Origin of the sequence: Serratia bockelmannii (assembly GCF_051803255.1) — a bacterium.
Lineage (GTDB): Bacteria > Pseudomonadota > Gammaproteobacteria > Enterobacterales > Enterobacteriaceae > Serratia > Serratia bockelmannii.
This window is the reverse complement of sequence record NZ_CP196512.1, coordinates 2,270,347-2,326,011: the sequence shown is the minus strand read 5'-3', so window position 1 is coordinate 2,326,011 and position 55,665 is coordinate 2,270,347. Positions and strand designations below refer to the sequence as shown.

Below are 55,665 nucleotides of genomic sequence, written 5' to 3'. Positions count from 1 at the left end.
GGGAACCACTTGTTGGCCAACATCACCACGGCGATATTCTTCGCCGGGATAAACACCGCGTAGGTGGAGAAACCGCCGGTAGAGCCGGTTTTGTTATACCAGCCGGCGCGCAATTCCGGCTGCGGCGGCGTGATGGCGGTGGCCGGCGTGCCGTTCATGATCATCCCGGCGTTGTTGCCTTCAACCAAACGCGACAGCTTCACCGGATACGGGTAGTTCTCCCACATCAGATCCTGCGTGAACGCACCCGCCTTGTAATAACCGACGTGCGTGGCGGCCAGCGCCTCGCGCCACGGCTGCGCCACCTTCACCTGCTGCAGGTTGGCGTCCAGATAGCGAATCAGATCGCGGGCGTTGGACTTGATGCCGTAAGACTCGGCGTCCAGCGGGCCGGGATTGACCCGCACCGGTTTATCGTCCTTGCTGTAGCCCTGCGCATAGTTGGCCATCTGCGCAGCCGGCACCTGAACGTAGGTGTGGCTCATGCCCAACGCCGGCAGCATCCCCTGTTCCATCGCCTGGATAAACGGCTGGTCGAGGCTCTTGGCGGCGATCATGCCCAGCATGCCGATGCCGAGGTTGGAATAGACGCGGTAGCTGCCCGCCGGGTGTTTCGGCTGCCAGGCCCGGTAGTACGCCATCAGTTGGGCGTTGTCGGTTACGTCGTCCGGCACGAACAGCGGCAAACCGGAGGTATGCGTCGCCAGATTCAGCAGGCTGACGCCGTCGAAGGCGCTGCCGCGCAGCTCGGGCAGGTAGCGGCTGGCCGGGTCTTTAAACGACAGTTTGCCCTGCTGCTGCGCATAGACCGCCAGCGTCGCGGTGAAGGTTTTGCTCAGCGAGCCCACTTCGAACAGCGTCTGCTCGGTGATCGGTTTGCCGGTCTGCTTCGAGGCAACGCCATACGGGTAAATCTGCTGTTTGCCGTCGACCGACACGGCGATCGCCATGCCCGGCACGCCATATTTTTTCATCAGCGGCTGAATAACGGCGTCGATATCCTGCTGCTGCGCGGCGTGCGCGGTCGGCAGGATCAGTGCGGCGATCAGCGCGGCCGCCAGGCGGTTCATTTTCGTCATGATAGAAGCTCTTAGGTTGCAGGGCATCGGCCGCGGCCAAAAGTTTTTGTTGGCGTTATACACGGCGCTTTCCCTGATTGATGATGTCATTCCTTTACGGCTGCCGCGACGTTCTCAGCAGCCGCGCCAAATATCGGATTTTGCCGCCGGGTTGACAAGCGATAATAATTTCAGCCAGCATAAAGAAAAACTTATGGCTATCGACAATGCGCAATCGACTTCCCCTCAACGCCCTGCGGGCGTTCGAATCCTCCGCCCGCCACCTGAACTTCACCCGCGCCGGCCTGGAGCTGCGGGTGACCCAGGCCGCCATCAGCCAGCAGGTACGCATGCTGGAAGAACAGCTGGGCATCCAGCTGTTCCGCCGCCTGCCGCGCGGGCTCGATTTGACCGAAGAGGGTCAGGCGCTGCTGCCGGTGTTGAGCGACGCCTTCGACAGCATTGAGGCGGTGCTGCAGCAGTTCGAAGGCGGGCATTTCCACGAGGTGCTGACGGTGGCGGTGGTCGGCACCTTCGCCGTCGGCTGGCTGATGCCGAGGCTGGCGGCGTTCCGCACGGCGCACCCGTTTATCGATCTGCGGGTGCTAACCCACAACAATCTGGTCAATCTGTCGGCCGACGGTATGGATTTCGCCATCCGCTTCGGCGAAGGCCTCTGGCCCGCCACCTGCAATATTAAGCTGTTCGACGCGCCGCTGACGGTGCTCTGCCCGCCGACGGTTGCCGCGCGCCTGAGCACGCCGCAGGATCTGCAGCACGAGCAGCTGATGCGCACCTACCGCAAGGATGAATGGGAGCGCTGGTTCACGGCGGCGCAGGTGACGCCGTGGCGGATCAACGGCCCGGTGTTCGACTCGTCAAGGCTGATGGTGGAAGGCGCGATCCAGTGCGATGGCGTGGCGCTGGCGCCGGTCAGCATGTTCCGCCGCGAACTGGCCGCCGGCGCGCTGCAAAGGCCGTTTGCCACCGAGGCCGCGCTCGGCGCCTATTGGCTGACCCATTTGAAGTCGCGGGATCTGACGCCGGCGATGAAAACCTTTATCGGTTGGATCCGCCGGGAGGCGGAAGAGGAGCAGCGGCGGGACTAGGCGGAGCCGCGCCGGATCAGCGTCGGCGGCAGAATGACGTTCTGCGCCGGCAGGTCGGCGTCACCGATACGCTGCAGCAGGCGCGCAGCGGCGCTGCGCCCCACTTCCCGCGCCGAGCTGGAGACGAAGGTCAGCGGCGGTTCGGTCAGCTCGGCCTCCGGCACGTCGCCGAAACCGATCAGCGCTACCTGCCGGCCGTAGTAGGCGTCGACCCCGTCCGAGCCGATGCTGCGGCCGCTGCGCGTCAGGCCAAAATAGGCGCCGAGCGCGACCGACGCCTTGTGGCAAACGATGGCGGTAATGTTCGGGTAGTGGCGCAGCAGCTGTTCCGCCGCTTCCGCCGCCTCACGCTGCCGGCAATCACACTCGACGATCCATTCGCTGCGAAACGGCAGACCGTACTGTACCAGCGTGGCGCAAAATCCGCCCAGCCGCTCGGCGCGCGTCAATGAGTCGCTCTGGCCGCCGAGGTAAGCAATTTGGCTGTGGCCGCGTTTGATCAAAAATTCGGTGGCCAGCTTGGCGGCCTGCATATTGTCCGGCCGCACCACGTCCACGCCCTCGAGACCGCTGGAGCGCGCCACGCACACCAGCGGCACGCTCTGCTCGGCCGCCTTTTCCTTCAGGCCCGCCGCCGCGCGGATGCCGCCCGCCAGCACGATGCCGTCAACGCCCTGCGCCAGCAGCGCGTCAAACGCCCGCTGCAAGCCTTGGCCATCGCGCCCGCTCTGGGTTAAAAACAGCAGCTTGTCGTGCGCCTCCAGCGCCTCGCTCAGCCCGGCGGTCATTTCGGCATAGAAGGGTTCGCAGATGTCGCGCAGAATAAGGCCAATCACTCCGGACTCCGCGCCGCGCAGCGTCGCCGCCTGGCGATTGCGCACATAACCCAGCTGCTCTATCGCCTGATTGACCTTCTCGACGGTGGTCGGCGAAATGCGCCCCTTGCCGCTCAACACCAGGGAAACCGTGGTGACCGACACGCCCGCCTGCTGCGCCACATCGGTGATGGTGATTTTTTTGATGCTCATAGTCTCTGCGAACCCGTTCCTGGGCAACCCGCGCCGTAATGATCAAGGGTATACCGAATCCGTTAGCTCAGTAAAACGTTTTACTGCCTGCCGCATTGTCGCCAAAAACCGGGCGGCAGATTTGTGATTGGCGGCGCATTTTTGCTAGGTAAAACGTTTTATCTTCTTTTTACCTAATCAGAAGTCCCCTTTTTGCTCGTCTTTTCGCCAGGAGAAGTCGGTTATGTCAGCAGCCAACAAACCCAAAATCACCCTCTGGGAGTTCTTCCAGAGCCTGGGCAAAACCTTCATGTTGCCCGTCGCCTTGCTCTCTTTCTGCGGCATCATGCTGGGGATCGGCAGCTCGCTGAGCAGCCGCGACGTGATCACCCTGATGCCGTTTATCGGCCACCCGATCTTCCAGCTGATCTTTACCTGGATGAGCAAGGTAGGCTCCTTCGCCTTCAGCTTCCTGCCGGTGATGTTCGCCATCGCCATTCCGCTGGGCATGGCGCGTGAGAACAAGGGCGTCGCCGCCTTCTCCGGCTTCGTCGGCTTCGCCGTGCTGAATCTGGGCACCAACTTCTACCTGACCGCCGCCGGCGTGCTGCCCACCAGCGATCCGCTGGTGCTGAAAGCCAACAATATCCAGAACATCCTCGGCATTCAGTCGATCGATACCGGTATCCTCGGCGCGGTGATCGTCGGCATCATCGTCTATCGCCTGCATGAACGCTTCCACACCATCCGCCTGCCGGACGCACTGGCGTTCTTCGGCGGCACGCGCTTCGTGCCGATCGTCACCACCGTGGTGCTGGGCCTGTGCGGCCTGGTGATCCCGCTGATCTGGCCGTGGTTCGCCGCCGGCATCACCGGGCTGGGCTGGGTGATCAACAGCGCCGGCGCCTTTGGCCCGATGCTGTTCGGCACCGGCGAACGCTTGCTGCTGCCGTTCGGCCTGCAGCACATTCTGGTGGCGCTAATCCGCTTTACCGAGGCGGGCGGTACCATGGAGGTGTGCGGCCACAACGTCAGCGGTGCCCTGACCATCTTCCAGGCGCAGCTCTCCTGCCCAACCACCACCGGCTTCGCCGAGAGCGCCACCCGCTTCCTGTCGCAGGGTAAAATGCCGGCGTTTCTCGGCGGCCTGCCGGGCGCGGCGCTGGCGATGTACCACTGCGCCAAGCCGGAGAACCGTCATAAAATCAAAGGGCTGTTGATTTCCGGCGTGGTGGCCTGCGTGGTTGGTGGCACCACCGAGCCGATCGAGTTCCTGTTCCTGTTCGTCGCGCCGTTCCTGTATCTGATCCACGCGCTGCTCACCGGGTTGGGCTTTACCGTGATGGCGCTGCTGGGCGTGACCATCGGCAACACCGACGGCAACATCATCGACTTCGTGGTGTTCGGCATTCTGCACGGCACCGCCACCAAGTGGTATCTGGTGCCGGTGGTGGCCGCCGTCTGGTTCGTCGGCTATTACGCCATTTTCCGCTTCGCCATCCAGCGTTTTAACATCAAAACGCCGGGCCGTGAGAGCGACAGCGCCGTCAGCCAAAGCGCGACGAGTGGCGCGGTGGGCAAATCCGGCTACAACGTGCCGGCGATTCTGGCGGCGCTCGGCGGCCCGGGCAACATTATCACGCTGGACAACTGCATCACCCGCCTGCGCCTGTCGGTCAACGATATGAGTCAGGTGGACGACGCGGCGCTGAAGGCCCACCGCGCCATCGGCGTGGTGCATCTCAACGACCATAATCTGCAGGTGGTGATCGGTCCGCAGGTGCAATCGGTGAAGGATGAATTAGACTCACTGATAGCCACGGCGCAACCTGCCGCGGCGCTGCAGGGAGCCACCCATGTTTGATTTCTCCACCCCGATCGACCGCCACGGCACCTGGTGCACCCAGTGGGACTATATCGCCGATCGTTTCGGCAGCGACGACCTGCTGCCGTTCACCATCTCCGATATGGATTTCGCCACCGCGCCGTGCATTCTCGAGGCGTTGCAGCAGCGCCTGCAGCACGGCGTGCTGGGCTACAGCCGCTGGCAGCATGAGGATTTTCTCGGCGCGCTGCGCCACTGGTATCAGCAACGCTTCAACACCGCTATCGACACCGCAACGGCGGTGTACGGCCCTTCCGTTATCTACATGGCGGCGCAGCTGATCCGCCAATGGTCCATACCGGGCGACTATGTGGTGACCCATACCCCGGCCTATGACGCCTTCTACAAGGTGATCCTCGCCAACCAGCGCCAGCTGCTGGCCTGCCCGCTGCACAAGGCCGGCGACGACTGGCGCTGCGACATGGCGCATCTCGAAGCGCTGCTGGCGCGGCCGCAGACCAAGATCCTGTTGCTGTGCAGCCCGCATAACCCCACCGGCAAAGTGTGGCGCCGCGACGAGCTGCAGCAGATGGCCGAACTGTGCGAGCGCCATGACGTGCGCGTGATCAGCGATGAAATCCACATGGACATGGTCTGGGGTGAACACCGCCATACGCCGTGGAGCCAGGTGGCGACCGGCGCCTGGGCCTTGCTGACCTCCGGCTCCAAGAGTTTCAACATTCCGGCGCTAACCGGCGCCTACGGCTTTATCAGCGACGACGCCAGCCGCGAAGCCTATTTCCAGCAGCTCAAAGCCCGCGATGGCCTCTCCTCGCCGGCGGTGCTGGCGGTGGCGGCGCACGTGGCCGCCTACCGCCACGGCGAACCCTGGCTGGACGCCCTGCGCGACTACCTGCAGGATAATCTGACCTACGTCGCCGAGCGGCTGGAGCAGGCGTTTCCCGCGCTGGGCTGGCGCCCGCCGCAGGCCACCTACCTGGCCTGGATCGATCTGCGGCCGCTGGCCGTGGACGATCGGGCGCTGCAGCAGGTGCTGATCGAGCGTGAAAAGGTGGCGATCATGCCGGGCTTTACCTACGGCGAGGAAGGCCGCGGGTTCCTGCGTCTCAACGTCGGCTGCCCGCGCAGCAAGCTGGAGGCCGGCATGGACAAGCTGATCGCCGGATTGAGGTTGGTGCTGGACGAGCAATAACGCGAGGGGGCGAGCCTCTGCCCGCCCCGGCGTTACGCCTGAACAGACGGGATCTCCTCCAGATAACGATAAACCGTCAATCCCCACTCGTTGGCCAGCCGCACGTCGTTATCGGCCCCCGCAGACGCCCCTTCGATGCGATACACCGCCTGACACTGTGCAATCAGCCGATGCGCCACCGGGTAAAGAAACGCCTCGCTCACCGCATCGCCAACCTGAGTGGAACCTGCCGCCGCCGCCAAAGGCAGCGCCAGCCACTCGCCGATCACCGGCACGTGCCCCCGCTGGTAAACCGCCAGCGCGGCCTGTTCCAGGCGCGCCAGATTGGCGGCGATACGCTGCGGATCGCCATCGGTGCCGCTGCGATAAGGGCCGGCAATCAAGATTTGTTGTGCTTTCATCGTTCTTCCTCCAACGTCCGGTTCAAGGCGACAAACTGCAGCAGCATGATGGTCTTGGCGTCAACGATCGTGCCCTGGCGAATCGCCTGCAGGGCTTGCGCCAGCGGCAGCTCGAGCACCTCCAGATCTTCCCCCTCCGCCGCCAACCCGCCGCCCTCGTTGATGCGGTCGCCCGCCTGATATTCGCCGACGAAAAAGTGCAGCTTCTCGGTGACCGAGCCTGGGCTCATATAGGCTTCGAATACTTTCTCCACGCTCTGCACGAAATAGCCGGTTTCCTCTTCCGCTTCGGCGCGGATGCGTGCCTCCGGCGACGCGTTGTCCAGCAACCCGGCGGCAGCCTCAATCAACATGCCGTCATGGCCGTTGACGAAGGCCGGAAAGCGGAACTGGCGCGTCAGGATCACCGTTTGCGCCTGCCGGTTGAACAGCAAAATGACCGCGCCATCACCGCGATCGTAGGTCTCGCGACTTTGCCGCTGCCAGACGCCGTCGCGCCGCAGAAAATCAAAGGTGGTTTTTTTCAGCAGGTACCAGTCATCGGACAACACCCGGGTTTCGACAATGCGAACCCTGTCTTTAGTGGCTATCATCGGTTTACTCCGCCAGAGGAAGGAAATTGATACTATCGTGCAGTTTCGTGTATGATCAAGATATTTCGTGCAAACCAAATTTGAGAGGAAAATGGCCATGTTGACCAGCCAGCGCAAGAAAATCATCCTGGAAAAACTGGCTCAGGACGGCCAGGTGTTAGCCAAGCAGCTCAGCGAAATGTTCGGGTTGTCGGAAGATACGGTCCGGCGCGATCTGCGCGAATTGGACGCCGAAGGGTTGCTACAGCGGGTGCATGGCGGCGCCCTGCCGGTTTCTTCCGCCATTGCCAGCTTTGCCGAACGCAATCAGTTGGAATCCGGCGCCAAACGCGCGATCGCCAAAGCGGCAGCGGCGCTGATCGCCCCCGGCCAGGTAGTGATTATCGACGGAGGCACCACCTCTGCAGAGCTGGTCAGGCAACTGCCGGCCAACCTCAACGCCACCATCGTCACCCACAGCCCCAGCGTCGCCGTGGGCCTGGTCGATCACCCCACGGTCGAGGTGATTCTGATCGGTGGCCGGCTGTACAAGCATTCGATCGTCAGCGTCGGCGCCGCCGCGGTGGAAGCGATGTCGCATATTCGCGCCGATCTCTATTTTATGGGCGTGACCGGCGTACACCCCACTGCGGGGCTGAGCACCGGCGATCTGGAGGAGGCTTACATCAAACGCGCGCTGGCGGCCCGCGCGGCGGAAACCGTGGTGCTGGCTTCCGCCGCCAAGCTTAACGCCGCCTCGCAGTATGCGATCGGCGATATTACGCTGGCGCACACCATCATCGTTGAGCGGGCTACCGATGACGCGCTGATCGCGCCGTTGCAGCAGGCGGGCGTCAGCGTGTTGAAAGCCTGATTCACGACGATAATGCGATATATCTCGCATTATTTGTGATTCACGTCACTTTTTTATGCAACGCGATGGCAAGTTTCATCCATTTGTTTTTATACTGTTCTGCACTTTACCTACGATAATTAGCGAGTGCCCAGCATGATCGATCCCCGCCTACCGCTTACCGACATTCACCGCCATCTCGACGGCAACATCCGCGCGCAGACCATTCTCGACCTCGGTCGCCAGTTCAATCTCTCCCTGCCGGCCAACGATTTGGAGAGCCTGCGCCCGCACGTGCAGATCACCCATGCCGAACCGGATCTGGTCAGCTTCCTGCAGAAACTGGACTGGGGCGTGGCGGTGCTGGGCGATCTGGACGCCTGCCGCCGGGTGGCTTACGAAAACGTCGAGGACGCCGCCAACGCCGGCCTGCACTACGCCGAGCTGCGTTTTTCCCCTTACTACATGGCGATGAAGCATCAGTTGCCGGTCGCCGGCGTGGTGGAAGCGGTGATCGACGGGATCCGCTCGGGCTGCCGCGATCGCGACATCGACATTCGCCTGATCGGCATCATGAGCCGCACCTTCGGCGAGGCTGCCTGTCTGCAAGAGCTGGAAGGATTGCTGGCGCACCGCGACGGCATTACCGCGCTGGACTTGGCGGGCGATGAGCTGGGCTTCCCCGGTAGCCTGTTCCTCGGCCACTTCAACCGCGCGCGCGACGCCGGCCTGCGCATCACCGTGCACGCGGGCGAAGCCGCCGGCCCGGAAAGCATCTGGCAGGCGATCCGCGAGCTGGGCGCCGAACGTATCGGCCACGGGGTGAAAGCGGTCGAAGATCCAGCGCTGATGGACTTCCTGGCGGAACACGGCATCGGCATCGAGTCCTGCCTGACCTCCAACATCCAGACCAGCACCGTGCCGTCGCTGGCGCAGCATCCGCTGGCCACTTTCCTGCGCCACGGCGTGCTGGCGTCGATCAACACCGACGATCCGGCGGTTCAGGGCATCGAGATCGAGCATGAATACCGCGTCGCCGCGCCGCAGGCCGGGCTGACGCCGGAAGAAATCCGCACCGCTCAGGAAAATGGCCTGAAGCTGGCTTTCCTCAGCGAACAGGAAAAACAGGCACTGCGCGCCAAAGTGCAGGGCTAAATCTCCCAAGGCGCCAAACGGCGCCTTCTTCTCATCCCCCGTTTTCTTCCGCCTGCTCGTCTTTATCGCTGTTTTCACCCCATCACTCTGTGGCAAGAGAGGAATTCCGTATGTCTGACAAACTACGCCGCATCGTGCTGACCGGCGGCCCGGGTTCGGGCAAAAGCACGCTCATCGACGTTCTTCATCGCCGTGGTTACCCGCACTCCTTGGAGGCGGGCCGGGCGATTATTCAGCATCAGGTGAATATTGGGGGTAATGCGCTACCGTGGGGCGATCGTCAGGCTTTCGCCGAGCGGATGCTCGATTGGGAACTGCATTCATGGCGCGAAGCGACGGGTGCAACATGTTGGTTCTTCGATCGCGGCCTGCCGGATATCGCCGGTTACCTGACGCTGTGCGGATTATCGATCCCCGCCCCCTTAACGGCGGCGATCGACGCCTTTCGCTATGCCGATACGGTGTTCATCACCCCACCGTGGCGAGCGATTTATGCGCAGGACAGCGAGAGGAAACAGTCTTTCGCCGAAGCCGAGCAGACCTATCGGGCGATGGTGGCCATCTATCGCCGTTATGGCTATCGGCTGCAAGCGCTGCCGCGCGTTTCACCCGATGAGCGCGCCGACTTTCTGCTCGACGCGCTGAGCCACCGTTAGCGGCCTGCGGCCTATTTGGCCACCAGCGCCTCCGCCTCGGCCCGCTGTTTAGCGGTTTTACGCGCATAGCGCTGCGCCAGCACCGCGCACACCATCAGTTGAACCTGGTGGAAAATCATCAGCGGCAGCACCATGGCGCCCACCGCCGCGGCCGGGAACAGCACGTTGGCCATCGGGATGCCGTTCGCCAGGCTCTTTTTCGAGCCGCAGAAGACGATGGTGATCTCATCGGCGGTGTTGAAGCCCAGCCAGCGCGCCGCATAGGTGTTGATCACCAGCACCACCGTCAGCAGCACCAGCGACATCACCAGGATGGTCAGCAGCGACCAACCGTCGATACGGTGCCAAATCCCTTCCACCACCGCCGCGCTGAATGCGGTATACACCACCAGCAGGATCGATGAACGGTCGGTCAGGTTGATCAACTTGCGATGGCGATCGACCCACTTGCCGATCAATGGCCGCGCCAGGTGACCGACCACAAATGGCACCATCAATTGCAGAATGATCGAACCGATGGCGTGCAATACGTCGGTATTGCCGCCCTGGGTATGCATCAATGCTCCCACCAGCAGCGGCGACAGGAACACGCCGAGAATGCTCGACGCCGAGGCGCTGCAGATCGCCGCCGCCACGTTGCCGCCCGCCGCCGACGTAAAGGCGATGGCCGATTGCACCGTGGCCGGCAGCGCGCACAGGTAGAGGAAGCCGAGATAGACCGTCGGCGTCATGATGCCCGGCACCAGCAGGTTCATCGCCAGCCCGAGCAGCGGGAACAGCGCAAAGGTGCTGAGGAACACCAGCAGATGCAGCTTCCAGTGACTCATGCCGGCGATGATCGCCTCGCGCGACAGCTTGGCGCCGTGCATAAAGAACAGCAGCGCGATGGCGGCGGTGGTCAGGTGTTCAAAGAAGGTTTTCCAGATGCCTTCGCAGGGGAACAGCGAGGCGACGATCACCACAAAAATCAGAACCAGCAAAAATTTATCAATGCGCAAACGCTGCAACCAGGACATGAAACGGATTTCCTTGCACGTAAAGTCGTAAAAAGGCCCGACGTTGCGCCGGGCACAGAGGAATGAACGGGATCAGACCACCGGCAGCGCCTGCTGCAGCCGGGCCGATTCCAACCCCAGTTCGATCAATGCCATTACCGCGATGGCGTCGGCGGCCGGCACCGGATTTTCGCCTATGCCGGCAATCGCGTCGCGCACCGCCGCGTAATAAGCCGGGTAGTTGCCGGGAATATTGAGCAGCGGTTTCTCAGCCAGCAGATCGTCACGTGACAGCGTCACTACACCGTCGCGCATGTCATAGCCCCAATCGGCCTGTGGCAGGCGCTCACCGGCCTTCAGTCGGTCTTCCTGCGGATCCAGGCCATATTTGACATAGCTGCCACGGGTGCCGTGCACCACGTAGCGCGGGCTCTCTGCCGCAGCCAGCATGCTGGCGTGCAGCACCACACGGCGATCGCCATAGCTCAGCAGCGCGTGGAAATAGTCCACCGCCTGCGCCCCCGGCCGCAGCTCACCCAGATCGACAAACAGCCGTTCGGGTTTGCCGAAGAGTTGCAGCGCCTGATCGAGCAGATGCGGCCCCAAATCGAACCAGATGCCGCTGCCGACGCCGCCTTGTTCACGCCAGCGCTGGCGCACCTGCGGCCGATAGCGATCGAAATGTGACTCGAAATACACCACCTCGCCCAGCGAACCGTCGTTCAGCAGCGCTTTAAGGGTGAGGAAATCGCTGTCCCAGCGGCGGTTGTGGAACACCGACAGCAATAAACCACTCTGCTGCGCCTGCTGTTGCAGTGCCTGTGCTTGTGACAATGTCACGGTAAACGGTTTATCCACCACCACGTGCTTGCCGGCGGCCAACGCCTGCTGCGCCAGCGGGAAATGGGTATCGTTGGGGGTAGGAATGACGATCAGATCGAGGGCCGGATCGGCGAACAGCGCCTGCGCACCACCCACCACCGTCATCGACGGCCAGTCGGCGTGCACTTTGCCGGCATCGCTGCTGGAGACGGCGGCCAGCTCCAGCCCCGGTGTACCGGCAATCAGCGGCGCATGAAAGGTTTTGCCGGCGTAGCCGTAACCGACCAGCCCGACACGAATTTTCTCAGCCATGGGATTTCCTCTTGCTGGCTCACGACAGACCCTTTCGATTTGACACCATGCGGCCGGATGGAACAAGAAGTAAATGAGATGTTAATTCGAAGCGAGGCCGGCGTAGCCAAACGTGCGGCCCGGCGTCGCGATGCCGAGCTATCCGGTTGATAGAGATGACGAAGCCTATATTACCCGCTAAGCTATGCCGCCTGTGATCCCCGTTTCAATCAGGAAGCCTTTATGTCTCAAGCTGAATACACTCGTATCGGCGGTTGGTTGCTGGCCCCGCTGGCCTATCTGATCGTCACCCTGCTCAGCGCCAGCCTGATGCTGCTCCTGTACGCCATGGCGATCTTCATGCCCGAGTCGCGCGACTATCTGTTGACCAACGCCCAGGCATTTACCCTGCAATGGTACTTTTCGGTGCTGACCACGCTTTTGATGTGGGGCTTCACCCTGTGGCTGGTGTTTCTGTTTTGCCAGCGCTCGCAGCGCTTCCCCAAACTGTTCTTGTTATGGCTGCTGATCACGGTAATTCTGGCGGTGAAAGCCTTCGCCTTCGCGCCGGTGCCGGATGAAGTGGCGGTGCGCAGCCTCGGCTGGCCGCTGCTGATGGCGGCGCTGCTGGTGCCTTACATCAAGCGTTCGCAGCGGGTCAAAGGGACCTTTACCGAACGTTAAAGGGAGTTGCAGCACGTTTTATTGGGTGATTTGTGTAAATTTTCACCAAAAAAGGCAATACCCCTGCGATTCATATGTTGTCGTCCGGCCGCCGATTCCCGATAATAGGCGGCTTTTATTTTTTTAGGCATCGCAATGACCGAATACCTGCTCCTGTTTGTCGGCACCGTACTGGTGAACAACTTCGTTCTGGTGAAGTTTCTTGGCCTGTGCCCGTTCCTCGGCGTTTCCAAGAAGCTGGAAAGCGCCATCGGCATGGGAATGGCCACCACCTTCGTTATGACGCTGGCCTCCGTCAGCGCCTGGGTGATCAACACCTTTATTCTGGTTCCGCTGGATCTGGTGTATCTGCGCACGCTCTCCTTCATTCTGGTGATCGCCGTCGTCGTTCAGTTCACCGAGATGGTGGTGCGCAAGACCAGCCCGGCACTCTACCGCCTGCTGGGCATCTTCCTGCCGCTGATCACCACCAACTGTGCGGTGCTGGGCGTAGCGTTGCTTAACGTCAACCTCGGCTATAACTTCCTGCAGTCCGCCGTTTACGGCTTCAGCGCCGCCGCCGGTTTCTCGCTGGTTATGGTGCTGTTCGCCGCCATTCGCGAACGTCTGGCGGTCGCCGACGTGCCGGCGCCGTTCCGCGGCTCCTCGATCGCGCTGATCACCGCCGGGCTGATGTCGCTGGCCTTTATGGGCTTTACCGGGCTGGTGAAATTCTAATGACTGCGTTGTGGATAGCTATCGCGGCTTTAAGCGCGCTCGGGCTGCTGTTCGGACTGGTGCTGGGTTACGCCGCGCGCCGTTTTGAGGTGGAAGAGGATCCGGTCGCCGAGCAGGTCGACGCAATCCTGCCGCAGAGCCAGTGCGGCCAGTGCGGCTACCCCGGCTGTCGCCCCTATGCCGAGGCAGTGGCCAACGGCGAGATGATCAACAAATGCGCGCCAGGCGGCGAACAGGTGATGCTGAAACTGGCGGAGCTGCTCAACGTAGAGCCGCAGCCGCTGGGTAGCGAAGCCGCCGCCGAGCCGGTGCGTAAGGTGGCCTATATCGACGAGGCCAACTGCATCGGTTGCACCAAGTGCATTCAGGCCTGCCCGGTGGACGCCATCGTCGGCGCCACCCGCGCCATGCATACCGTCATTACCGACCTCTGTACCGGCTGCGATCTGTGCGTCGCCCCTTGCCCTACCGACTGTATTGAAATGAGACCGGTCGCAACCACCACCGCCAACTGGAAGTGGGACATGAAGACGATCCCGGTGCAAGTGATCCACGTGGAGCAACATGCTTAATCTGTTCGCCGCCTTTAAAAAAGACCGGATCTGGGATTTCGACGGCGGGATCCATCCACCGGAAATGAAAACGCAGTCCAGCGGTACGCCGCTGCGTGTCGCTCCCCTGCCCAAGACCTTTATCATTCCGCTGCAGCAGCACCTGGGGCCGGAAGGCGAACTGTGCGTCAACGCCGGCGATCGGGTGTTGAAAGGCCAACCGCTGACCGTCGGCCGCGGCCGCACCGTGCCGGTGCATGCCCCGACCTCGGGCACCGTCAGCGCCATTACGCCGCACATCACCGCCCATCCGTCCGGGCTGACGGAGCTGTGCGTGATAATCGAGGCAGACGGGGAAGACCGCTGGTGCGAGCGCGATCCGGTGGCGGACTATCGTCAATCCCCTGTTGCGGAACTGATTCAACGTATTCATCAGGCCGGCATCGCCGGTCTGGGCGGCGCCGGTTTCCCGACCGCCAGCAAGCTGCAAGGCGGCATGAGCGGCGTGGAAACGCTGATCCTCAACGCCGCCGAGTGCGAGCCTTACATCACCGCCGACGACCGCCTGATGCAGGAACATGCCGATCAGATCATTGAAGGCACGCAGATCCTGCAACACATTCTGCAACCCAAGCTCACGCTGATCGGCATCGAAGACAACAAACCGGAGGCAATCGCGGCGCTGAAACAGGCGTTACGCGGCCAGTCCAGCATTGCGCTGCGCGTCATCCCGACCAAATACCCGTCCGGTGGCGCCAAGCAGCTGACCAAAATTTTGACCGGCAAGGAAGTGCCGCACGGCAAACACTCCTCCGCTATCGGCGTATTGATGCAAAACGTCGGCACCGCCTTCGCCATCAAGCGAGCGATCGTCAACGGCGAACCGCTGATTGAGCGCGTAGTGACCCTGACCGGCGAGGCGATCGAGCGCCCCGGCAACCTGTGGGCGCGCATCGGCACGCCGGTGCAGCACCTGCTTGACTTCACCGGTTTCCGCCCGCAGGCGCAGCAGATGGTGGTCATGGGTGGCCCGCTGATGGGCTTCACCCTGCCCGCGCTGAACGTGCCAATCGTCAAGATCAGCAACTGCATTCTGGCGCCGACGGTCGATGAAATGACGCCGCAGGAACCCGAGCAATCCTGCATCCGCTGCGGCCTGTGCGTGGACGCTTGCCCCGCCGGGCTGCTGCCGCAACAGCTGTACTGGTTCAGCCGCGGGCAGGAGCACGACAAGGCACGTAACCACAACCTGTTCGATTGCATCGAATGCGGCGCCTGCGCGTTCGTCTGCCCCAGCAACATTCCGCTGGTGCAGTACTACCGTCAGGAAAAGGCCGAAATCAAGGCTATCGATCTGGAGGCGGCGCGCACCGCCGAGGCCAAGGCCCGTTTCGAAGCCAAGCAGGCCCGTCTGGAGCGCGAGAAACTGGCGCGCGAAGAGCGACATAAAAAGGCCGCCGTGAAACTGACCGACGACGATCAGGGCGCGGTGCAGGCCGCGCTGGCGCGCGTACGCAGCAAGAATGCCGAAGCGGCGGTTACGCCGGTCGACGGCCAGCAGCCGGACAACAGCGAGATGATCGCTGCCCGCGAAGCACGTAAAGCGCAGGCGCGCGAACGACGTGCCCAGCTGGCTGCCGAGGTGGAAACGAAAGCACCGCCGGCGGCCACCGGCGACGACGCGCGTAAAGCCGCCGTGGCCGCGGCGCTGGCCCGCGTGAAAGCGCGTAAAGAAGCGCCGGCCGCAACAGAGGACGATCCGCGGAAAGCGCCCGTTGCTGCCGCCTTGGCGCACGTGAAGGCCAAAAAAGCGGAGCAACAATCTGACGCCCCTGCAGCGGCGGAACCGGCTCCGGCAACCGCCGAGGAAGATCCGCGCAAGGCCGCGGTGGCAGCGGCTATCGCCCGCGCCAAAGCCAAAAAAGCCGCGCAGAAGGCCGATGCCCCTGCAGCGGCGGAACCGGCTCCGGCTGCCGCCGAGGAAGACCCGCGCAAAGCCGCGGTTGCCGCGGCACTGGCACGTCTAAAAGCCAAGAAAGCCGCGCAACAGGCGGATGCTCCTGCAGCGGCGGAACCGGCTCCGGCTGCCGTCGAGGAAGACCCGCGCAAGGCCGCGGTTGCCGCGGCACTGGCACGTGTAAAAGCCAAGAAAGCCGCGCAACAGGCGGATGCTCCTGCAGCGGCGGAACCGGCTCCGGCTGCCGTCGAGGAAGACCCGCGCAAAGCCGCGGTTGCCGCGGCACTGGCACGTGTAAAAGCCAAGAAAGCCGCGCAGCAGGCGGATGCTCCTGCAGCGGCGGAACCGGCTCCGGCTGCCGCCGAGGAAGACCCGCGCAAGGCGGCGGTGGCAGCGGCTATCGCCCGCGCCAAAGCCAAAAAAGCCGCCAGGGAATCGCTGACGGCGGAAACGGAAGACAAATGATGACAGCGGCGCCTGGCCGCCCCCGGGTGCCGTTTAATCGATAGAAATCAGGTAGGTGTAATCCACTTCAATCTGGCGCAGTTTGGATTCCGGATTCCACTCTTTGGTTTGAATGATCTCCATTTCCATACTGCCGCGCACCTCATCCTTCAGCCCCGGCATCACATGCGACATCAGGTAGCCGAAAAACTGCAGACACTCTTTCGCCGTGCCCTTATGGTTGATGGAGATAAACTCGCGGCTCGGCAGATGGAAGGTGTCGATCTGATGGTTGGAAAGAATATCCTTTTTGTGTTCAGGATCGACCGCCATCACCAACGTGGACGAGAGCTCGTCGCCCTCCCCGGCATGAGGAGAATAAATGCTGTAAATTCGCCGACAGTCAACGTGCAACCCCTTGAAGAAGTCGTTGAAAATCTCGTCCTTCATCGCCATGCAGGAAGAATATTCCAGCTCCTGTTCGGAGGCGAAATCCAACCGGCGCGTGAAGCCGACCAACTGCATGTCGGGCAGCGTCAACCGCTTCACTTCCGGATAATAACCGGCACCGTAGCTGGCTTCGAAGTTAAAGCGCGGCATCAGGTTTTTCACGTCCCAGTGCGCCATCGAGCGGTAGCGATTGGGCGTGGTGCCGAAGCGCTGCTTGAACATGCGGGTGAAGGTCTGCTGTGAATCGAAGCCCAGCTCATCGGAAATGTCGATGATGGAGCGGCGAGTAATGCGCAGCGCCACCGCGGCGCGCGTCAGGATGCGCGAACGGATATAGGTGGCGAGTTGAATGCCGGTAATACGCTTGAATTTACGCTGCAGATGCCACTTGGAATAGCCCGAAATACGCGCGACTTCATCCAGGTTTGGCCGTTTCTCCAGATGTATCTCCACCCACTCAATTAGCTCTTCAATAAAAAAAATGTCTTCATTTGTCATTATTATGGATTCACTGACTCAATAATGTTCGCGATAGTAACCTACACGGATTATGTGAAAGTTGTTATTTTGTGCGGAAATCTGGAGAAAAATGATATCTCATTCAGACGCTTAACCCATTTTCCGCGGTCGATGGCGGCACAAGTTCCACTGACAATTCCTCACGTTAGCCCATTTACCGGCCAAAAAAAAATCAAATCGCGCCGTCCCGATCGCCAGATGTGCGGAAAGCCGAATACCCCTACCATTAAGGCGTATTACCCTCGCATCGAATCAGGTAGAATGCTCGGCTATTATTTTTTGCCGCGCCCGCAATTCGGCGCATCGAAACTGCCGCAGGCGCGGCGCAGAAGGTATCGTTACTCTATGAAGTTCAGGCCGGTATCACCCACAGCCGCCAAAGGCTTACACATCGCCAGCTCGCCGTTCACCCACAACCAGCAAAGCACCAGCCGCATTATGCTGTGGGTGATGTTGGCGTGCATTCCCGGCATCGCAGCGCAGATTTGGTTTTTCGGCTACGGCGTGTTGATCCAGGTGGCGCTGGCGGCGATCGTCGCGCTGGCGGCGGAAGGCGCGATCCTAAAACTGCGCAAGCTGCCGGTGCGCAGCCGGCTGGCGGATAACTCCGCCCTGCTGACCGCGCTGCTGCTCGGCATCAGCCTGCCGCCGCTGGCACCCTGGTGGATGATCGTCATCGGTACGTTCTTCGCCATCGTCATCGCCAAGCAGCTGTACGGCGGCCTTGGGCAGAACCCGTTCAACCCGGCGATGGTCGGTTACGTGGTGCTGCTGATCTCCTTCCCGGTGCAGATGACCAGTTGGCTGCCGCCGGATGAGCTGCGCGCCACCGCGCTACCGTTCCACGACACACTGCTGGCCATTTTCAGCGGCCATACTTCGCAAGGCGCGACGCTGCATGAACTGCAGATGGGCGTGGACGGCATCAGCCAGGCCACGCCGCTCGATGGCTTCAAAACCGGCCTGCGCAGCGGCCACAGCGTGGAACAGGTGTTGCAGCAGCCGCTGTTCGGCGGCGCCCTGGCTGGCATCGGCTGGCAGTGGGTCAACCTCGGCTTCTTGGCCGGTGGTCTGTTTATGCTGGCGCGCCGCCTGATCCATTGGCAGATCCCGTTCAGCATGTTGGCCGCCATCGCTTTCTGTTCCGGTCTGGCCTGGTGGCTCGATCCGGCGCATCAGGCTTCGCCGCTGATCCACCTGTTCTCCGGCGCCAGCATGCTGGGCGCGTTCTTCATCGCCACCGACCCGGTCAGCGCCTCCACTACGCCGAAGGGCCGTTTGATCTACGGCGCGCTGATCGGCGTGCTGGTGTGGCTGATCCGCGTCTATGGCGGCTACCCTGACGGCGTGGCCTTCGCCGTGCTGCTCGCCAACATCACCGTCCCGTTAATCGACCACTACACGCAGCCGCGCGTGTACGGCCATCGCTAAGGAGCCGCCATGCTGAATTCCATGAGAAAGCACGGCACCACGCTGGCGGTGTTTGCGGCGGTCACCACTGGCCTGACCGCCGTGGTCTACGCCCTGACGAAAACCACCATCGCCCATCAGGCGGCGCTGCAGCAAAAAGCGCTGCTCGATCAGGTGGTACCGCCAGAAAACTACGACAACATCATGCAGAACGAGTGCTTCCTGGTCAGCGACCCGGCGCTCGGCGACGGCGCGCCGCACCGTTTATACCTGGCGCGCAAAAACGGGCAGCCAACCGCCGCTGCGCTGGAAACCACCGCGCCGGACGGTTACTCCGGCGCCATCAAGCTGCTGGTCGGCGCCGATTTCAACGGCACGGTGCTCGGCACCCGGGTGATTGAGCACCACGAAACCCCGGGGCTGGGTGACAAAATTGAACTACGCATTTCCGACTGGATTTCTTTCTTCAGCGGCAAGAAAATCGAAGGCCCTGACGATAAGCGCTGGGCGGTGAAGAAAGACGGCGGTATGTTCGACCAGTTCACCGGCGCGACCATCACCCCGCGTGCGGTGGTCAATGCGGTGCGGCGCACGGCGTTGTATATGGAAACGCTGCCGCCTAAACTTGAAAGCTTACCTGCGTGTGGAGCCAGCGAATGAGTGAAGCCAAAGAATTGATCGTCCAGGGGTTGTGGAAAAATAACTCCGCCCTGGTGCAGCTGCTGGGCATGTGTCCGTTGCTGGCGGTGACGTCCACCGTCACCAACGCGCTGGGCCTGGGGCTGGCCACCACGCTGGTGCTGACGTTGACCAACGCCTCCATCTCCGCGGTGCGCCGCTGGGTACCGAGCGAGGTGCGTATTCCTATCTACGTGATGATCATCGCCGCGGTGGTGAGCATCGTGCAGATGCTGATCAACGCCTATGCCTTCGGGCTGTATCAGTCGCTCGGCATCTTTATTCCATTGATCGTGACCAACTGCATCGTGGTGGGCCGCGCCGAAGCGGTGGCCGCCAAGAAGCCGGTCGGCCTCTCGGCGCTGGACGGCATGGCTATCGGTCTCGGCGCTACTGGCGTGATGGTGACGCTGGGCTCGATGCGCGAACTGCTGGGCAACGGCACGCTGTTCGACGGTGCCGACCTACTGCTGGGCAGTTGGGCCAAGTCGCTGCGCATCGAAGTGGTGCACTTCGACAGCCCGTTCCTGCTGGCGATGCTGCCGCCGGGTGCCTTTATCGGCCTGGGGCTGCTGCTGGCGGTCAAATATCTGATCGACGAAAGAATGAAGGCGCGCAAAGCCCGCGCCGTGGCAGTGGAACCGCTGTTGGAACAAGGACGTGCTGAGAAGGCCTGATGAACAAGCAGAAGCGACTGGAAATTCTGACCCGGCTGCGCGACAACAACCCGCACCCGACCACCGAGCTGGTGTACACCACGCCATTTGAACTGCTGATTGCGGTGCTGCTGTCTGCGCAGGCCACCGACGTAAGCGTCAACAAGGCGACCGCCAAGCTTTACCCGGTCGCCAACACCCCCGCCGCCATGCTGGCGCTGGGGGTTGATGGCGTCAAGGAGTACATCAAGACCATCGGTCTGTTCAACAGCAAGGCCGAAAACGTGATCAAGACCTGCCGCATGCTGCTGGAGCTGCACGGCGGCGAAGTACCGGAGGATCGCGCCGCGCTGGAAGCACTACCGGGCGTCGGCCGCAAGACCGCCAACGTGGTGCTCAATACTGCCTTCGGCTGGGCGACCATCGCCGTCGACACCCATATCTTCCGGGTGTGCAATCGCACCCACTTCGCGCCGGGCAAGAACGTCGATCAGGTGGAAGAGAAGCTGTTGAAGGTGGTGCCCGCCGAATTCAAGGTCGATTGCCACCACTGGCTGATCCTGCACGGGCGCTACACCTGCATCGCGCGCAAACCGCGCTGCGGTTCCTGCATTATCGAAGACCTGTGCGAGTATAAAGAAAAGGTTTATCCGGAATCCTGAGCCTGTTGGGTGCGGCAAACCGCACCCGTCGCTTCATCTCTCCCCGCCAGCGCCTCTTTTTTATCGGAAATGTGATATCGCGCAGCAGTAACCCCGGTGTTATCACGGTTTTCAGTGAAAAACTCAGTGCCGTGTTATTTTCAAGCGAAAAATTAGTCGAAAATTGCGGTGAACGTCACGCTTTCAGGATCACAAGGCGTTCACAAATGCCAGCCTCGTTTTCTTAAATTTCTATAATTTTACAAAATGCGTCATATGCACAACATTCCAATGGATTAATAACCACACATACACTGATGCGCTAAAAAATAGCAATTCAGCAGAATATATCCCTGTTTAAAATCCGTATAGCTTTTAATCAAAACAAAAAATCGGCAAATCATTAAAACCCGAAAGTTAATACTGCATAACATTTGCAACATCGCAGCATAATCCTGCGAGCGTTAAATGTAACCGAATATGACAAACTGCTTGCCACGTTGACAAAGATAGTGAACATTAACCGCCGTCCCCATCCTATAACAACGCAAAAGGATGCCGTTCCGCATCAACTTTTGTACTTTCCCGTCCTCCAAAGACGGGCTGCGAAAAAACAGAGGTACCAGTGTCAACAGCAAACAACCAACACCCGGAGAGCGTTAGCCTTAACGCGTTCAAACAACCGAAAGCGTTCTATCTGATCTTCTCGATCGAACTGTGGGAGCGTTTCGGCTATTACGGCCTGCAGGGCATCATGGCGGTTTATCTGGTCAAGATGCTCGGCATGAGCGAAGCCGACTCCATCACCCTATTCTCTTCCTTCAGCGCCCTGGTATACGGCTTCGTCGCCATCGGCGGCTGGCTGGGCGACAAGGTGCTGGGTGCCAAACGCGTGATCGTGCTCGGCGCACTGGTGCTGGCCGCCGGTTACGCCATGGTGGCCTACTCCGGCCACGACATCTTCTGGGTCTACATGGGTATGGCGACCATCGCCGTGGGCAGCGGCCTGTTCAAGGCTAACCCGTCCTCCCTGCTGTCCACCTGCTATGAGAAAGACGATCCGCGTCTCGACGGCGCCTTCACCATGTACTACATGTCGGTGAACATCGGTTCCTTCTTCTCCATGCTGGCCACCCCGTGGCTGGCAGCGAAATACGGCTGGAGCGTGGCGTTCTCCCTGAGCGTGGTCGGCATGCTGATCACCCTGGTCAACTTTATGATGTGCCACAAGTGGGTGAAGGAAAACGGCTCCAAGCCTGACTTCAAGCCGCTGCATCTGCCGAAACTGCTGATGGTACTGGTCGGCATCGTGGCGTTGATCGCCGTGTCCAGCTGGCTGCTGCACAACCAGGTGATCGCGCGCTGGGCGCTGGCCCTCGTTTCCGCCGGCATCGTGCTGGTGTTCGCCAAGGAAACCTTCGCCCTGCACGGCGCCGCACGCCGCAAGATGATCGTCGCCTTCCTGTTGATGCTGGAAGCGGTGGTGTTCTTCGTGCTGTACAGCCAAATGCCAACCTCACTGAACTTCTTCGCCATCCACAACGTGGAACACAGCATCTTCGGCATCGCCTTCGAGCCTGAGCAGTATCAGGCGCTGAACCCATTCTGGATCATGCTCGCCAGCCCGATTCTGGCCGCGCTGTATAACAAAATGGGCGATCGCCTGCCGATGCCGCACAAGTTCGCTTTCGGTATGATCCTGTGCTCCTGCGCCTTCCTGGTGCTGCCATGGGGCGCCAGCTTCGCCAACGAACAGGGCATTGTGTCGGTCAACTGGCTGATCCTGAGCTACGCGCTGCAGAGCATCGGTGAGCTGATGATTTCTGGCCTGGGTCTGGCGATGGTGGCACAGCTGGTGCCGCAGCGTCTGATGGGCTTCATCATGGGTTCCTGGTTCCTGACCACCGCCGCCGCCGCGCTGATCGCCGGTAAGGTTGCCGGTCTGACCGCCGTCCCAAGCGACATCAACGACGCGCACGCTTCGCTGGCCATCTACAGCCATGTGTTTATGCAAATCGGCATCGTCACCGCCGTCATTGCTATCCTGATGATGCTGACCGCGCCGAAACTGTACCGCATGACGCTGGATACCACCGAAGACGCCAATCAGAAAGCGCAGGAAGCCACCGCGGCTCACTGATCGTCGGTAGATTGGGCGTAAATAAAAACACCGAGGTTAACGCCCCGGTGTTTTTTTATGCCCGCAATAAACGGGTTTACGCTGATTTGGGTTTATCGCTCAGGTTGGCCCACATGAATTCGCTTACCAGTGCGCTGTGGAATGCCGCCTGTTGCTTGTCGGCGGCGGCGCTGTGCCCGCCTTCGGTATTTTCATAGAAATAAGCCTGCTGATATCCCATCGCCTGCATGCGCGCCGCCATTTTGCGCGCGTGGGCCGGGTTGACCCGATCGTCGCTGGTCGCGGTATAGAACAACACCGGCGGATAGGCCGTCTGCGTCTGAATGTTGTGGTACGGCGAGAAGGTCTTGATGTAGGCCCACTCCTCCGGCTTGCTCGGGTCACCGTATTCGGCGATCCACGACGCGCCGGCAGAAAGCTGCGTATAGCGCTGCATGTCCAGCAGCGGCACTTCGCAAACGATGCAGCCGAACAGCTGCGGATACAACGTCAGCATATTGCCCACTAACAGGCCGCCGTTGCTGCCGCCGCGCGCGCCCAGATGCGGTGCCGAGGTCACCTTGCGTGCGATGAGATCTTCGGCCACGGCGGCGAAATCCTCGTAGGCGCGATGGCGGTTCTGCTTGAGCGCCGCCTGATGCCAGGCCGGGCCGTATTCGCCGCCGCCGCGGATGTTGGCCACCACGTATACCCCACCGCGTTCCAGCCAGGCCGGCGCCTTGCCGCCGAGATAGCCCGGCAGCAGCGGCACTTCAAACCCGCCGTAGCCATACAGCAGCGTCGGCGTGCTGCCGTCCGGTTTGAGATCTTTGGCGGCAATCTGGAAATACGGCACGCGGGTGCCGTCCTTGGAACGCGCAAAATGCTGGCTCACTTGGTAGCCTGACGCGTCAAAATCCTGCGGCGCCTGTTTCAGCAGCGTCGCCTCACCGCCATCGAGGTTGCCCATATACAGCGAGGTCGGTTGCAGGAACCCGCTGACCGTCAGGAAATAGGCGTTGCTCTCTTCGTCGATGCCGCCGGCGGAAAGGGTGCTGATGGCGCCGGGGTTGCCCAGCGGACGACGTTGCCAGCTGCCGCCCTGCGGCGTCAGCACTTCCAGACGGTTGACCACGTTATCCATGATACTGAGGATCAGATGATCGCGGGTACCGCTGTAGCCGCTCAGCGCCTGCTCCGCCGTTGGGGTAAACAGCAGTTGCAGCTCGCGCTTACCCGCCAGATAGTCATCGAAGTTGGCCGCCAGCAGCGCGCCGGACGGATAGCGCTTGCCGCCCACCTCCCAGTCGCTGCTCGGTTTGATCAGCAGCCATTCCCGATGCGTATCCAGCTCGGCGTCGGCCGGGATGTCGATTTTTTTCTGCCGGCCGTCCTGCATCAGCAAGAAATAGTCGCGGCGGTAGAAGTCCAGGCTGCGGCCGACGAAATCGCGCTCAAAACCCGGCGTGCGGTCGTGATAGGCGAAGACCGCCATGTCCTCGGGCTGCGCTTCGTACAGCGTTTCGGCGGCGCTCAGCGGCGTGCCGCGCCGCCAGCGCTTGGCGATGCGCGCGTAGCCGGACTGGGTCATCGAGCCGGGGCCGAAATCGGTGGCGATGAACAGCGTATCCCGATCGACCCAGGAGACCCGACTTTTCGCCACCGGTACATTAAAACCGTCTTTGACGAAGCGTTTGGCCACCAGATCGAATTCGCGGATCTCGGTGGCGTCACCGCCGTCCGGCGACAGCTGCATCAGGCAATAACGGTATTCCGGCGCCAGCGGTTGCGAGCCCTGATAGACCCAATCCTTGCCCTCCGCTTTGCCCAACGCATCGATATCCAGCACCGTCTCCCAGGCCGGTTTGGCCTTGCGGTACTCGTCCAGCGTGGTGCGCCGCAGCAGGCCGCGCGGGTTGGCCCGATCCTGCCAGAAGTTGTAATAGTACTCGCCGCGTTTGCTCACCCACGGGATTTGGGTGTCTTTATTAAGGATATCCAGGACTTCGCGCTCAATGCGCTGAAAGTCTTCACCCTGGCCGAAACGCGCCACGGTGCGCTGATTTTCCTGCTGCACCCATTGCAGCGCTTTTTTACCCTGCAGCTCCTCCAGCCACAGGAAGTCATCGCCGGCGGCCGCGCCGCCCTCCGCCGCCATCGCCAGGCGGATACTGTTAGGTAATGAAGTCATCGCGAATACGGCTCCTGCGGTTTGCGCACTGAGTTTAATGAACTGACGTCGATTGGTGACCGGCAAAATCAAGCTCCTTTTGAGTCGGCTACAACGCCGCCCCGTCATGGGCGACAGCCTGTGAAATAAGAGTCATTTTCAACAAGGTAGGCGTTTGGCGGCGCGGAGTCAAAGCCCGCGGCCACCGCGTTGAGTCAGGATTGAGGATAGTGGATCAGATCGTGGATGCGCACCGTTTGTGAACTGGCGTTGCGGTAGGCGTGCGGCCGATCGGCCTGAAAGCGCATCGCTTCGCCGGCCGCCAGGCTGTGCCATTCGCCGTCGATCGCCAATTCTAGTCGGCCGCTGATCACGATCACATGCTCGATCACGCCCGGCTCATGGGGCGACGATTCGCTGAGCGCGCCCGGTGCGAGATCGATGACGAACATATCGAAACCCAGCTGGCGGTCGTAGGGAAACAGCGGCACCACGCGCATATCAGCATTGTCCTGATCGTACACCGGCAGTTCACCGTAGCGGTGCAGCGTCGCCTGTTGCTGAGCGGGCGACGCCTCAAGAAAGGCGGAGAACGCCACGTTGAAGCCGGTGGCGATCTTCCACAGCGTCGCCACCGTCGGGCTGGATTCACCGCGTTCAATCTGCCCGAGCATCGCTTTGCTGACGCCGGTGTATTCCGCCGCCTGCGTCAGGCTCCAGCCGCGCTGTGTGCGCAGCGTGCGAAGGGTGTGCGCCAAATGGCCGGCAAGTTCCTGCATCCTGTTCTCCTCTGCGTATCGTGCCCGATTATACCCGCTTGTGCGCTATAGCGCACGGTGCTATGCTGATTTCTTGTCGTGCGTTATAACGCACAATTACCGATTGGAGCTCCTCATGCGCCCAGCCCTCTCCCTGCGCCATCTGACCCTGCCCGCCATCATGGCCGGCTTTGTCGCCGTTCTGGTGGGTTACACCAGCTCTGCCGCGATCATTTTCCAGGCCGCCGCCGCCGCAGGCGCCACGCCGGCGCAGATCGGCGGCTGGCTGAGCGCACTGGGGATCGCGATGGGTGTCACCTCGCTCGGGCTCTCGCTTTACTACCGCACCCCGATCCTCACCGCCTGGTCGACGCCCGGCGCGGCGCTGCTGGTCACCAGCCTGCCCGGCACGCCGATCAACGAGGCGATCGGCGTGTTTATCTTCGCTTCCGGTCTGATCCTGCTGTGCGGCGTCACCGGGCTGTTCGCCCGCCTGATGGACTACATCCCGCAGGCGATTTCTGCGGCGATGCTGGCGGGGATCTTGCTGCGTTTCGGGCTGGACGCCTTCGCTTCGCTGCAGCTCAATTTCCCCCTCAGCGCCGGCATGGGGCTGGCCTATCTGCTCAGCCGCCGTTATCAACCGCGCTACGCCATCATGCTGACGCTGGCGGTTGGGCTGGCGATCGCCGCGCTGCAGGGCAATATCCAGCTAACGCAGCAAGCGCCGGCGTTCGCCATGCCGGAATTTATCGCGCCGCATTTCAATTGGCCGACGCTGCTCGGCATCGGCGTGCCCTTCTTCGTGGTCACCATGGCTTCGCAAAACGCCCCCGGCATCGCCACGCTGCAGGCGGCGGGCTACCGCGTCCCCACCTCACCGCTGATCGCCTGGACGGCGCTGACCGCACTGCTGCTGGCGCCGTTCGGCGGCTTCTCGGTGTGCATCGCCGCCATTACCGCCGCCATCTGCATGGGGCCGGACGTGCATCCCGATCCGCAGCGGCGCTATATGGGCGCGGTGGCCGCCGGCGGCTTCTACCTGCTGGCCGGGTTGTTCGGCGGCGCCATCGGCCTGCTGTTCAGCGCGTTGCCGGTCGCCTTGATCCACACCATTGCCGGGCTGGCGTTGCTCGGCACCATCGGCGGCAGCCTGCAACTCGCGCTGCATGATGAAAAACAGCGCGACGCGGCGCTGATCGCCTTCCTCATCACCGCCTCCGGCGTCACGCTGCTCGGCATCGGTTCGGCCTTCTGGGGGATTGTCGGCGGCGCCATCGCCCATCTGCTGCTGTCGCTGCCGCGGCGAACCACCGAGGCGTAACGGGCGGTCTACATTGACAAGCGGCGCCGTGGCGCCTTCACTTTCTCTGTCGTCTGAATGTCAATCCACCTAATAAGTGACGCCGTCACCAAGGAAGCTTATGACCGAGAAAGCCGCGCTGTTGGCCCAGCGCCTGATACGCAATGTCGAACAGGTAGAGATGAAGCATGACCGGCGGCCGCCGTTGTATGACAGCGTCGGCGCTCGTCTCGGCACCGACACCGCCGCCGACAAGCTGGGCGCTTCTTTCGATTGTGTGGCGCCGGGCATGCGCTCCTGCCCCTACCATTTTCACTACGCTCAGGAGGAAATGTTCATCATTTTGGAAGGCAGCGGTACGCTGCGCGTGGCCGGAGAAATGCTGCCGATCGTCAGCGGGGATGTCATTTTCATTCCGCCTGGCCCGGAATACCCGCACCAGATCATCAACACCTCCGATGCGCCGCTGAAGTACCTGTCCGTCAGCACGCGCGAACAGCCGGAAGTGGTGATGTATCCGGACTCAGGCAAATACCAGGCGATGGCGCGCGGCAATGACGGCGAACAGGTGCGTTATCTGCAACGCCCTTCAGCCTCGCTCGATTACTGGCAGGATGAACCCTGAATCGCCGGCCGGCAACGGGAGATCCAACGCGCGCGCCGCCAGCTCGGCCACGCGGAAGTCGATATCCGCCGCCTGCCCGTCTTCCATAAACCAGGCGGCGGAGAGCCCCGCCCAGGCCAGGATCCATTGCAGCAAGCGCCGGCGTTCCAGCCCGGCCAAGCGACAGACCTGTTCCACGCGCCGCTGGAAAATGGCCGGGTCGGTGGCGATGCCGTAGTTGGGATTACAGAAGATATTGGCGTAATCGAAGCCCCGTTCGCCGTACAAACGCTTGGGATCGATCGCCAGCCAGCCGCGTTCGCCGAAGTCCAGCACGTTGTCATGGTGGATATCACCGTGCAGCACGCTTTCATCTCGCGGGCTACTCAGCAATTCCGCCGCCGTCGTGGCGCTGAGACGCAGCATGCCGCCGTGCGCCTGCGCCGCCGGCCACAGCGAGCTGAACCACTCTTGCAACGGGATCAATTCGGGCAGCGGTGCCGCGCGCGGCGCATGTAAGGCGGCGATCGCCCGGCACAGGATCGCCGTGGCCTGCTCATCGTCGCCGTCACGCACCAGCTGCGCCAACGAGCTTTCGCCCTGTGCGCGCTCCAGCAGAATGCCGTCTTCGTGCCACGCCAACACCTGCGCGGCGCCTTCCCCGCGCCACCAGCACATCAGCTGGCCGCCGAAGCGCTCCTCCTGCTCGCGGGCGATCTTCAGCATGGCGGCCTCGCCCCGGTAACGCACCGGCATCAGCAGGCTGCTGTGGGTTTCGAAGGCTTTACCGTCCTGTTCCAGTTGCCAGCGTTGCAGGTAGGGAGTAAAAAGCGGGTTCATCGTCTCATGCGTCCTTGTGACCGATCTGCGCCGCACTGTCACATTCGGGTGAGAGACGACGTATAAAATAAAGAGGGATGATACGCTCATATATCATCGGTGTGCGGCGTCTGGCCGCCGTTTCCTCAGTATCCTAACCAAGTTTGTCGATTTTATTAACCGGTCTTGCGCGGGGTTTGATCATGACATCATTAAAACGCACGAATTATCCGCAGTTGCCTACGCCGGGCGGCCCCTATGTACATGCGGTGCGCCACGGCGATCGCCTGTATGTGTCGGGCTTGACGGCCTTCGCCACCGACGCGCAAGGCTTGAACGCGCCGGAACAGACGCAGGAGATCCTCGAGCAATTGGCGACCATCGCCGCCAGCGAAGGCGTGAATCTCAAGGCCTTGATTAAAATCAGCGTGTTCCTGACCGACATCGCCGATCTGGCGGGCGTGCGCCCGGTGCTGTTTGACTATTTCGACGGCGCGCTGCCGGCCTGTTCACTGATGGCGGTCAGCGCGTTGTTCTCACCGCAGGTGTGCGTAGAGATAGAGGCGGTGATGGCGTTGCAATAAGGCGCGGCTAGAGCACAATGCTGATTCAGTTAAGCGTTTTTCTGCAGGCGTTCGTGACATTTTCGGTCGATAAAAGTGAGATGCCTCATGTGGCTCACTCACCTCGACCGAGCCAGGGGCCGAAGGCGCGGCCCCTGGCAACCCGCGCCTTTGCCCTATCAGACGGTTGGCTTTGCCAACTGCCCTCTCTCCGCCATAGCACATTGAGGCCGGTTGCGACAGGCGTCCCTGCCTGTCTCACCTGAAACCGCCGTCCATGGCGGTTTCTCCTAATGCGCTATGCCTGCGTTCGGCGTCTTCAAGGGCGCCCAACACCGCGCTCATCTCCAACTTCTCTGCCATAACCTCATCAGCGGCAGATTTCCCGGTAGCTGCCAGCTCGGGTGTTGACCTTTAACGCGCATCACCGGCTGCCGAGCAAGGCGGCGTTGTCAGGGGCAACCGGCCAGGGAAGGCCGGTTGAGGCGAGACTAACAGGGACGTTTGTCGCAGCCGACCCGCCCGACAATGCAGACACGGCGAGGGTATCCGCGCAGCGGACAGGCGGTGTTAAGCAAAGGCGCGGGTGTAGGGGCCGCGCCATCGGCCCCTACAATTGCCGTTCATGTTGGCCACAAAGAAATGCGGAACATTGACGGCAATTCCCCTGCACAGAACGCCCAGAGGCTGGATAAGAAAAATGCCACTCAGGCTTAAGTGAGCGGCATTGCGGCTAGAGCGCGCCCTCATCCAGCACGCAGGGGCCGATCTTGAACCAGGCTTTGGCGATCTGCCCCTGTTCCACTTCGTAAATGGCGATGACATCCATTTTGCCGCGCCCCTGCGGGAAGTTGCGCGTCACCACTTCCTGATCGACCACCATATTCCCCACCGCCATGCGTTTTATCCGTTCGCCATACAGACTCGGCTCCTGGAAACGCACAAGATGCCGTTCACGGATCGCCGCCTTGCCGCTGGCCAGCAGCGTGTCGGGATGCTCGTAATACTGCGCGTCGTCCGCCCAGCAGGCCATAAAGGCCTCGATGTCGCGGGCGTTATAGGCGTCAAGCTGTTGTTGAACCACATCCTGCGGGCGTGCCGTTTTATCGTTCATCACATCCTCCTGCCGAAGTTAACCGCCGCATACGTCGAACCCATCACGTTAACCGCCCAGTGCTGCAGCTTGATGACACGGCGAGATTTGAATAAAAAACCAAAAATAGCGAATAAATAACCTATCACGCCCGATGGGTAATTCAAGCGCCCGCGCATAAATTTTCTGCGCCGCGCCAGGGGCGGTGAAAACCGCATAACGCCACGCGTTAATCTTTGCGGCGGTTAGGGAAATTCTGCTAATTTAGCGTGAACAGCCTGATGATAACGAAACGCTATGCAGCAAAAACCGGTGTTGGACGAAGCCAGACAGTTAAAACGACTCAACGCCGCCACGCGGCGCCAATCCCATATGTACAAATGGATCGCGCTGATTGCTGCGCTAGATGCGCTGTTGGTGTTTTGGTATGACCGGGATATGCGCAACGTCACCTTCTCGGGAGCGGTTGCGCTGGTGTGCGGCTATTTGTGGATCCGCGATCGCAACAAGGCCCGGGGTTACCGGCGCGAGTTCGACCGCAAATTCGGCAAGCGCAGCGGCGATTAAGGCTGCATTGCTTCCAGCACTTTAGCGCTGTCGACGATCTGCACGAACTTCACGATTTTTCCGGCGCGAAGCGTATAAATATGCGCAAAGGAGGCGCTGAAGGATTTGCCGGTGGCCCGGTAAGTGCCGTGATAAAAACCCTGAGCGATCACGTTGTCGCCGGCATCGTAAAAGTGATCGACGTCGGCGCGGTAACCTTGCCATTCGCTGCCCAGGCGCTGATGCACGTTCTTGATGATGTTCTCCGGGCCGATATAGGTACCGGCGTAAGGGAAACCCGCGGCTTCGGTCCACTCTGCATCGGGGGCCAGCGCCGCCAGCAGATTGCGGCCGTTTTCTTCGGAGCTGCCTTCATAGGTTGCGCGCACTATTTCAAGAGGGGTTGGCATGTCTCTTCTCCAAATGGCTGATGAGGATATTCCGGCCATCCCCGCGGACACAGGCTCTCACCAAGCGGAGACGGCGGAATGCGGCTATTCTAGGTTGCTTGTTTCGCTGCAAAAACCGCAGTTATGACAATAGTGGGTTGCATTTTAGTAAACAATAGCCATTTTTCTGTCATTTTCCCGGCATCCGACACGGCTATGCTGATTGACCGATTTTCCCCAACAGGAGCTGAACGTGTCTTTACCCTCGCTGACGCAAGAGTTGTTACAACCGTTTTCCCCCTACCAAACGCTGGCGCAAACGCTGTTGCCGCTCACCCTCGAGTCGGACGACGGTTCGCATGACGTGGCGCACCTGCATCGAGTCTGGAAGAACTGCCGCCACATCAGCAAGCTGGAAGGCGGCGACCGGCGCATTCTCTGCGCGGCGGTGCTGCTGCATGACGCCGTGGCGGTGGAAAAAAACTCGCCGCAGCGCCATCTGGCCTCGCGCATGGCGGCGGAGCAAGCCACGCTGACGCTGACCCGGCTGGAATGGGCGCCGGCGGACATCGCGGCGGTAGCCCACGCCATTGAAGCGCACAGTTTTTCCGCTGGCATCCCCCCGCAAACGCTGGAGGCAAAGATCCTGCAGGACGCCGATCGTCTCGACGCCATTGGCCTGATTGGCGTGGCGCGCTGCTTCTATATCGGCGGCCGCATGCGCAGTGCGCTGTACGACGCCGCCGACCCGCGGGCCGAACATCGCCAATACGACGACAAACGTTTCAGCCTGGATCACTTCGAAACCAAGCTGTTCAAACTGCAAGACGGCTTCCAGACTGCCGCCGGGCGGCACATGGCCAAGCTTCGCACCGAACGCATGCGGCGTTTTGTCGATGATCTGCTGGAAGAGGTGTAATGCCGGCCTACGGGGCATTTTCGTTATGCCCATAACATTTTCGGTCACATAACACCGTTAAACTGAAAGCCAACTTCACCGAACGGGCGGCACAGATGAAAAAGTTGACGTTGAAAGAGATGACGGAAAGCGAGCAACGGGAAGTCAAAACCGAGCTGGACAAAGCGCGTAAAAGCCACGGCCGGCCGCTGACCAACGCCGAACAGCACAAGGTCAAGGATGAAGTGGTGGCGCGCATCATGGCCGCCAGAGCAAAGCTCGCCAAGGCAGAGCGTGCAGAACGCAAAGCCAACCGCTACCGGCCAAGCGGCGACACCTTCAGTTGGTCTGCCACTATCGGCTCCCGCCCGCCGCGCTGAGCCAGTCAAACCCTCCCCGCCGCGGCGGGGATTTTATTTATTAGCCAAACTCATCCCTGCTGATGAATCATGAATAACAATGTTATCAATCTGTTGTAAATTGACAGCCTGATGAAGAATATTCATTATCACCCCACTTCCCCTTTTCACGAGACTGCCATGGCCTACCCACGCAACGCTGATATTCTGATGACACCTGCGTTGTCCGTTGGCGGTTTGGCGGCGGTTAAATCGAAGAAACAGACGCTCATTTGACCGGGGCGCGCTGTCCGGTCAGATGAGCTGACTGGATGGCCTGCAACGCCCCGCCTTCAATTTTCTCATCTGGCTTCTCTGTCGGTCACACAGAAGGAATATTTTATGGCCTCATTTTCGGGTATTTGGGTGGCGATGGTTACCCCTTTCAATCAAGATGCCGTCGATCTGCCGGCGGTTAAACGCCTGGCGCGGCACCTGCTCGACGCCGGCATCGACGGCCTGGTGGTCTGCGGCTCTACCGGTGAAGCCGCCGCGCTGAGCAAGGAAGAACAGCTGGCGGTGCTCGACGCCGTGCTGGAGGTGGCGCCCGCCCATCAGGTGGTGATGGGCCTTTCCGGCAATAACATGGCCGCCACGCTGCAGATGCAGCAGGCCATTCAGCTGCGCGACATCGCCGGCGTGCTGATCCCGGCGCCTTACTACATCCGCCCTTCGCAATGCGGCCTGATCGACTATTTCACCCAGTTGGCCGACGCCTCCACCGTGCCGGTGATCCTGTACAACATTCCGCAGCGCACCGGCATCGCCATGGAGCTGGCCACGCTGCGCCGGCTCGCACGTCACCCGCGCATCACCGCCATCAAGGACTGCGGCGGCAACCCTGACGCTACCATGGCGCTGATCGCCGACGGCGAAATCGATGTGATGACCGGGGAAGACAATCTGATCCTCACCACGCTGTGCCTCGGCGGCACCGGTGCCATTTCCGCCGCCGCGCATGTTCACCCGGAACGTTTCGTCCAGCTGGTACAGCAAGTCGCCACCGGCGATCTGGCCGCTGCGCGCAGCAACTTCTATGAGCTGCTGCCGATGATCCACCAGATGTTCAGCTTCCCGAATCCGGCGCCGGTCAAGACGGTACTGGCCCAACAGGGGCTGATCGCCAATGAGTTACGTTCGCCCATGCAGGTGGCGCCGCAGGCGCTGCAACAGCAGATCGCCGCAACGCTGGCGCAGCTGCAGACAGCCGAGGCGCTCATCGGTTAAATTTGTAAGCTAAGCCGCTGTAATTTTGGCGCTATGGGACTACGATGAGAGGTTAAGCATGCCCGTCATTCGTCATCAACAAGGAGCTTCCGATGAAACTGTTCTATAAAGCCGGCGCCTGTTCGCTGTCCCCGCATATCGTGCTGCGCGAGGCAGGGCTGGATTTTACGGCGGAGAAGGTCGATCTGGCGCAGAAGAAAACCGAGAGCGGCGCCGATTACCTCGCCATCAATCCCAAGGGACAGGTCCCGGCGCTGCTGCTGGACGATGGCAGCCTGCTGACCGAAGGCGTGGCGATCGTACAATACCTGGCGGACCGCGTGCCTGACCGCAACCTGATCCCGGCGGCGGGCACCCTGTCGCGCTACCACGCGATCGAATGGCTGAACTACATCGCCACCGAACTGCACAAAGGGTTCAGCCCGCTGTTCAACCCGAAGACGCCCGAGGAATACAAAACCATCGCGCGCGCCAGGCTGGAGCAGCAGTTCAGCTATCTGGATTCGGTGCTGGCGAAGCAGCACTTCCTGTTGGGGAGCCGTTTCAGCGTGGCTGACGCCTACCTGTTCACCGTGCTGCGCTGGGCATTCGCCCTGCAGTTTGACGTGCGCAAGCACGCCCATCTGGCGGCCTGGTTCGATCGCGTTGCGGCGCGCCCGGCGGTAGATGCGGCGCTGAACGCCGAAGGATTGAAGTAAACACTCGGCCCCGGTGGCCATCGCCGGGGCCCGTTGCACTTACAGTTTTACCGCTTTGAATTCGCTGCGCGGCTGCACGATCCGATCCTGCGCCGCCACCACCTGCAGCTCGTATTCCCCCATCTCCTGAGTCGTCAGCATCACCTCATACACGGCGGCGGTCACGTGCTCCAGCGCTTTATCCAGCGCCTCGCCCTTCAGTAGATCCACCAGCAGCAGACCGCTGGTCAAATCGCCGACGCCGACCGGCTGACGCGCGCCGAAGTCCACCAGCGGCCGGCTGATGTGCCAGGCCTCGTCCGCTGTCACCAGCAGCATTTCGAAACAGTCGGCGTGATAGCCGGCGCGGGCCAGGTGCTTGACCAGCACCAGCCGCGGCCCTTTGGCGATCAGCACGCGGGCGGCCTGCACCGCATCGGCCACGTTGGCAACGGCCATCTGGCTCAGCATTTCCAGCTCCAGCAGGTTCGGCGCCACCATGTCGCTGCACGGCAACGCCTGGCGGCAGTGAAACTCGGCCACGCCCGGCGCCACGATGCAGCCTTTTTCCGGATGCCCCATCACCGGATCGCAAAAATACCAGGCGTTCGGGTTCGCCTGCTTAACCTGACGCACGATCTCCAGAATATGGTCACCCTGCTCCGGCGAACCAATATAACCGCTCAGCACCGCATCACAGCGCTTCAGTTGATCGATATTGGCGATACCCTGCGCGATCTCAGTCAGGTGGCTGGCCGGCATGACGCAGCCGGTCCACTGGCCGTATTGCGTATGGTTGGAGAACTGCACCGTGTTCAGCGGCCAGACGTTGACGCCCATGCGGCGCATCGGAAACTCAGCCGCACTGTTGCCGGCGTGACCAAACACCACGTGCGACTGGATAGAAAGAATGTTTTTCATCGACAGAACTCGTTCGGAATACGGCAGCCGGGCGGCTGCGCAAAAATAAAGGGGCCGCCAGGGCCCCTTACCGTCATTATTCGCTTACTGCCAATCCACCAGGCAGTAGTGTTTCTTGCCGCGACGCAGCAGCGTGTAGCGGCCGAACAGACGATCTGAATCACTGAAGCGGTATTCGGCATCGGACTGTTTCTCACCGTTGATGGTCACCGCGTTGGAGCCGATCATGGTGCGCGCCTGGCCGCGTGACGGCACCAGTTCGGCATTCACCAACGCCTGCTGCAGATCGGCGTCACCATCCAGTTTGATGGTCGGCATACCGTCCTGCGCCAGTTGGGCGAAGTCCGCTTCGGTCATGTCATGCAGCGCGCCGGAGAACAGGCTCTGCGTGATGCGCTTGGCGGCCGCCAGGCCTTCCGCACCGTGCACCATGCCGGTCACTTCTTCCGCCAGCACGTACTGGGCGCGCGGCGCCTTGCCGCTGTTTTTGTCTTCTTCTTCCAGCGCGTTGATGTCTTCCAGGCTCATGAAGGTGAAGAATTTCAGGAAGCGGTAAACGTCAGCGTCGGCGGTGTTGATCCAGAACTGGTAGAACTTGTACGGGCTGGTTTTTTCCGGCGCCAGCCAGACCGCGCCGCCTTCGGTTTTACCGAACTTGGTGCCGTCTGCTTTGGTGATCAACGGCACGGTCAGGCCGAACACCTGCTTCTGGTGCTGACGACGCGTCAGATCGATACCTGAGGTGATGTTGCCCCACTGATCGGAACCACCGATCTGCAGCTCCACCTGGTGGCGGTTGTACAGCTCGGAGAAATCGTAGCCCTGCAGCAGGTTATAGGAGAACTCGGTGAAGGAGATGCCGGAGTCGTCGCGGTTCAGGCGCTGCTTGACCGCTTCCTTGTTGATCATCTGGTTGACGGAGAAGTGCTTGCCGATGTCACGCAGGAAGGTCAGCACGTTCATGCCGCCGAACCAGTCGTAGTTGTTGGCCGCGATGGCGCTGTTGCTGCCGCAGTCGAAATCGAGGAACGGGGAAACCTGTTTGCGGATCTTCTCGACCCACTCGTTCACCGTATCGGTGGTGTTCAGCTTGCGCTCCGCCGCTTTGAAGCTCGGATCGCCGATGAGGCCAGTGGCGCCGCCCACCAACGCTACCGGCTTGTGGCCGGCCAGCTGGAAGCGCTTCAGGCACAACAGAGGAACCAGATGGCCCAAATGCAAGCTGTCAGCGGTCGGATCGAAACCGCAATACAGTGCAATTGGCCCTTGCGCCAGTCGCTCCGCTAACGCTTCCTCATCCGTAACCTGGGCAACGAGGCCCCGCTCTTGCAGTTGTTTAATCAAGTTGCTGCTTGCCATCAATGACTCCATGTATAAACGAATGCACCTTTGCCGGTACACGGCCTTTCGCCCAGTGGCGAAATAAAAATTCAGGGTAGCGCATAGAATAAAGCGCCGGCGGCGTCAGCACCAGCGCTTAGAGGGGATTTTACGTCTTCAAGGTGCCAGTCGGTCAATTTTCCAGTCATTCCCGTCCCGCTGATACAGGAAACGGTCATGCAGGCGATGGGCGCCGCCTTGCCAGAACTCGACGGAGTCAAATTTCACGCGGAATCCGCCCCAGAAACTCGGCAACGGCACTTCGCCCTGCTGGAACTTTTGCTTCAACTCGAGGAATTTGCTTTCCAGCACGCCGCGCGCGGAAATGCGCGACGACTGCTGCGACACCCAGGCGCCGATCTGGCTGTCCTTCGGCCGGCTGTTGAAGTACTTCAGCACGTCGAGGGTCGACAGGCGCTCCACCTGCCCCAGGAAAATCACCTGACGGTCGAGCATGTGCCAGGGGAACAGCAGGCTGATATGCGGGTTTTGCGCCAGCTGCTGTGCCTTGCGGCTGCCGAGGTTGGTGTAGAACACCAGCCCCTGCTCATCGAAATGCTTGAGCAGCACGATGCGCTGATACGGCTGGCCGTGTTCGTCGACGGTGGCGACGCACATGGCGGTAGGATCGGCCAGGCGCGCGTCGCAGGCCTGTTTCAACCAGCGCTCGAACAGTTCGAGCGGGTTGGCGGTCAGATCGTTGCGGCGCAGGCCGCCTCGGGTATATTCACGGCGCAGGTCCGCAACATCAAACTCATTCTTTTCAATCATCTGGTTTATCGACCAACTGAAAAAATCCGTCGTTACATTCTGCGCCTGCGGCGTCAGGAACTCAATCGCTCCGACGCCGCCGTGACCGTCACTCCGTCAACACGCAGTCGCTCATGACTACCTTGCCGTTGCGCTCAAGATAGGCGTTACGATCTTTCGACCAAAAAGTGTATTTACCGTCGCTGTATTTGGCACCGGTCAGCGCCAGCACCTGCTTAAGATGCAGTTGCTCGCCGTCCATCAGCAGGCTGACTTCGCTCGCCTTGCCGTCGAGCCCCACCGTCAGCGGCGTAGTGCCGCACTGGTAGTGCATCGTCTGGCTGCTCTGCGGCAGGATGTAGCTGCAGCCGGACAACGCCAGCGCGCCGGCGACGAAAATGACTTTTTTCATGCTGTTGCTCCTTAGAGAAATCCTTCACAGGTTATCCTAACAGAGCTAACGGCCCCTCAACGGCAAAACCGGATAAATCCCACCCAGCACCGTTTCACGGCTGGCGCCGGTGACCGAAGGCAGGTTGCCGGCCTGGCCGGACAGCGTGCGAAACGCCAGCCAGGCAAAGGCCAGCGCCTCCATGTCGTCTCCGCTGACGCCGCAATCGTCGGTCAGCCCGACCTCCGTGCCCGGCAACAGCGCCGACAGGCGCGCCATCAGCAGCGTGTTGCGCGCTCCGCCACCGCAGACCAGCAGGCGCTCGCACCCGCCGGCCAGTTGTACCTGTTCGCTGATGCTGACGGCGGTCAGCTCTGTCAGCGTGGCCTGCACGTCGACCGGCGCGATCGCCGGCAATCCGGCCAGCTGCCGCTCCAGCCAGGCGATATTGAAATACTCGCGGCCGGTGCTTTTCGGCGCCGGTAGCGCAAAGTAAGGATCCGCCAGCATTTGCTGCAACAGCGGCAAGCAGACTCGCCCCTGCATCGCCCAGCCGCCGTCCTGATCGTAAGGTTGCGCACGGTGACGCCAGACCCAGGCATCCATCAGCATATTGCCCGGCCCGGTATCGAAACCGCGCACTGGCGCACCGGGCAACAGCAGAGAAAGGTTGGCAATGCCGCCGACGTTCAGCACCATACGCCGCTCGACGGGATGCCCCAGCAGCGCCTGATGAAACGCAGGCACCAGCGGCGCGCCCTGCCCGCCGTAGGCCATATCGCGCCGGCGGAAATCGCCGACGGTGGTGATATTGGTCAGCGCAGCGATGCGATTGTTGTCGCCGAGCTGCATCGAGAAACGCGCGTCGCCTTCCGGTTCGTGCCACACCGTCTGGCCGTGGCAACCGATGGCGGTGATCTGCTCGGCGTCGATGCCGGTTTGCTTCAGCAGGCCAAGCACCGCCTCGCCAAACAGCGTGCCCAGCCGTGCGTCCAATCGGCCGACGGCGGCCAGCGTGGTCTGCTGCCCCTGGCACATCCCCAGGATCTCTTTTTTCAGCGCGATCGGCATCGGATGGCTATAGCTGGCCTGCTGCGCCACCATGCGATCGTCGATCGCGGCCAATACCACATCGATTCCGTCCAGACTGGTGCCGGACATGACGCCTATATAGCGGCCTGACTTCATAGCAACATCCTCTAACCCGCGCGGTAAGCAAATTTCATCCTGACAAATAAACCAGAATTGCCGGATTAACGCCATGAATTATGATGCTTTTTTTACAGGCCGTGAGCCAGGTGCGCCGCGGTGGCACATTTCATGTGTTAAACCGTGCGTTAACCGGCAACGGAATGTCGGTGAGGCTGTCATAAAGGTAAACCGCGGTTTATTATTGGTTGAACAGAGAAAAGTTAAGCTGCGTGCAGCGATGAGGCATGGCGCTGTATCAACTTTCAGCCATACTTTGTCTATCATTTTCACTGAATCTTGCCTGGTGAGCATTGCCAGGTTATGGACTACTACCATCAGGAGTTTTATATGATCAAGCGTCTTCTCGTCGTTGCCGTCGCCGCCGTTACGTTGGCTGGGTGTGCCAATGAATCCATGTCCGGCGATGTCTACTCGTCCTCGCAGGCCAAACAGGTGCAGAACGTCACCTACGGGACGCTGGTTTCCGTGCGTCCGGTGAAAATTCAGGGCGGGGAAGGTTCCAACGCCTTGGGGATGATCGGCGGCGCAGTGATTGGCGGGCTGTTGGGTAACACCGTTGGCGGCGGTACCGGTCGTACGCTGGCTACCGCGGCGGGCGCTATCGCCGGCGGCGCAGCAGGCAACAGCATCGGTGAAGTGGCCGGCCGTACCTCAGGCTACGAGCTGGAAATCAAAACCGACCAGAAAGAGAACATCGTCGTGGTGCAGAAAGCGGGCGACACCAAGTTCAGCCCGGGCCAGCGCGTGCGCATGGCGCGCATGGGCGACACCATCACCGTCTCTCCGCTGTAAGTCAGCCGGCGGCACACGGCAAACCGGAGGCAATCGCCTCCGGTTTTATTTCTGATGCTGTGAAACTGTAATCGTAGAAAATAAGAATATTATTATTTGTTCTGCAGTTCGGTGATATTTTGTTCTAACTTGCCAATCAGCCCTACCAACAGATGCACTTCGTCGGCGGTAATGCCGCTTAAAATCTCACTGCGCGTAGACGTGATCACACTATCGACTTCTCTGATGATCGGATCGGCCGCTTCGGTCAACTTGATGCGCTTCGCGCGGCGATCGTTGGCACAGGTGTGACGCGTGATAAGCCCCTTCTCCTCCAGTTGGTCCAGCGTGCGAACCAGTGACGGTTGCTCGATACCGATCGCCTTGGCCAGCTGGATTTGCGACTGCTCCGGCGGCAAGCGATTGATATTGTGCAACGTAACCCAATGCGTTTGGGTCAGCTCCAACGGCTTGAGCCGGTGATCGATGAGCGCTCGCCAAACACGAACCAATCGTGCTAAATCTGAACCTAATGTTGACTCCACTTACCCCTCCTTATAATTAGCATGCTAACATTACCTCCCAGAGCTTAGACTATTTTGGGTAACTCACATTAAAAACACAAATGTATATAATGTATATTGTGGAAATAACCACTATTTTTAGCCGCTATTGTTTAATCGTTATGCAAATATTCAACATATTCACCCTTAGGGATTGTTAATGTGAATACATCATGGTTACACACCTCATCCCCCTTACCCGATTTGGTCCTGGGGGCATCGCTTTATTTTCCACCTATATTTAAAGCTTTTTTACTAGGACTGGTCTTATGGCTGCTGATTCATCAGCTGCTGAGAGACTGGATGTATTCCGGTGAAATCTGGCATCCCATGTTGATGGACCTGTCCATTTTCGTTCTGACCGTCAGCGGTTCCTTATGGATTTTAGCGAGTTGGTAACCCATGCAGCATAAAACATTAAAATACTTCTCTACGGTGATCGTCTGCGCCATTGCCGTCTGCGCCGGTTGGTGGCTCTGGAATTATTATATGCAATCCCCATGGACCCGTGACGGAAAAGTGCGCGCAGAACTCGTCAATATCACCCCTGAAGTCTCTGGAAGATTAGAGAAAATAAGCGCGAATGACAATCAGTTCGTACCTGCGGGAAGTCTGATTTTTACCCTCGACCCGGTGCCCTACCAGATTGCGCTGGACAATGCCGAGGCCGCGGTGGCAAAAGCGCAATCCGATCTGGCCAAAGCGGACCATGAGGCTGCCCGCCGCCGCGGTTTACCGCGTAACGTTATTTCCGCTGAAGACTTGGACGAGTCCAATTTAGCCGCTCAGGCAATGAAGGCCGCCTATAAAGCGGCCCTGGCCAACCTGGAACAGGCCAAATGGAATTTGAGCAAAACCAAAATTTATGCGCCAACCGACGGTTATATCACCAACCTGCAGGCACGCGTCGGAAACTACGCCAACGCCGGCACGCCCCTGGTGGCGTTGGTGGATGTGCATTCGTTTTATGTGCTCGGATATTTCGAAGAAACCAAGCTGAAGCATATAAAAGAAGGCAATAAAGCGGACATCGTTTTATATAACGGCAACACGCCGCTGCAGGGGGAAGTAGAGAGCATCGGACGCGCCATTTACGATCAGAGCGTCGACAGCAGCAACGATCTATTAATGGACGTTAAGCCCAATGTTCCTTGGGTACGTTTGGCCCAGCGTGTGCCGGTGCGGATAAAATTGCTCAACGTGCCCGCCGATTTGACGCTGGTCGCCGGTACCACCTGCACCATTTCGATTCATCAGCGGAACTAAAGTGTGAACCTGCCTTTTCTGGAGTGGAGCCGTACCCCCTGGGGTAAGGCGACCGGCGGCCAATGGCGCTATGCGCTGCGCAACTCGCTGGCGATGTGTCTGGCGTTGTGGGTGGCGTTCGTGCTCGAGCTCGACGAACCCTATTGGGCGCTCACCTCCGCCGCGGTGGTGAGTTTCCCCACCATCGGCGGCGTGATCAGCAAAAGTATCGGCCGCATCTTCGGCAGCCTGGTGGGCGCCGCCGCCTCGGTAGCGATCGCCGGCCACTGCCTGAACGATCCCTGGCTGTTTACGCTGTTCATCGCCGCCTGGATCGGGCTGTGCACCTACGTCTCGAATCATTACCAAAACAACGTCTCTTACGCCTTCGCGCTGGCGGGCTATACCGCCGCCATCATCGCCTTCGGCACGGTCAACGTCACCGATACCCAGCAGATATTTGATATCGCTCAGGCGCGGGTTTGCGAAGTGATCACCGGTATTCTGTGCGGCGGGTTGATGATGATGATCCTGCCCAGCACCTCCGACGGCGAAGCCTTGCTGACCTCGCTGCGGCGCATGCAGCTACGCCTGCTGGAGCACGCCGCCATGCTGTGGCAGCCGGAGGTCACCGCGCAGATGCGCACCTCGCACGAGGGGGTCATCGGCCAGATCCTGACCATGAACCTGCTGCGCATTCAGGCATTCTGGAGCCACTACCGGCTGCGGCGGCAAAATAACCTGCTCAACTATCTGCTGCACCAGCAGCTGCGCATTACCAGCGTCATTTCCAGCCTGCGCCGCATGCTGCTGAACTGGCCGGATCGCCCTGCTAATCTGATGCCGGTGCTGACACAGCTGCTGGACGAGCTGCGCGATCCCGCCACCGATAAATATCGCTTGGCGCGTCTGCTCCAGCAGATCGCCCCGCAAGATGCGACGGACTACCGCCATCGCGCCTTCTGGCTGCGGTTGCGCGATTTCTGTTGGCTTTACCTGCGCTGCAACCGCTGGCTGCTGCGGTTGGAAAGCGCCACGGCGGTCAGCGATCTCCAGCCGCCGCGCGTCACCTCACTGGCGCGCCATACCGACAGCTACGAAGCCGCCTATAACGGACTGCGCACCTTTTTATGCATCGTGATCGGCTGCGCCTACTGGATCAACACGCAGTGGGACGCCGGCAGCGCGGCGCTAACGCTCACCGCCATCAGCTGCGTGCTCTACTCCTCCACGCCTTCGCCGATCAACAGCGTCAGCACCTTGCTCAAGGCGGTGCTGCTGCTCTCGGTCGCCTGCTTTGTGGTGAAATTCGGTTTGATGATCCAGATTGACGATTTCTGGGTGTTCTGCGCCTTCCTGTTCCCTATTCTGGTGACCATGCAAATGCTCAAGCTGCAGAATCCGCCTTATGCCGCGCTCTGGGGGCAGCTGATCGTCTTCATGGGCTCGTTTCTGACCGTCAGCAACCCGCCGAGCTATGACTACCAGTCCTTTATCAATGACAACATCGGTAAAATCGTCGGTGTATTGCTGGCCGGGTTGGCGTTTCAGATCCTACGCCCCAGTTCGGACAAGCGAAAGAGCCGCCGTATTATCCGCGCGCTGCGGCGCGATTTTATCGATCAGTTGAGCAAAAAGCCGCAGCAGAGCGAAAGCCAGTTCGAATCGCTGATCTACCATCGCATCAGCCAACTCAATCAGAGTCAGGATCAGGAGGCTCGCACCTGGCTGCTGCGCTGGGGCGTGGTGCTGCTCAACTGCAGCCATATCGTCTGGCAGCTGCGCGACTGGCAGACCCGTTCCGATCCGCTGTCGGCGGTGCGCAACGTCTGTATCCACTGCCTGCGCGGCATTATGACGGAGAAAGGCGTGCAGCACAGTTCGCTGGACGCCACGCTGCAGGAGCTGCTGCGCATGAGCAACGCGTTGGCGCACCACCCGGAACAGGCGGCGCGCGATCTGGCCGGCCTGATCTGGCGGCTCTACTGCTCACTGCAGCAATTGCAACAGGCGATGGGGCAGCCCGCCGCCGCACCGGCCGTTAGCGGCGGATGATCACTTGACCACGCCGCAGGCGAAGCGTTCGCCGCCGCCGCCGAGCGGCTGTGGATGATCCGAATGGTTATCGCCGCCGGCGTGCACCATCAGCGCCTTGCCCTCTATTTCGCTGATTTTTTTCAGCCGCGGTGCCAGCACCGGGTAGTTTGCCATGCCGTCGGCGGTCACATAGATGGCCGGCAGATCGCCCAGGTGCCCGTCAGCGTACGGCCCGAGGTGTTTCCCGGTCTTTTGCGGGTCGAAATGTCCGCCGGCCGCCAGCGCCGCCACCGCTTTACCTTCCTTCATGCCCGGCTCGCAGCTGCCTTTTTCATGCACGTGGAAACCGTGTACTCCGGCCGGCAACGCTTTCAGGCTCGGCGTGAACAGTAAACCATACGGCGTTTCGCTGATGACTACCTTGCCGATATCCTGACCGATACCCTGCCCGGTCACCAGATGCATCTCAACGTCAGCTGTCGCCGCCTGAGCCGCGCCACACGCCATCAAGCCGAGCGCCGCATACCAATAACGTTTCATCAATCAGTCTCCTTAATGACTACATCGAGCTATCAGTATAGGAGAGCCTGCGTCGGCACTGTTAACCAACGCACAATCTCGCTAATTTGATTCGCAGGCCTAATATTTAGCACTAATAATAATTCTACCGATGTTGGTCCTCTGACCAGCTGTCGTTCGGCTAACGTTGTTTCCCTGTTTCCACCGCCGACGCATGAGAGTTCACTCCCCGGCCAGGCGGCATACTTCATAAGGAACTGATATGGGCATCTTTAGCTATAAGGATCTGGACGAAAATGCGTCGAAGGCGCTGTTTTCCGACGCCTTGGCCATCTCTACCTACGCTTACCATAATATCGATAACGGCTTCGATGAAGGCTATCACCAGACCGGTTTCGGCCTCGGTCTGCCGCTGACGCTGGTCACTGCGCTGATCGGCAGTACCCAGTCGCAGGGTGGCCTGCCTGGCCTCCCTTGGAACCCCGACTCCGAACAGGCCGCGCAGGAGGCGGTAAACAATGCCGGCTGGTCGGTGATCGGCGCCGCGCAGCTCGGTTACGCCGGCAAAACCGATGCGCGCGGCACCTACTACGGCGAGACAGCCGGTTACACCACCGCGCAGGCCGAAGTACTGGGCAAATATGACAGCGAAGGCAATCTCACCGCCATTGGCATCTCATTTCGCGGCACCAGCGGCCCGCGCGAGTCGTTGATCGGCGATACCATCGGCGATGTGATTAACGATCTGCTGGCCGGGTTCGGGCCGAAAGGCTATGCCGACGGCTATACGCTGAAGGCCTTCGGCAATTTGCTGGGCGACGTGGCGAAATTCGCTAAGGCCCACGGGCTGAGCGGTGAAGACGTGGTGGTCAGCGGCCACAGCCTCGGCGGGCTGGCGGTCAATAGCATGGCGGCGCAGAGCGACGCCAACTGGGGCGGCTTCTACGCGCAGTCCAACTATGTCGCCTTCGCCTCGCCGACCCAGTACGAAGCCGGCGGTAAGGTGATCAACATCGGCTACGAGAACGACCCGGTGTTCCGCGCGCTCGACGGCACCTCACTGACCCTGCCGTCACTGGGCGTACACGATGCGCCGCACGCCTCCGCCACCAACAATATCGTCAACTTCAACGACCACTACGCGTCGGACGCCTGGAACCTGCTGCCGTTTTCCATTCTCAACATTCCGACCTGGCTGTCGCACCTGCCGTTCTTTTATCAGGACGGCCTGATGCGGGTGCTGAACTCCGAGTTTTATTCACTGACCGACAAGGACTCGACCATCATCGTCTCCAACCTGTCGAACGTGACGCGCGGCAATACCTGGGTGGAAGACCTGAACCGCAACGCGGAAACGCACAGCGGACCGACGTTTATCATCGGCAGCGACGGCAATGATTTGATCAGGGGCGGCAAAGGCAACGACTATCTCGAGGGCCGCGACGGTGACGATATCTTTCGCGACGCCGGCGGCTATAACCTGATCGCCGGCGGCAAAGGCCACAATATCTTCGATACCCAGCAGGCGTTGAAAAACACCGAGGTCGCCTACGACGGCAACACGCTTTACCTGCGCGATGCCAAGGGCGGCATTACGCTGGCGGACGACATCAGCACCCTGCGCAGCAAAGAAACCTCCTGGCTGATTTTCAGCAAAGAGGTGGATCACCAGGTGACAGCAACCGGATTGAAATCGGATGCGGGCCTCAAAGCCTATGCCGCCACTACCACCGGCGGCGACGGCGATGATCTCCTGCAGGCTCGCGGCCACGACGCCTGGCTGTTCGGCAACGCCGGCAACGACACGCTGATCGGCCACGCCGGCGGCAACCTGACCTTCGTCGGCGGCAGCGGCGATGACATCCTGAAGGGCGTCGGCAACGGCAATACCTTCCTGTTCAGCGGGGATTTTGGCCGCGACCAGCTGTATGGCTTCAACGCCACCGATAAACTGGTGTTTATCGGTACCGAAGGCGCCAGCGGGAATATTCGCGACTACGCCACGCAGCAAAACGACGATCTGGTGCTGGCCTTCGGGCACAGCCAGGTCACGCTGATCGGCGTCTCGCTCGATCACTTCAATACCGATCAGGTGGTGTTGGCCTAAGGATCAGCATAAAAAAAAGCCGGGCGCTTTCGCCGCCCGGCTTTCCTCTTTCTGCTCCGCCTTAGGGCACGTCATACCCCAGCGCCGCCTTGCGAATGCGGAACCACTGCTGGCGGTTCAACACCAGTTTCTGCGCCTTCAGCGCCGAGCGCACCCGCTCAATCTTGCCGGAGCCGATAATCGGCAGCGGCGAAGACGGCAGGCGCATCACCCAGGCGTACACCACCTGCTCGATGGTCTCGGCGCCGATCTCTTGCGCCACTCGCTGCAGCTCGTCGCGCAGCGGCTGGAACTCAGCATCGTTGAACAAGCGGCCGCCGCCCAGGCAGGACCAGGCCATCGGCTTGATGCGCAGCTGCTGGCACTGGTCGAGCGTGCCGTCCAGGATCGCCGGTTGGTGAATCGGCGAGATCTCCACCTGATTGGTGACCAGCGAGAACGGCAGGCGCGACTGCAGCAGTTGGAACTGCGCAGGCGTAAAGTTGGAGACGCCAAAATGGCGCACCTTGCCGCTTTTGTGCAGCGCGACAAAGGCTTCGGCCACGTCGTCAGCGTCCATCAACGGATCCGGGCGGTGGATCAGCAACAGGTCCAGGTAGTCGGTATGCAGATGGCGCAGCGACTGTTCCGCGCTCTGTACGATATGATCGCGGTCGGTGATGTAGTGGCCGATCGGGTTGCCGGGCTTGGCGGTGGTGGCGATGCCGCACTTGGTCACCAATTCCAGCGACTGGCGCAGCGCCGGCTTCAGGCGCAGCGCATCGCCGAACGCCTGTTCGCAGGCATAGCCACCGTAGATATCGGCGTGATCGGCGGTGGTGACGCCCAGTTCGACATGCTGTTCGATGAACGTCAGCAGCTGCTGCGGCGACATGCCCCACTCCATCAACCGCCAGTAACCGCAAATCATGCGGGAAAATTCAGGCCCCTGCGGCGCGAGACGAATACGTTCTACCATTGCGAAAACCTCATGACATTAGTTGTCAGTCAGCATACACAAGCCGGTGAGGCACAGGGAAGCGGTAAGCCACACGAACGTGCGGCAGATCAGGAAAGGTTAAAACAGCGACGGCTGCTCAGGCAGCGGCTCGTCAGGCGCTTTATTGGCACGCTGCAGCCGCAGGAAGCGTTGACGGCACAGGCGCAGCACCTCGCGCTTTTGCGCGTCGCTCATGTTCATCCAGCCGAAACGCTCCTCGCGGCTGCGTAGGCAGCCACGGCAGAATCCGCGATCGTCAGCCTGGCAAATGCCGCGACACGGGCTGGGAATGTCGAAAAACTCAAGCTGCTGCGCCACGGGGCTCCTCCTGCGTTCTCTTGCTAATTGAAGACGCCATCGCCGCCGCTGGCAAGTCCCTTTTCGCCATTGCGGCGAAAATAGTCGCGCAAATAGCGCAGCGCCTGGCGGCTTTTCTCCGGCATAGTGCGTTCGAGCGTCAGCGCGTTCAGCCGCAGCGGCGCCGGCCGCCACTCCGGCAACAGCAGCAACAGCTCGCCGCGCTGCAGCTCATCGCCAATTTCATACAGCGGCTGAACGGAAATGCCCAGCCCGGCACGGGTAAAGGCGCGCATTACGTTCATGCTCTCACTGACGATCTGCCCTTCCGCCAGCCGCAGCTTAACCTGCTGGCCGGACTGATGCAGCAAGTCCAGATGGGCCCCGCTGTAGCCGCTGGAGATCCAGCGGTGCTGCACCAAATCCTGCGGTTTTTCCGGCACCCCATGCTGGCTGAGATAACGCGGCGCGGCGCACAGCACCATCGGCCACGCCGTCAGCGGATGCGCGATCATATTGGCGTCCGCCAGTTGACGGTTGGCCCGCAGCGCGATGTCGACCCGCTGTTCTATCATGTCGACGATGCGATCGTCCGCCAGCACCCGCAGCGTCAGCTTGGGGTGCGCCTGCAGCAGCGGCGACAATGCCTCCGCCAACGAACGGCCGCCGATGCCGACCGGGGTGGCGATGCGCAGCTCGCCCACCAGCGTATCCCGCAGCTCCGCCAGCCGCTGCTCCGCCTGCTTCGCCTGTTGCAGCATCGCCTCGCAGCCGGGATAGAACGCGGCTCCCGCCTCGGTCAGCGCCAGACGGCGGGTGGAACGATGCAGCAATGGCACCCCGAGCGCCTTCTCCAGCGAGCGCATATGCTGACTGACCGCCGAAGGCGTCATGCCCAGACGCCGCGCCGCGCCGGCCAGCGATCCCTCCGCCACCACGGTGGCGAATATCGCCATTCGATTGAGTTTATCCACGATTATGAAGTTTTACTTAATCAAGAAAGCATGAATATGGCACTAATCACGGCTATTGTTAAGGACTAGAGTAGACACCACGCAGCAGGCACATCGGCCTGCCTTACGATACTGAACCTATCCCCGAAGGAGCATACAGATGAAAGTAGCCATTATTGGAGCAACCGGTTTTGTTGGCCGCCGCGTGGTAGATGAAGCGCTGGCTCGCGGTATTCAGGTAACGGCAATCGCCCGCCAGAAAAAAGATTTGCCGGAGCACGCCAATCTGACCATCGCACTGGGCGACGTCGCCGACACCGCCTGGCTGGCGGGGCAGTTGCACGGTCAGGATGCGGTGATCAGCGCCTACAATCCCGGCTGGGGCGAAGACAACCTGTATGAGAAGACTACGCGCGGCGCCCAGCAGATCCTTACCGCTGTCGGGCAGGCAGGCGTCAAGCGCCTGTTGGTGGTGGGCGGCGCAGGCAGCCTGGAAGTGGCGCCGGGCGTTGAACTGGTGGATACGCCGCAGTTCCCGGAAAATATCCGCCCCGGCGCGCAGGCGGTGCGCGATCTGCGCAATAAACTGCGCAACGAATCAGCACTCGACTGGACCTATCTCTCGCCGGCCGCCCTGCTGGAGCCGGGCAAACGCACCGGCCAGTTCCGCCTCGGCACCACGCAACTGCTGATGAACGGCGACGCGCCGGCCAGCATTTCGGTGGAAGATCTGGCGGTCGCTATCGTTGATGAGATTGAAAAACCTCAATTTATTCGCGCGCAATTCACCGCCGCCTACTAAACTGCCCCACCGCCAGGCCATAAGGCCTGGCGGTTTTCACGTATTCTCCGTCGCCAGTATTCTGAATTTCTAAGGTTTTCTTAAGTTTCATCCGGTAGATTTCACGACATTATCTACTTTCAGGATCCCGACATTGGCAATGTGGTTACGTCAACGCTTACAGTGCAACAGCCTCGGTTTTACCCTCGCCACCGCCCTGTTCTTCACTCTATTTCAAAACGCGTTATTCCTGCATCGCGCCTGGTCATATATCACCTTCGATAGCGTCCACAGCGTGATTTTCGCGGCGAGCATGCCGGTGGTGATCTTCTGTGCGCTGAATATTATCTTCAGCGTGTTGACCGTGCCCTACCTGCGTAAGCCGTTGATCATCTTTTTCTTGCTCGGCAGCGCCGCAGCCAACTATTTCATGTTCAGCTATGGTGTGGTGATCGACGGCAACATGATGCAAAACGCCTTCGAAACCAACCCGCAGGAGGCGACCGCGCTGCTGACGCCGCGCATGGGATTGTGGCTGGCGCTGCTCGGCATTCTGCCGGCGGTAGCGGTCTGCTTCACCCAAATTCGCCAGACTCGCCCCTGGTGGTACATGGTCGGGCTGCGCGCCGCTAACGTCATGCTGTCGTTGGTGGTGATCCTGATCGTCGCCGCGCTGTTCTACAAAGACTACGCTTCGCTGATCCGCAACAATAAAAGCGTGGTGAAGATGTTGACGCCTTCCAACTTCGTGGCCGGCACCATCAAGTTTACCGAACAACGTTACTTCACCCGCAATCTGCCGCTGGTCAAGATCGGTGAAGACGCGCGTAAAGGGCCGCTGATCGCCAAGCAGACCAAGAAAACGCTGGTGATCCTGGTGGTGGGCGAAACCGCCCGCGCCGAAAACTTCTCCCTCGGAGGTTACGGGCGCGAAACCAACCCGCGCCTGAAGCAGGACGACGTGGTCTACTTCAAGAACGCCAGTTCTTGCGGCACCGAAACGGCGATCTCCGTCCCCTGCATGTTCTCCAACATGCCCCGCAAGGAGTACGACGCGACTCAGGCAACGCATCAAGAAGGTATGCTCGACGTGCTGGCGCATGCCGGCGTCAATGTGCTGTGGCGCGATAATGACGGCGGCTGCAAAGGTGCCTGTGACCGGGTGCCGCACGTGGACATGACCAAGCTGAAACTGCCGCAGGACTGTGACGGTGAGGTTTGCATGGACAACGTGCTGCTGTACAAGCTGAACGACTATATCAATAGTCTGAATGACGACGGCGTGATCGTGCTGCACCAGATGGGCAGCCACGGCCCGGCTTACTACCGCCGCAGCACACCAGAATTCCAGACGTTTTCGCCAACCTGCAACAGCAATCAGATCCAGGATTGCAGCCATGAACAGCTGGTGAACACCTACGACAACTCAATCCTGTATACCGACGCAATGCTCGATGCCACCATCAAGCTGCTGCGGCAGTATGACGATCGGTTCAATACCGCACTGGTCTATTTATCCGATCACGGCGAATCGCTGGGGGAAAACGGCATGTATCTGCACGGCACGCCTTATGTCTTCGCGCCGAGTCAGCAAACGCACGTGCCTTTCCTGATGTGGATGTCTGCCGACTATCAGCGCAATTTCGGCATTGATCGCCAGTGCCTGAACACGCTGGCGGAAAAGGACGACGTGTCGCAGGACAACCTGTTCCACACCCTGTTGGGCATGCTGAACGTACAGACCCGCGAATATCAATCCCAGTTGGATATCCTGCAGCGTTGCCGCAACGCGGCGTAGCGCTTAACTTCCGCGTGCCGCTGGGGCACAATAGTTTGCAGACAACCGGCGTTTTGTGCGCCGGTTTTTTTATTCCCATTGACCTAGACCAATCGGTCTATTATACTCGGCGCCATGATGACCAAATCAACGCATTGCAACGTGGATACACGTGAACATCTGCTCGCCACCGGCGAAACCCTCAGCCTGCGCCTGGGCTTTACCGGCATGGGGCTGAGCGAACTGCTGGCTACCGCGGGCGTGCCGAAAGGCTCGTTCTACCACTATTTTCGCTCGAAGGAAGCCTTCGGCGAAGCGATGCTGCAACGCTATTTCACGCATTATGACGCACAGATGCAGGCGCTGTTTGCCGACAGACGCGGCGATGCCCGCCACCAGCTGCTCGGCTATTACGCCCAGGCTATCAGCTATCACTGCCGCAGCGAATGCCATAACGCCTGCCTGGCGGTGAAGCTTTCCGCCGAGGTGAGCGATCTGTCGGAACCGATGCGCCATGCGCTGGAAACGGGCACCGCTCGCGTGATCGGCCACTTGCAGGAGGCCATCGAGCGCGGTATCGCAGAGGGCTCGCTGTCGGTGGCCATGAGCCCCGCGGCGACTGCAGAAACGCTGTATTCACTGTGGCTCGGCGCCTCGTTGCGCGCCAAGATCCGTCACTCGCTGGCGCCGTTAACCAGCGCGCTGGAAAGCATCGAGTTGCTGCTGCGCCCGCCGCAGCCGTAACACCACCGTCTTTTTTCGTGAAAATGCAGTTCGTGTTTTTTTATCGCCCATCACTAGACGACCGGTCTATTAAATACAGGATGCACTATGAAGACTGAAAAATTGCTCTCTCCGCTGAAGGTTGGCGCCGTCACCCTGCCCAACCGCGTGTTTATGGCTCCGCTGACGCGTCTGCGCAGCATCGAACCGGGCGATATTCCTACGCCACTGATGGCGGAATATTATGCGCAGCGCGCCAGCGCCGGCCTGATCGTGACCGAAGCGACGCAGATCTCCTTCCAGGCGAAAGGCTACGCCGGTGCGCCAGGCCTGCATACCCCGGAACAGATCGCCGCGTGGAAACACATCACGCAGGCGGTACACGACAAAAACGGCCACATCGCCGTACAGTTGTGGCATGTAGGCCGCATCTCCCACGCCAGCCTGCAGCCGGGCGGGCAAGCGCCGGTCGCGCCTTCGGCCATCAACGCCGACACCCGCACCACCGTGCGTGATGAAACCGGCGCCTGGGTACGCGTACCGACCTCTACGCCGCGCGCGCTGGAAACCAGCGAGATCCCGGGCATCGTTAACGATTTCCGCCAGGCGACCGCCAACGCGCGTGACGCCGGCTTCGACTTCATCGAACTGCATGCGGCCCACGGCTATCTGCTGCACCAGTTCATGTCACCGGCTTCCAACCAACGTACCGATCAATACGGTGGCAGCATTGAGAACCGCACCCGCCTGACGCTGGAAGTAGTCGATGCCACCATTGCCGAATGGGGTTCCGAGCACATCGGTATTCGTATCTCGCCGCTGGGGCCGTTCAATGGGCTGGACAACGGTGAAGATCAGGAAGAAGCGGCGCTGTATTTGGTGGAAGAGCTGAATAAGCGCAACATCGCTTACCTGCACATCTCCGAACCGGACTGGGCCGGTGGCAAGCCGTATTCCGACGCCTTCCGCGACTCGGTGCGCGCCCACTTTAAAGGGGTGATCGTCGGCGCTGGCGCCTACACCGCCGAAAAAGCCGAAGCGTTAATCGAAAAAGGCTTCATCGACGCGGTGGCCTTCGGCCGCAGCTATATCGCCAACCCGGATCTGGTCGAGCGTTTCCGTCAGCACGCCCCGCTGAACGAACCTAAGCCAGAAACCTTCTACGGCGGCGGTGCCGAAGGCTATACCGACTATCCGTTTCTGGCGAAGTAACCCGTCCTGACCCCAACGGCCACGCAATCGCATGGCCGTTTTTTTATGCGTCGCGCGCAAAAAGGCCCGCACAAGGCGGGCCGGGGTTCCCTGGTGTTGTTTATGCTGCAGTTCAATTTCTACACGGTTATGTGGGGAATTGATAATTGATTGTGCAGATCAATTACTTCGTATCGATCGGTAAGTTCGATCAATATTTAAACACCACCGCTCCAACCCCGACAGGTGACATTGTCACTCATTCGTCACATTGAATTCCCTTGTAGGACAAGGCTATACTCGCTTGTGCTTCAATCCACCCGCCGTCTGCCACGGCACAGTCAATTCAGAGGAATTATGCGCTTACTCCATACCATGATCCGCGTCGGTGACCTGCAACGTGCCATCGACTTTTACACCAAGGTATTAGGCATGCGTCTGCTGCGCACCAGCGAAAACCCGGAGTACAAATACTCCCTGGCTTTCGTCGGCTATACGGAAGAGAGCGAAGGCGCGGTTATCGAACTGACCTATAACTGGGGCACTGACAGCTACGATATGGGCACCGCCTTCGGCCACCTGGCATTGGGCGTAGACGACGTTGCCGCCACCTGCGACAGCATCCGTCGCGCAGGCGGCAAGGTCACCCGCGAAGCCGGCCCGGTGAAAGGCGGCACCACGGTGATCGCCTTCGTCGAAGATCCGGACGGCTACAAAATTGAGCTGATCGAAAACAAACACGCCGGTCAGGGCCTCGGCCATTAAGCCACCCCTTCAGGGCGCGCTGGCGCCCTGCTGATTCTCCGCGCGATAGCGCCTGCAACCGGGCGCAAAATTTGCCATAATGCGCGCTGCATTCGATGAAGATAAGAAACTGATGGCCGAAAAAAGTGATCTTAACGCCCTGAGTGGTCGTTTTCGTGGGTTTTATCCCGTAGTAATAGATGTTGAAACCGCCGGCTTCAACGCCAATACCGATGCGTTGCTGGAGATCGCCGCCGTGACGCTGAAAATGGATGAAGATGGCTGGCTGCAGCAGGACGAGACTCTGCACTTCCACGTGGAGCCTTTCGAGGGCGCCAACCTGCAGCCGGAAGCGCTGGCGTTTAACGGCATCGATCCGCACAACCCGTTGCGCGGCGCGGTCAGCGAATACGACGCGCTGCACGCCATTTTCAAAGCGGTGCGCAAAGGGCTCAAGGAGCGCGGGTGCAACCGGGCCATTATCGTGGCGCACAACGCCAACTTCGATCACAGCTTCCTGATGGCCGCGGCCGAACGTGCCGGCCTGAAGCGCAATCCGTTCCATCCGTTCGCCACCTTCGACACCGCTGCGCTGAGCGGCCTGGTGCTGGGCCAAACGGTGTTGGCGAAAGCCTGCATCGCCGCCGGTATGCCGTTCGACAGCAGCCAGGCGCACTCTGCGCTGTACGACACCGAGCAAACCGCCCTGCTGTTTTGCGAGCTGGTTAACCGCTGGAAACGTCTCGGCGGCTGGCCGCTGCCCGCCGGCGATCTCGCCGAATAAGCCCAACAAAAAAGGCGGCCCAGTTTGCACTGGCGCCGCCCGTTACGCGATAACCACAAGCCTGTCGATTAAGACTGCTGGTCTTCCTGCGCTTTATACTTTTCTGCCGTTTCTTTGATCAGCTGCTGCAGTTCGCCGCGCTGATACATTTCGATGATGATATCGCAACCGCCGACCAGCTCACCGTCTACCCACAGCTGCGGGAACGTCGGCCAGTTGGCGTATTTTGGCAATTCGGCGCGGATGTCCGGGTTTTGCAGAATATCCACGTAGGCGAAACGCTCGCCGCAGGCGGACAGCGCTTGCACTGCCTGCGCGGAGAAGCCACAGCTCGGCAGCTTTGGCGAACCTTTCATGTACAGCAGAATCGGGTTTTCAGCGATCTGGTGCTGAATTTTTTCAAGTGTCGTCGTCATTTATTGCTTCCTCAAGCCACATTTCATGGCTACAACATGCATCACGCGGGCTATTGTAGCGGCTGGAACAGTCGCAAGAAAACGCCATCTTTTGCAAGGATATTCGCCCGCCGCCGATCGCGTTTCACCGGCCACGTCATTCCGGTCAAAACATACGTTGAGAATAACATTTTTAATCCGACCATTTCACTAATATATTGCGCCGCGATGACGGCGCGACTTAATTATATCCGCCACCGCCGACTGGCGCTTTTTTATACACCAACAGGCTGATTTTGAAACAAAAAAAATGTCATTAACGTTTTCTCACAATATGGATTATTATTTATGAGTTCTTCGCTGTTTTATATGGCGAAATTCGGGAATACTGTAACTCTTTCGATATCCGCTTCGGGGCCAAGGTTGGTGACGTCGACATGCGTTTAATTCTTACGCTCTTTGCGCTGCTGTTTACGCAGCTCTTCTTCAATTTGGCGCACGCTGCGCCACAGGCGCGTGTTGCCGCCGAGCAGCGTAAAAGCCATGCTAATGAAGCGCGGCCCGATGACCGCAGAAAAAAGAAAGCGGACAAAGCCGCTAAAAAAGCCAAAGTGACGGCCCCCGCGAAAAAAACCAAGACCGCCAAGGCGAAAAGCGAGAAAAGCGCGAAAAAGATCGCCAGCGCAAAACCCAAGGCCAAAGCGCAGAAAACTGCCAAGATTAAAGTCACCCCGCCGAAGAAGGGCTATAAAAAAGGCTATGGTCGCCACCGCGAAGCCGGTATGGCCACCGCTAAACTGGTGCGTGACGAGAAGCCGTTAAAACTTAGCCCGGCGCACAAAAAACGCTACCAACACGCCAAGCAGACCGCGATGGCCAAGCTGATGGATCAGATGGGCAAGCCTTATCGCTGGGGC

Annotated in this window: 58 protein-coding genes (2 of these 58 cut by a window edge); 35 read left to right on the top strand and 23 right to left on the bottom strand. The window is 60.3% G+C overall.

The window, feature by feature from the left end; translation table 11 throughout:
- Positions 1-1,079: the 5' portion of an SRT/SST family class C beta-lactamase gene (gene blaSRT / locus ACSJLU_RS11240; protein ID WP_025302697.1), read on the bottom strand. Its footprint begins 58 nt before the window's first position; the window shows 1,079 of its 1,137 coding nt (coding positions 1-1,079); it begins with the start codon at positions 1,077-1,079; its stop codon lies off the left edge, out of view.
- 206 nt (positions 1,080-1,285) lie between these two features.
- Between blaSRT and ACSJLU_RS11235 the strand changes: the two genes are divergently transcribed.
- Positions 1,286-2,167 carry a LysR family transcriptional regulator gene (locus tag ACSJLU_RS11235; protein ID WP_043143290.1) on the top strand — a complete coding sequence of 294 codons (882 nt, stop codon included), beginning with the start codon at positions 1,286-1,288 and terminating at the stop codon, positions 2,165-2,167.
- Here ACSJLU_RS11235 and ACSJLU_RS11230 read toward each other — a convergent pair.
- On the bottom strand, positions 2,164-3,195 hold the full coding sequence (locus ACSJLU_RS11230; RefSeq protein ID WP_147823743.1) for a Mal regulon transcriptional regulator MalI: 1,032 nt from the start codon (positions 3,193-3,195) through the stop codon (positions 2,164-2,166). The two genes, ACSJLU_RS11235 and ACSJLU_RS11230, sit on opposite strands and share 4 nt — an antisense overlap.
- A gap of 223 nt (positions 3,196-3,418) precedes the next feature.
- On the opposite strand from ACSJLU_RS11230, the gene malX reads away from it, so the two are divergent.
- Together malX and ACSJLU_RS11220 are read left to right on the top strand one after the other, a co-directional pair.
- Positions 3,419-5,038, top strand: coding sequence for a maltose/glucose-specific PTS transporter subunit IIBC (malX, locus tag ACSJLU_RS11225; RefSeq protein WP_197825463.1), 1,620 nt, complete (start codon positions 3,419-3,421; stop codon positions 5,036-5,038).
- Positions 5,031-6,212, top strand: a complete 1,182-nt coding sequence (locus ACSJLU_RS11220; protein ID WP_043143295.1) for a MalY/PatB family protein — start codon at positions 5,031-5,033, stop codon at positions 6,210-6,212. The genes malX and ACSJLU_RS11220 overlap by 8 nt, the downstream gene beginning before the upstream one ends.
- Before the next feature lie 32 nt (positions 6,213-6,244).
- Here the strand turns inward: ACSJLU_RS11220 and ACSJLU_RS11215 are convergent, their stop codons facing one another.
- The gene (locus ACSJLU_RS11215) at positions 6,245-6,613 is read right to left on the bottom strand and encodes a hypothetical protein (protein WP_025302692.1); all 369 of its coding nucleotides are present in this window, start codon (positions 6,611-6,613) and stop codon (positions 6,245-6,247) included.
- A complete protein-coding gene (locus tag ACSJLU_RS11210) occupies positions 6,610-7,206 on the bottom strand; it encodes an NUDIX domain-containing protein (protein ID WP_025302691.1) in 597 nt (198 codons plus the stop codon). The genes ACSJLU_RS11215 and ACSJLU_RS11210 overlap by 4 nt, the downstream gene beginning before the upstream one ends.
- Positions 7,207-7,303: 97 nt before the next feature.
- Between ACSJLU_RS11210 and ACSJLU_RS11205 the strand changes: the two genes are divergently transcribed.
- From ACSJLU_RS11205 to ACSJLU_RS11195, 3 genes are all read left to right on the top strand, one after another.
- Positions 7,304-8,059: a DeoR/GlpR family DNA-binding transcription regulator gene (locus tag ACSJLU_RS11205; protein ID WP_025302690.1), complete on the top strand. Its 756-nt coding sequence runs from the start codon at positions 7,304-7,306 to the stop codon at positions 8,057-8,059.
- 135 nt (positions 8,060-8,194) lie between these two features.
- Positions 8,195-9,193, top strand: a complete 999-nt coding sequence (gene add, locus ACSJLU_RS11200; protein ID WP_380826806.1) for an adenosine deaminase — start codon at positions 8,195-8,197, stop codon at positions 9,191-9,193.
- Between the two features lie 110 nt (positions 9,194-9,303).
- Positions 9,304-9,849 carry an AAA family ATPase gene (locus ACSJLU_RS11195; RefSeq protein WP_049295495.1) on the top strand — a complete coding sequence of 182 codons (546 nt, stop codon included), beginning with the start codon at positions 9,304-9,306 and terminating at the stop codon, positions 9,847-9,849.
- A gap of 11 nt (positions 9,850-9,860) precedes the next feature.
- Here the strand turns inward: ACSJLU_RS11195 and ACSJLU_RS11190 are convergent, their stop codons facing one another.
- Both ACSJLU_RS11190 and ACSJLU_RS11185 read right to left on the bottom strand, forming a co-directional pair.
- On the bottom strand, positions 9,861-10,865 hold the full coding sequence (locus ACSJLU_RS11190; RefSeq protein WP_089180848.1) for a bile acid:sodium symporter family protein: 1,005 nt from the start codon (positions 10,863-10,865) through the stop codon (positions 9,861-9,863).
- A gap of 72 nt (positions 10,866-10,937) precedes the next feature.
- Entirely contained in the window at positions 10,938-11,978 is a 1,041-nt protein-coding gene (locus ACSJLU_RS11185) for an oxidoreductase (RefSeq protein WP_025302687.1), read from the bottom strand.
- Between the two features lie 222 nt (positions 11,979-12,200).
- On the opposite strand from ACSJLU_RS11185, the gene ACSJLU_RS11180 reads away from it, so the two are divergent.
- The 4 genes from ACSJLU_RS11180 (at position 12,201) to rsxC (ending at position 16,331) form a co-directional block, all read left to right on the top strand.
- Positions 12,201-12,641: a DUF2569 domain-containing protein gene (locus tag ACSJLU_RS11180; RefSeq protein ID WP_016927891.1), complete on the top strand. Its 441-nt coding sequence runs from the start codon at positions 12,201-12,203 to the stop codon at positions 12,639-12,641.
- A 135-nt stretch (positions 12,642-12,776) separates the two neighbouring features.
- Complete coding sequence (rsxA, locus tag ACSJLU_RS11175; RefSeq protein WP_004938443.1) at positions 12,777-13,358, top strand: electron transport complex subunit RsxA; 582 nt, start codon at positions 12,777-12,779, stop codon at positions 13,356-13,358.
- On the top strand, positions 13,358-13,930 hold the full coding sequence (gene rsxB / locus ACSJLU_RS11170) for an electron transport complex subunit RsxB (RefSeq protein WP_167324276.1): 573 nt from the start codon (positions 13,358-13,360) through the stop codon (positions 13,928-13,930). Before rsxA ends, rsxB begins: the two co-directional genes overlap by 1 nt.
- Positions 13,923-16,331, top strand: a complete 2,409-nt coding sequence (rsxC, locus tag ACSJLU_RS11165; RefSeq protein WP_342096223.1) for an electron transport complex subunit RsxC — start codon at positions 13,923-13,925, stop codon at positions 16,329-16,331. The genes rsxB and rsxC overlap by 8 nt, the downstream gene beginning before the upstream one ends.
- Positions 16,332-16,364: 33 nt before the next feature.
- Here rsxC and ACSJLU_RS11160 read toward each other — a convergent pair whose 3' ends face one another.
- Complete coding sequence (locus ACSJLU_RS11160) at positions 16,365-17,258, bottom strand: helix-turn-helix domain-containing protein (RefSeq protein ID WP_025302685.1); 894 nt, start codon at positions 17,256-17,258, stop codon at positions 16,365-16,367.
- A 366-nt stretch (positions 17,259-17,624) separates the two neighbouring features.
- Between ACSJLU_RS11160 and rsxD the strand changes: the two genes are divergently transcribed.
- The 5 genes from rsxD (at position 17,625) to dtpA (ending at position 22,804) form a co-directional block, all read left to right on the top strand.
- Entirely contained in the window at positions 17,625-18,710 is a 1,086-nt protein-coding gene (rsxD, locus tag ACSJLU_RS11155) for an electron transport complex subunit RsxD (protein ID WP_025302684.1), read from the top strand.
- A gap of 9 nt (positions 18,711-18,719) precedes the next feature.
- Positions 18,720-19,349, top strand: coding sequence for an electron transport complex subunit RsxG (gene rsxG / locus ACSJLU_RS11150; protein ID WP_025302683.1), 630 nt, complete (start codon positions 18,720-18,722; stop codon positions 19,347-19,349).
- Entirely contained in the window at positions 19,346-20,044 is a 699-nt protein-coding gene (locus ACSJLU_RS11145; RefSeq protein ID WP_025302682.1) for an electron transport complex subunit E, read from the top strand. Before rsxG ends, ACSJLU_RS11145 begins: the two co-directional genes overlap by 4 nt.
- Positions 20,044-20,685, top strand: a complete 642-nt coding sequence (gene nth, locus ACSJLU_RS11140) for an endonuclease III (RefSeq protein WP_019455952.1) — start codon at positions 20,044-20,046, stop codon at positions 20,683-20,685. The genes ACSJLU_RS11145 and nth overlap by 1 nt, the downstream gene beginning before the upstream one ends.
- 604 nt (positions 20,686-21,289) lie before the next feature.
- Positions 21,290-22,804 carry a dipeptide/tripeptide permease DtpA gene (gene dtpA / locus ACSJLU_RS11135; protein WP_025302681.1) on the top strand — a complete coding sequence of 505 codons (1,515 nt, stop codon included), beginning with the start codon at positions 21,290-21,292 and terminating at the stop codon, positions 22,802-22,804.
- Positions 22,805-22,880: 76 nt separating this feature from the next.
- Here the strand turns inward: dtpA and ACSJLU_RS11130 are convergent, their stop codons facing one another.
- Entirely contained in the window at positions 22,881-24,974 is a 2,094-nt protein-coding gene (locus tag ACSJLU_RS11130; RefSeq protein WP_060447237.1) for a prolyl oligopeptidase family serine peptidase, read from the bottom strand.
- A gap of 194 nt (positions 24,975-25,168) precedes the next feature.
- Complete coding sequence (locus tag ACSJLU_RS11125) at positions 25,169-25,732, bottom strand: helix-turn-helix domain-containing protein (protein WP_025302679.1); 564 nt, start codon at positions 25,730-25,732, stop codon at positions 25,169-25,171.
- A 115-nt stretch (positions 25,733-25,847) separates the two neighbouring features.
- Between ACSJLU_RS11125 and ACSJLU_RS11120 the strand changes: the two genes are divergently transcribed.
- Both ACSJLU_RS11120 and ACSJLU_RS11115 read left to right on the top strand, forming a co-directional pair.
- Positions 25,848-27,035 (top strand): benzoate/H(+) symporter BenE family transporter, encoded by a 1,188-nt coding sequence (locus ACSJLU_RS11120; RefSeq protein ID WP_342096220.1) that lies wholly within the window; start codon positions 25,848-25,850, stop codon positions 27,033-27,035.
- Between the two features lie 100 nt (positions 27,036-27,135).
- A complete protein-coding gene (locus tag ACSJLU_RS11115) occupies positions 27,136-27,639 on the top strand; it encodes a cupin domain-containing protein (protein WP_439041080.1) in 504 nt (167 codons plus the stop codon).
- Here the strand turns inward: ACSJLU_RS11115 and ACSJLU_RS11110 are convergent.
- On the bottom strand, positions 27,604-28,458 hold the full coding sequence (locus tag ACSJLU_RS11110) for an aminoglycoside phosphotransferase family protein (RefSeq protein ID WP_025302676.1): 855 nt from the start codon (positions 28,456-28,458) through the stop codon (positions 27,604-27,606). The genes ACSJLU_RS11115 and ACSJLU_RS11110 overlap by 36 nt on opposite strands.
- Positions 28,459-28,640: 182 nt before the next feature.
- On the opposite strand from ACSJLU_RS11110, the gene ACSJLU_RS11105 reads away from it, so the two are divergent.
- Positions 28,641-29,021, top strand: a complete 381-nt coding sequence (locus ACSJLU_RS11105; RefSeq protein WP_025302675.1) for a RidA family protein — start codon at positions 28,641-28,643, stop codon at positions 29,019-29,021.
- A gap of 712 nt (positions 29,022-29,733) precedes the next feature.
- On the opposite strand, the gene ACSJLU_RS11100 is transcribed toward ACSJLU_RS11105, so the two are convergent.
- Positions 29,734-30,114, bottom strand: a complete 381-nt coding sequence (locus ACSJLU_RS11100; RefSeq protein WP_197836750.1) for a nuclear transport factor 2 family protein — start codon at positions 30,112-30,114, stop codon at positions 29,734-29,736.
- 276 nt (positions 30,115-30,390) lie between these two features.
- Between ACSJLU_RS11100 and ACSJLU_RS11095 the strand changes: the two genes are divergently transcribed.
- Positions 30,391-30,660: a hypothetical protein gene (locus ACSJLU_RS11095; RefSeq protein ID WP_004938382.1), complete on the top strand. Its 270-nt coding sequence runs from the start codon at positions 30,391-30,393 to the stop codon at positions 30,658-30,660.
- Here ACSJLU_RS11095 and ACSJLU_RS11090 read toward each other — a convergent pair.
- A complete protein-coding gene (locus ACSJLU_RS11090) occupies positions 30,657-31,049 on the bottom strand; it encodes a nuclear transport factor 2 family protein (protein WP_004938379.1) in 393 nt (130 codons plus the stop codon). The genes ACSJLU_RS11095 and ACSJLU_RS11090 overlap by 4 nt on opposite strands.
- Before the next feature lie 202 nt (positions 31,050-31,251).
- On the opposite strand from ACSJLU_RS11090, the gene ACSJLU_RS11085 reads away from it, so the two are divergent.
- From ACSJLU_RS11085 to gstA, 4 genes are all read left to right on the top strand, one after another.
- Positions 31,252-31,947: an HD domain-containing protein gene (locus tag ACSJLU_RS11085; protein ID WP_212637253.1), complete on the top strand. Its 696-nt coding sequence runs from the start codon at positions 31,252-31,254 to the stop codon at positions 31,945-31,947.
- A 95-nt stretch (positions 31,948-32,042) separates the two neighbouring features.
- On the top strand, positions 32,043-32,306 hold the full coding sequence (locus tag ACSJLU_RS11080) for a DUF3811 domain-containing protein (RefSeq protein ID WP_004938373.1): 264 nt from the start codon (positions 32,043-32,045) through the stop codon (positions 32,304-32,306).
- A 360-nt stretch (positions 32,307-32,666) separates the two neighbouring features.
- The gene (gene dapA / locus ACSJLU_RS11075; protein ID WP_025302672.1) at positions 32,667-33,551 is read left to right on the top strand and encodes a 4-hydroxy-tetrahydrodipicolinate synthase; all 885 of its coding nucleotides are present in this window, start codon (positions 32,667-32,669) and stop codon (positions 33,549-33,551) included.
- 92 nt (positions 33,552-33,643) lie between these two features.
- The gene (gene gstA, locus ACSJLU_RS11070) at positions 33,644-34,249 is read left to right on the top strand and encodes a glutathione transferase GstA (protein ID WP_025302671.1); all 606 of its coding nucleotides are present in this window, start codon (positions 33,644-33,646) and stop codon (positions 34,247-34,249) included.
- Positions 34,250-34,288: 39 nt separating this feature from the next.
- Here the strand turns inward: gstA and pdxY are convergent, their stop codons facing one another.
- The 5 genes from pdxY to anmK all read right to left on the bottom strand — a co-directional run bounded on the left by pdxY (position 34,289) and on the right by anmK (position 38,858).
- Positions 34,289-35,149: a pyridoxal kinase PdxY gene (gene pdxY, locus ACSJLU_RS11065; protein WP_043141216.1), complete on the bottom strand. Its 861-nt coding sequence runs from the start codon at positions 35,147-35,149 to the stop codon at positions 34,289-34,291.
- An 84-nt stretch (positions 35,150-35,233) separates the two neighbouring features.
- A complete protein-coding gene (gene tyrS, locus ACSJLU_RS11060; RefSeq protein ID WP_043141190.1) occupies positions 35,234-36,508 on the bottom strand; it encodes a tyrosine--tRNA ligase in 1,275 nt (424 codons plus the stop codon).
- A gap of 138 nt (positions 36,509-36,646) precedes the next feature.
- Positions 36,647-37,300 carry a pyridoxamine 5'-phosphate oxidase gene (gene pdxH, locus ACSJLU_RS11055; protein WP_025302668.1) on the bottom strand — a complete coding sequence of 218 codons (654 nt, stop codon included), beginning with the start codon at positions 37,298-37,300 and terminating at the stop codon, positions 36,647-36,649.
- 88 nt (positions 37,301-37,388) lie between these two features.
- Positions 37,389-37,691, bottom strand: a complete 303-nt coding sequence (locus ACSJLU_RS11050; RefSeq protein WP_043141183.1) for an MliC family protein — start codon at positions 37,689-37,691, stop codon at positions 37,389-37,391.
- Positions 37,692-37,736: 45 nt separating this feature from the next.
- The gene (gene anmK / locus ACSJLU_RS11045; protein WP_049204297.1) at positions 37,737-38,858 is read right to left on the bottom strand and encodes an anhydro-N-acetylmuramic acid kinase; all 1,122 of its coding nucleotides are present in this window, start codon (positions 38,856-38,858) and stop codon (positions 37,737-37,739) included.
- 351 nt (positions 38,859-39,209) lie between these two features.
- On the opposite strand from anmK, the gene ACSJLU_RS11040 reads away from it, so the two are divergent.
- Positions 39,210-39,674, top strand: coding sequence for a glycine zipper 2TM domain-containing protein (locus ACSJLU_RS11040; RefSeq protein WP_025159710.1), 465 nt, complete (start codon positions 39,210-39,212; stop codon positions 39,672-39,674).
- A 92-nt stretch (positions 39,675-39,766) separates the two neighbouring features.
- Here ACSJLU_RS11040 and slyA read toward each other — a convergent pair whose 3' ends face one another.
- Positions 39,767-40,198: a transcriptional regulator SlyA gene (gene slyA, locus ACSJLU_RS11035; RefSeq protein ID WP_004931301.1), complete on the bottom strand. Its 432-nt coding sequence runs from the start codon at positions 40,196-40,198 to the stop codon at positions 39,767-39,769.
- 180 nt (positions 40,199-40,378) lie between these two features.
- Here slyA and ACSJLU_RS11030 point away from each other — a divergent pair, with 180 nt between their 5' ends.
- Genes ACSJLU_RS11030 through ACSJLU_RS11020 form a run of 3 tightly spaced genes read left to right on the top strand, consistent with a single transcriptional unit; the run spans position 40,379 to position 43,516 of the window.
- Complete coding sequence (locus tag ACSJLU_RS11030) at positions 40,379-40,615, top strand: DUF1656 domain-containing protein (protein ID WP_004931303.1); 237 nt, start codon at positions 40,379-40,381, stop codon at positions 40,613-40,615.
- A 3-nt stretch (positions 40,616-40,618) separates the two neighbouring features.
- On the top strand, positions 40,619-41,482 hold the full coding sequence (locus ACSJLU_RS11025) for an efflux RND transporter periplasmic adaptor subunit (RefSeq protein ID WP_004931305.1): 864 nt from the start codon (positions 40,619-40,621) through the stop codon (positions 41,480-41,482).
- A 3-nt stretch (positions 41,483-41,485) separates the two neighbouring features.
- Positions 41,486-43,516, top strand: a complete 2,031-nt coding sequence (locus ACSJLU_RS11020) for an FUSC family protein (protein ID WP_127146138.1) — start codon at positions 41,486-41,488, stop codon at positions 43,514-43,516.
- On the opposite strand, the gene sodC is transcribed toward ACSJLU_RS11020, so the two are convergent.
- The gene (gene sodC, locus ACSJLU_RS11015) at positions 43,517-44,038 is read right to left on the bottom strand and encodes a superoxide dismutase family protein (RefSeq protein ID WP_025302665.1); all 522 of its coding nucleotides are present in this window, start codon (positions 44,036-44,038) and stop codon (positions 43,517-43,519) included. It lies immediately after the preceding gene.
- A gap of 241 nt (positions 44,039-44,279) precedes the next feature.
- On the opposite strand from sodC, the gene ACSJLU_RS11010 reads away from it, so the two are divergent.
- The gene (locus tag ACSJLU_RS11010; protein WP_342096218.1) at positions 44,280-46,124 is read left to right on the top strand and encodes a polyurethane esterase; all 1,845 of its coding nucleotides are present in this window, start codon (positions 44,280-44,282) and stop codon (positions 46,122-46,124) included.
- A 61-nt stretch (positions 46,125-46,185) separates the two neighbouring features.
- Here the strand turns inward: ACSJLU_RS11010 and ACSJLU_RS11005 are convergent, their stop codons facing one another.
- The 3 genes from ACSJLU_RS11005 to ACSJLU_RS10995 form a co-directional block, all read right to left on the bottom strand.
- Positions 46,186-47,082, bottom strand: coding sequence for an aldo/keto reductase (locus ACSJLU_RS11005; protein WP_025302663.1), 897 nt, complete (start codon positions 47,080-47,082; stop codon positions 46,186-46,188).
- Between the two features lie 99 nt (positions 47,083-47,181).
- Complete coding sequence (locus ACSJLU_RS11000) at positions 47,182-47,421, bottom strand: DUF1289 domain-containing protein (RefSeq protein WP_015377731.1); 240 nt, start codon at positions 47,419-47,421, stop codon at positions 47,182-47,184.
- 23 nt (positions 47,422-47,444) lie between these two features.
- The gene (locus tag ACSJLU_RS10995) at positions 47,445-48,374 is read right to left on the bottom strand and encodes a LysR substrate-binding domain-containing protein (protein ID WP_342096217.1); all 930 of its coding nucleotides are present in this window, start codon (positions 48,372-48,374) and stop codon (positions 47,445-47,447) included.
- A gap of 139 nt (positions 48,375-48,513) precedes the next feature.
- On the opposite strand from ACSJLU_RS10995, the gene ACSJLU_RS10990 reads away from it, so the two are divergent.
- The 6 genes from ACSJLU_RS10990 to rnt all read left to right on the top strand — a co-directional run bounded on the left by ACSJLU_RS10990 (position 48,514) and on the right by rnt (position 54,353).
- A complete protein-coding gene (locus ACSJLU_RS10990; protein ID WP_025302661.1) occupies positions 48,514-49,155 on the top strand; it encodes an NAD(P)-dependent oxidoreductase in 642 nt (213 codons plus the stop codon).
- Positions 49,156-49,294: 139 nt separating this feature from the next.
- On the top strand, positions 49,295-50,932 hold the full coding sequence (gene eptA / locus ACSJLU_RS10985) for a phosphoethanolamine transferase EptA (protein ID WP_025302660.1): 1,638 nt from the start codon (positions 49,295-49,297) through the stop codon (positions 50,930-50,932).
- Positions 50,933-51,049: 117 nt separating this feature from the next.
- Complete coding sequence (locus tag ACSJLU_RS10980; protein ID WP_089180521.1) at positions 51,050-51,655, top strand: TetR/AcrR family transcriptional regulator; 606 nt, start codon at positions 51,050-51,052, stop codon at positions 51,653-51,655.
- A gap of 87 nt (positions 51,656-51,742) precedes the next feature.
- Positions 51,743-52,846, top strand: coding sequence for an alkene reductase (locus ACSJLU_RS10975; protein ID WP_025302658.1), 1,104 nt, complete (start codon positions 51,743-51,745; stop codon positions 52,844-52,846).
- A 336-nt stretch (positions 52,847-53,182) separates the two neighbouring features.
- Positions 53,183-53,590 (top strand): lactoylglutathione lyase, encoded by a 408-nt coding sequence (gene gloA, locus ACSJLU_RS10970; protein ID WP_004931325.1) that lies wholly within the window; start codon positions 53,183-53,185, stop codon positions 53,588-53,590.
- Positions 53,591-53,669: 79 nt separating this feature from the next.
- Positions 53,670-54,353: a ribonuclease T gene (gene rnt, locus ACSJLU_RS10965; RefSeq protein ID WP_049295485.1), complete on the top strand. Its 684-nt coding sequence runs from the start codon at positions 53,670-53,672 to the stop codon at positions 54,351-54,353.
- A 68-nt stretch (positions 54,354-54,421) separates the two neighbouring features.
- Here rnt and ACSJLU_RS10960 read toward each other — a convergent pair whose 3' ends face one another.
- Positions 54,422-54,769, bottom strand: a complete 348-nt coding sequence (locus ACSJLU_RS10960; RefSeq protein WP_004931329.1) for a Grx4 family monothiol glutaredoxin — start codon at positions 54,767-54,769, stop codon at positions 54,422-54,424.
- Between the two features lie 416 nt (positions 54,770-55,185).
- Between ACSJLU_RS10960 and ACSJLU_RS10955 the strand changes: the two genes are divergently transcribed.
- On the top strand, positions 55,186-55,665 hold the 5' portion of the coding sequence (locus ACSJLU_RS10955) for a C40 family peptidase (RefSeq protein WP_043141154.1). It continues 339 nt past the right edge of the window; 480 of the gene's 819 nt are visible here — the first part of the coding sequence; its start codon is at positions 55,186-55,188; its stop codon lies beyond the right edge, outside the window.

Coding starts and splice junctions, on each gene's coding strand:
- ACSJLU_RS11235 (WP_043143290.1), top strand. CDS start 1,286: ATGCGCAATCGACTTCCCCTCAACGCCCTGCGGGCGTTCGAATCCTCC.
- ACSJLU_RS11230 (WP_147823743.1), bottom strand. CDS start 3,195: ATGAGCATCAAAAAAATCACCATCACCGATGTGGCGCAGCAGGCGGGC.
- malX (WP_197825463.1), top strand. CDS start 3,419: ATGTCAGCAGCCAACAAACCCAAAATCACCCTCTGGGAGTTCTTCCAG.
- ACSJLU_RS11220 (WP_043143295.1), top strand. CDS start 5,031: ATGTTTGATTTCTCCACCCCGATCGACCGCCACGGCACCTGGTGCACC.
- ACSJLU_RS11215 (WP_025302692.1), bottom strand. CDS start 6,613: ATGAAAGCACAACAAATCTTGATTGCCGGCCCTTATCGCAGCGGCACC.
- ACSJLU_RS11210 (WP_025302691.1), bottom strand. CDS start 7,206: ATGATAGCCACTAAAGACAGGGTTCGCATTGTCGAAACCCGGGTGTTG.
- ACSJLU_RS11205 (WP_025302690.1), top strand. CDS start 7,304: ATGTTGACCAGCCAGCGCAAGAAAATCATCCTGGAAAAACTGGCTCAG.
- add (WP_380826806.1), top strand. CDS start 8,195: ATGATCGATCCCCGCCTACCGCTTACCGACATTCACCGCCATCTCGAC.
- ACSJLU_RS11195 (WP_049295495.1), top strand. CDS start 9,304: ATGTCTGACAAACTACGCCGCATCGTGCTGACCGGCGGCCCGGGTTCG.
- ACSJLU_RS11190 (WP_089180848.1), bottom strand. CDS start 10,865: ATGTCCTGGTTGCAGCGTTTGCGCATTGATAAATTTTTGCTGGTTCTG.
- ACSJLU_RS11185 (WP_025302687.1), bottom strand. CDS start 11,978: ATGGCTGAGAAAATTCGTGTCGGGCTGGTCGGTTACGGCTACGCCGGC.
- ACSJLU_RS11180 (WP_016927891.1), top strand. CDS start 12,201: ATGTCTCAAGCTGAATACACTCGTATCGGCGGTTGGTTGCTGGCCCCG.
- rsxA (WP_004938443.1), top strand. CDS start 12,777: ATGACCGAATACCTGCTCCTGTTTGTCGGCACCGTACTGGTGAACAAC.
- rsxB (WP_167324276.1), top strand. CDS start 13,358: ATGACTGCGTTGTGGATAGCTATCGCGGCTTTAAGCGCGCTCGGGCTG.
- rsxC (WP_342096223.1), top strand. CDS start 13,923: ATGCTTAATCTGTTCGCCGCCTTTAAAAAAGACCGGATCTGGGATTTC.
- ACSJLU_RS11160 (WP_025302685.1), bottom strand. CDS start 17,258: ATGACAAATGAAGACATTTTTTTTATTGAAGAGCTAATTGAGTGGGTG.
- rsxD (WP_025302684.1), top strand. CDS start 17,625: ATGAAGTTCAGGCCGGTATCACCCACAGCCGCCAAAGGCTTACACATC.
- rsxG (WP_025302683.1), top strand. CDS start 18,720: ATGCTGAATTCCATGAGAAAGCACGGCACCACGCTGGCGGTGTTTGCG.
- ACSJLU_RS11145 (WP_025302682.1), top strand. CDS start 19,346: ATGAGTGAAGCCAAAGAATTGATCGTCCAGGGGTTGTGGAAAAATAAC.
- nth (WP_019455952.1), top strand. CDS start 20,044: ATGAACAAGCAGAAGCGACTGGAAATTCTGACCCGGCTGCGCGACAAC.
- ACSJLU_RS11130 (WP_060447237.1), bottom strand. CDS start 24,974: ATGACTTCATTACCTAACAGTATCCGCCTGGCGATGGCGGCGGAGGGC.
- ACSJLU_RS11125 (WP_025302679.1), bottom strand. CDS start 25,732: ATGCAGGAACTTGCCGGCCATTTGGCGCACACCCTTCGCACGCTGCGC.
- ACSJLU_RS11120 (WP_342096220.1), top strand. CDS start 25,848: ATGCGCCCAGCCCTCTCCCTGCGCCATCTGACCCTGCCCGCCATCATG.
- ACSJLU_RS11115 (WP_439041080.1), top strand. CDS start 27,136: ATGACCGAGAAAGCCGCGCTGTTGGCCCAGCGCCTGATACGCAATGTC.
- ACSJLU_RS11110 (WP_025302676.1), bottom strand. CDS start 28,458: ATGAACCCGCTTTTTACTCCCTACCTGCAACGCTGGCAACTGGAACAG.
- ACSJLU_RS11105 (WP_025302675.1), top strand. CDS start 28,641: ATGACATCATTAAAACGCACGAATTATCCGCAGTTGCCTACGCCGGGC.
- ACSJLU_RS11100 (WP_197836750.1), bottom strand. CDS start 30,114: ATGAACGATAAAACGGCACGCCCGCAGGATGTGGTTCAACAACAGCTT.
- ACSJLU_RS11095 (WP_004938382.1), top strand. CDS start 30,391: ATGCAGCAAAAACCGGTGTTGGACGAAGCCAGACAGTTAAAACGACTC.
- ACSJLU_RS11090 (WP_004938379.1), bottom strand. CDS start 31,049: ATGCCAACCCCTCTTGAAATAGTGCGCGCAACCTATGAAGGCAGCTCC.
- ACSJLU_RS11080 (WP_004938373.1), top strand. CDS start 32,043: ATGAAAAAGTTGACGTTGAAAGAGATGACGGAAAGCGAGCAACGGGAA.
- dapA (WP_025302672.1), top strand. CDS start 32,667: ATGGCCTCATTTTCGGGTATTTGGGTGGCGATGGTTACCCCTTTCAAT.
- gstA (WP_025302671.1), top strand. CDS start 33,644: ATGAAACTGTTCTATAAAGCCGGCGCCTGTTCGCTGTCCCCGCATATC.
- pdxY (WP_043141216.1), bottom strand. CDS start 35,149: ATGAAAAACATTCTTTCTATCCAGTCGCACGTGGTGTTTGGTCACGCC.
- tyrS (WP_043141190.1), bottom strand. CDS start 36,508: ATGGCAAGCAGCAACTTGATTAAACAACTGCAAGAGCGGGGCCTCGTT.
- pdxH (WP_025302668.1), bottom strand. CDS start 37,300: ATGATTGAAAAGAATGAGTTTGATGTTGCGGACCTGCGCCGTGAATAT.
- ACSJLU_RS11050 (WP_043141183.1), bottom strand. CDS start 37,691: ATGAAAAAAGTCATTTTCGTCGCCGGCGCGCTGGCGTTGTCCGGCTGC.
- anmK (WP_049204297.1), bottom strand. CDS start 38,858: ATGAAGTCAGGCCGCTATATAGGCGTCATGTCCGGCACCAGTCTGGAC.
- ACSJLU_RS11040 (WP_025159710.1), top strand. CDS start 39,210: ATGATCAAGCGTCTTCTCGTCGTTGCCGTCGCCGCCGTTACGTTGGCT.
- ACSJLU_RS11025 (WP_004931305.1), top strand. CDS start 40,619: ATGCAGCATAAAACATTAAAATACTTCTCTACGGTGATCGTCTGCGCC.
- sodC (WP_025302665.1), bottom strand. CDS start 44,038: ATGAAACGTTATTGGTATGCGGCGCTCGGCTTGATGGCGTGTGGCGCG.
- ACSJLU_RS11010 (WP_342096218.1), top strand. CDS start 44,280: ATGGGCATCTTTAGCTATAAGGATCTGGACGAAAATGCGTCGAAGGCG.
- ACSJLU_RS11005 (WP_025302663.1), bottom strand. CDS start 47,082: ATGGTAGAACGTATTCGTCTCGCGCCGCAGGGGCCTGAATTTTCCCGC.
- ACSJLU_RS10990 (WP_025302661.1), top strand. CDS start 48,514: ATGAAAGTAGCCATTATTGGAGCAACCGGTTTTGTTGGCCGCCGCGTG.
- eptA (WP_025302660.1), top strand. CDS start 49,295: ATGTGGTTACGTCAACGCTTACAGTGCAACAGCCTCGGTTTTACCCTC.
- ACSJLU_RS10980 (WP_089180521.1), top strand. CDS start 51,050: ATGACCAAATCAACGCATTGCAACGTGGATACACGTGAACATCTGCTC.
- ACSJLU_RS10975 (WP_025302658.1), top strand. CDS start 51,743: ATGAAGACTGAAAAATTGCTCTCTCCGCTGAAGGTTGGCGCCGTCACC.
- gloA (WP_004931325.1), top strand. CDS start 53,183: ATGCGCTTACTCCATACCATGATCCGCGTCGGTGACCTGCAACGTGCC.
- rnt (WP_049295485.1), top strand. CDS start 53,670: ATGCGCGCTGCATTCGATGAAGATAAGAAACTGATGGCCGAAAAAAGT.
- ACSJLU_RS10960 (WP_004931329.1), bottom strand. CDS start 54,769: ATGACGACGACACTTGAAAAAATTCAGCACCAGATCGCTGAAAACCCG.